At 71.8% G+C, this 56857-nt stretch carries 48 protein-coding genes and 1 pseudogene (2 of these 49 cut by a window edge); 29 read left to right on the top strand and 20 right to left on the bottom strand.

The genetic code is table 11. The features are described 5' to 3' along the window. Both ACFXOM_RS21675 and ACFXOM_RS21680 read right to left on the bottom strand, forming a co-directional pair. On the bottom strand, positions 1-135 hold the 5' portion of the coding sequence (locus ACFXOM_RS21675; RefSeq protein ID WP_385038856.1) for an FG-GAP-like repeat-containing protein. The gene continues 1380 nt to the left of window position 1, outside the view; only the first 135 of its 1515 coding nucleotides appear in the window; its start codon is at positions 133-135; the stop codon falls past the left edge of the window. An 82-nt stretch (positions 136-217) separates the two neighbouring features. Then, positions 218-769, bottom strand: a complete 552-nt coding sequence (locus tag ACFXOM_RS21680) for a hypothetical protein (RefSeq protein WP_385038859.1) — start codon at positions 767-769, stop codon at positions 218-220. A 557-nt stretch (positions 770-1326) separates the two neighbouring features. Between ACFXOM_RS21680 and ACFXOM_RS21685 the strand changes: the two are divergent. Further along, a pseudogene (locus ACFXOM_RS21685) lies at positions 1327-1545 on the top strand (carboxymuconolactone decarboxylase family protein); the annotation flags it as partial. 124 nt (positions 1546-1669) lie between these two features. Here the strand turns inward: ACFXOM_RS21685 and ACFXOM_RS21690 are convergent. From ACFXOM_RS21690 to ACFXOM_RS21705, 4 genes are all read right to left on the bottom strand, one after another. Next, positions 1670-3214, bottom strand: a complete 1545-nt coding sequence (locus ACFXOM_RS21690) for a N,N-dimethylformamidase beta subunit family domain-containing protein (RefSeq protein WP_385038862.1) — start codon at positions 3212-3214, stop codon at positions 1670-1672. 672 nt (positions 3215-3886) lie between these two features. Continuing rightward, positions 3887-4327 carry a CBS domain-containing protein gene (locus ACFXOM_RS21695; RefSeq protein WP_384941750.1) on the bottom strand — a complete coding sequence of 147 codons (441 nt, stop codon included), beginning with the start codon at positions 4325-4327 and terminating at the stop codon, positions 3887-3889. Positions 4328-4343: 16 nt separating this feature from the next. Continuing rightward, entirely contained in the window at positions 4344-4547 is a 204-nt protein-coding gene (locus tag ACFXOM_RS21700) for an antitoxin (protein ID WP_384941752.1), read from the bottom strand. A 357-nt stretch (positions 4548-4904) separates the two neighbouring features. After that, positions 4905-5591, bottom strand: a complete 687-nt coding sequence (locus tag ACFXOM_RS21705; RefSeq protein WP_384941754.1) for a GDSL-type esterase/lipase family protein — start codon at positions 5589-5591, stop codon at positions 4905-4907. A 69-nt stretch (positions 5592-5660) separates the two neighbouring features. Here ACFXOM_RS21705 and ACFXOM_RS21710 point away from each other — a divergent pair, with 69 nt between their 5' ends. After that, complete coding sequence (locus ACFXOM_RS21710) at positions 5661-6656, top strand: WD40 repeat domain-containing protein (RefSeq protein ID WP_385038865.1); 996 nt, start codon at positions 5661-5663, stop codon at positions 6654-6656. Positions 6657-7021: 365 nt separating this feature from the next. Here ACFXOM_RS21710 and ACFXOM_RS21715 read toward each other — a convergent pair whose 3' ends face one another. Both ACFXOM_RS21715 and serC read right to left on the bottom strand, forming a co-directional pair. Then, positions 7022-7675, bottom strand: a complete 654-nt coding sequence (locus ACFXOM_RS21715) for a DUF4360 domain-containing protein (RefSeq protein ID WP_384941758.1) — start codon at positions 7673-7675, stop codon at positions 7022-7024. A gap of 365 nt (positions 7676-8040) precedes the next feature. Continuing rightward, positions 8041-9159, bottom strand: a complete 1119-nt coding sequence (serC, locus tag ACFXOM_RS21720) for a phosphoserine transaminase (protein ID WP_384944526.1) — start codon at positions 9157-9159, stop codon at positions 8041-8043. Between the two features lie 138 nt (positions 9160-9297). Here serC and ACFXOM_RS21725 point away from each other — a divergent pair, with 138 nt between their 5' ends. Next, positions 9298-12141 (top strand): FAD-binding and (Fe-S)-binding domain-containing protein, encoded by a 2844-nt coding sequence (locus ACFXOM_RS21725; protein WP_384941762.1) that lies wholly within the window; start codon positions 9298-9300, stop codon positions 12139-12141. Between the two features lie 124 nt (positions 12142-12265). On the opposite strand, the gene ACFXOM_RS21730 is transcribed toward ACFXOM_RS21725, so the two are convergent. Beyond that, a complete protein-coding gene (locus ACFXOM_RS21730; RefSeq protein ID WP_384941764.1) occupies positions 12266-13072 on the bottom strand; it encodes an HAD family hydrolase in 807 nt (268 codons plus the stop codon). Between the two features lie 250 nt (positions 13073-13322). Between ACFXOM_RS21730 and ACFXOM_RS21735 the strand changes: the two genes are divergently transcribed. The 12 genes from ACFXOM_RS21735 to ACFXOM_RS21790 all read left to right on the top strand — a co-directional run bounded on the left by ACFXOM_RS21735 (position 13323) and on the right by ACFXOM_RS21790 (position 28294). Beyond that, positions 13323-13874 carry an EF-hand domain-containing protein gene (locus ACFXOM_RS21735; protein WP_384941766.1) on the top strand — a complete coding sequence of 184 codons (552 nt, stop codon included), beginning with the start codon at positions 13323-13325 and terminating at the stop codon, positions 13872-13874. A 491-nt stretch (positions 13875-14365) separates the two neighbouring features. After that, entirely contained in the window at positions 14366-15304 is a 939-nt protein-coding gene (locus tag ACFXOM_RS21740; RefSeq protein ID WP_384941768.1) for a DMT family transporter, read from the top strand. Between the two features lie 13 nt (positions 15305-15317). Further along, the gene (locus ACFXOM_RS21745) at positions 15318-16040 is read left to right on the top strand and encodes a DUF429 domain-containing protein (protein ID WP_384941770.1); all 723 of its coding nucleotides are present in this window, start codon (positions 15318-15320) and stop codon (positions 16038-16040) included. A gap of 551 nt (positions 16041-16591) precedes the next feature. Then, entirely contained in the window at positions 16592-17380 is a 789-nt protein-coding gene (locus ACFXOM_RS21750; RefSeq protein ID WP_384941772.1) for a TIGR03084 family metal-binding protein, read from the top strand. 59 nt (positions 17381-17439) lie between these two features. Then, on the top strand, positions 17440-19191 hold the full coding sequence (locus tag ACFXOM_RS21755; protein ID WP_384941802.1) for an acyclic terpene utilization AtuA family protein: 1752 nt from the start codon (positions 17440-17442) through the stop codon (positions 19189-19191). After that, the gene (locus ACFXOM_RS21760; protein ID WP_384941774.1) at positions 19188-20789 is read left to right on the top strand and encodes an acyl-CoA carboxylase subunit beta; all 1602 of its coding nucleotides are present in this window, start codon (positions 19188-19190) and stop codon (positions 20787-20789) included. The genes ACFXOM_RS21755 and ACFXOM_RS21760 overlap by 4 nt, the downstream gene beginning before the upstream one ends. Positions 20790-20796: 7 nt before the next feature. Then, positions 20797-22722, top strand: a complete 1926-nt coding sequence (locus ACFXOM_RS21765; RefSeq protein WP_385038868.1) for a biotin carboxylase N-terminal domain-containing protein — start codon at positions 20797-20799, stop codon at positions 22720-22722. After that, complete coding sequence (locus ACFXOM_RS21770; RefSeq protein ID WP_384941778.1) at positions 22719-23882, top strand: acyl-CoA dehydrogenase family protein; 1164 nt, start codon at positions 22719-22721, stop codon at positions 23880-23882. The genes ACFXOM_RS21765 and ACFXOM_RS21770 overlap by 4 nt, the downstream gene beginning before the upstream one ends. 54 nt (positions 23883-23936) lie before the next feature. Further along, positions 23937-25529: a 4-coumarate--CoA ligase family protein gene (locus tag ACFXOM_RS21775; RefSeq protein ID WP_384941780.1), complete on the top strand. Its 1593-nt coding sequence runs from the start codon at positions 23937-23939 to the stop codon at positions 25527-25529. Continuing rightward, entirely contained in the window at positions 25526-26260 is a 735-nt protein-coding gene (locus ACFXOM_RS21780) for an enoyl-CoA hydratase family protein (protein WP_384941782.1), read from the top strand. Before ACFXOM_RS21775 ends, ACFXOM_RS21780 begins: the two co-directional genes overlap by 4 nt. Then, the gene (locus ACFXOM_RS21785; RefSeq protein ID WP_384941784.1) at positions 26248-26832 is read left to right on the top strand and encodes a TetR/AcrR family transcriptional regulator; all 585 of its coding nucleotides are present in this window, start codon (positions 26248-26250) and stop codon (positions 26830-26832) included. Before ACFXOM_RS21780 ends, ACFXOM_RS21785 begins: the two co-directional genes overlap by 13 nt. A gap of 421 nt (positions 26833-27253) precedes the next feature. Beyond that, on the top strand, positions 27254-28294 hold the full coding sequence (locus ACFXOM_RS21790) for an isopenicillin N synthase family dioxygenase (protein WP_384941786.1): 1041 nt from the start codon (positions 27254-27256) through the stop codon (positions 28292-28294). Positions 28295-28306: 12 nt separating this feature from the next. Here ACFXOM_RS21790 and ACFXOM_RS21795 read toward each other — a convergent pair whose 3' ends face one another. Next, positions 28307-29407, bottom strand: coding sequence for a citrate synthase 2 (locus ACFXOM_RS21795; protein WP_384941788.1), 1101 nt, complete (start codon positions 29405-29407; stop codon positions 28307-28309). A 279-nt stretch (positions 29408-29686) separates the two neighbouring features. On the opposite strand from ACFXOM_RS21795, the gene pdxH reads away from it, so the two are divergent. Continuing rightward, positions 29687-30313 (top strand): pyridoxamine 5'-phosphate oxidase, encoded by a 627-nt coding sequence (gene pdxH, locus ACFXOM_RS21800; RefSeq protein ID WP_384941803.1) that lies wholly within the window; start codon positions 29687-29689, stop codon positions 30311-30313. Between the two features lie 567 nt (positions 30314-30880). After that, the gene (locus tag ACFXOM_RS21805; RefSeq protein WP_384941790.1) at positions 30881-32233 is read left to right on the top strand and encodes a PAS domain-containing protein; all 1353 of its coding nucleotides are present in this window, start codon (positions 30881-30883) and stop codon (positions 32231-32233) included. Between the two features lie 189 nt (positions 32234-32422). Here ACFXOM_RS21805 and ACFXOM_RS21810 read toward each other — a convergent pair whose 3' ends face one another. Then, positions 32423-33178, bottom strand: coding sequence for an SIS domain-containing protein (locus ACFXOM_RS21810; RefSeq protein WP_384944532.1), 756 nt, complete (start codon positions 33176-33178; stop codon positions 32423-32425). A gap of 160 nt (positions 33179-33338) precedes the next feature. Between ACFXOM_RS21810 and ACFXOM_RS21815 the strand changes: the two genes are divergently transcribed. Together ACFXOM_RS21815 and ACFXOM_RS21820 are read left to right on the top strand one after the other, a co-directional pair. Then, complete coding sequence (locus tag ACFXOM_RS21815; protein WP_384941793.1) at positions 33339-34031, top strand: metal-dependent transcriptional regulator; 693 nt, start codon at positions 33339-33341, stop codon at positions 34029-34031. A 641-nt stretch (positions 34032-34672) separates the two neighbouring features. Next, positions 34673-35539 (top strand): alpha/beta fold hydrolase, encoded by an 867-nt coding sequence (locus ACFXOM_RS21820; RefSeq protein WP_385038871.1) that lies wholly within the window; start codon positions 34673-34675, stop codon positions 35537-35539. Between the two features lie 210 nt (positions 35540-35749). Here ACFXOM_RS21820 and ACFXOM_RS21825 read toward each other — a convergent pair whose 3' ends face one another. The 4 genes from ACFXOM_RS21825 to ACFXOM_RS21840 form a co-directional block, all read right to left on the bottom strand. Further along, a complete protein-coding gene (locus tag ACFXOM_RS21825; RefSeq protein ID WP_385038873.1) occupies positions 35750-36193 on the bottom strand; it encodes a subtilase-type protease inhibitor in 444 nt (147 codons plus the stop codon). 680 nt (positions 36194-36873) lie between these two features. Further along, positions 36874-38466, bottom strand: a complete 1593-nt coding sequence (locus tag ACFXOM_RS21830) for a transporter (RefSeq protein WP_384941798.1) — start codon at positions 38464-38466, stop codon at positions 36874-36876. Then, positions 38463-39278, bottom strand: coding sequence for an ABC transporter ATP-binding protein (locus tag ACFXOM_RS21835; protein WP_384941800.1), 816 nt, complete (start codon positions 39276-39278; stop codon positions 38463-38465). Before ACFXOM_RS21835 ends, ACFXOM_RS21830 begins: the two co-directional genes overlap by 4 nt. A 43-nt stretch (positions 39279-39321) precedes the next feature. Then, a complete protein-coding gene (locus tag ACFXOM_RS21840; RefSeq protein ID WP_384941805.1) occupies positions 39322-39939 on the bottom strand; it encodes a bifunctional DNA primase/polymerase in 618 nt (205 codons plus the stop codon). A gap of 337 nt (positions 39940-40276) precedes the next feature. On the opposite strand from ACFXOM_RS21840, the gene ACFXOM_RS21845 reads away from it, so the two are divergent. Together ACFXOM_RS21845 and ACFXOM_RS21850 are read left to right on the top strand one after the other, a co-directional pair. Further along, complete coding sequence (locus ACFXOM_RS21845) at positions 40277-41659, top strand: transcriptional regulator (RefSeq protein ID WP_384939275.1); 1383 nt, start codon at positions 40277-40279, stop codon at positions 41657-41659. A 188-nt stretch (positions 41660-41847) separates the two neighbouring features. After that, positions 41848-43257, top strand: a complete 1410-nt coding sequence (locus ACFXOM_RS21850) for a hypothetical protein (RefSeq protein ID WP_384939276.1) — start codon at positions 41848-41850, stop codon at positions 43255-43257. Between the two features lie 445 nt (positions 43258-43702). On the opposite strand, the gene ACFXOM_RS21855 is transcribed toward ACFXOM_RS21850, so the two are convergent. Further along, positions 43703-44980 carry an ABC transporter substrate-binding protein gene (locus ACFXOM_RS21855; RefSeq protein WP_384939278.1) on the bottom strand — a complete coding sequence of 426 codons (1278 nt, stop codon included), beginning with the start codon at positions 44978-44980 and terminating at the stop codon, positions 43703-43705. 223 nt (positions 44981-45203) lie between these two features. Here ACFXOM_RS21855 and ACFXOM_RS21860 point away from each other — a divergent pair, with 223 nt between their 5' ends. Beyond that, positions 45204-45650: a hypothetical protein gene (locus ACFXOM_RS21860; RefSeq protein ID WP_384939455.1), complete on the top strand. Its 447-nt coding sequence runs from the start codon at positions 45204-45206 to the stop codon at positions 45648-45650. Positions 45651-45696: 46 nt separating this feature from the next. Further along, positions 45697-46548, top strand: a complete 852-nt coding sequence (gene purU / locus ACFXOM_RS21865) for a formyltetrahydrofolate deformylase (RefSeq protein WP_384939279.1) — start codon at positions 45697-45699, stop codon at positions 46546-46548. A 61-nt stretch (positions 46549-46609) separates the two neighbouring features. Here the strand turns inward: purU and ACFXOM_RS21870 are convergent, their stop codons facing one another. Together ACFXOM_RS21870 and ACFXOM_RS21875 are read right to left on the bottom strand one after the other, a co-directional pair. Beyond that, complete coding sequence (locus ACFXOM_RS21870) at positions 46610-47854, bottom strand: maleylpyruvate isomerase N-terminal domain-containing protein (RefSeq protein ID WP_385038875.1); 1245 nt, start codon at positions 47852-47854, stop codon at positions 46610-46612. Continuing rightward, positions 47851-48432: a sigma-70 family RNA polymerase sigma factor gene (locus ACFXOM_RS21875; RefSeq protein ID WP_384939283.1), complete on the bottom strand. Its 582-nt coding sequence runs from the start codon at positions 48430-48432 to the stop codon at positions 47851-47853. Before ACFXOM_RS21875 ends, ACFXOM_RS21870 begins: the two co-directional genes overlap by 4 nt. 210 nt (positions 48433-48642) lie before the next feature. On the opposite strand from ACFXOM_RS21875, the gene ACFXOM_RS21880 reads away from it, so the two are divergent. Both ACFXOM_RS21880 and ACFXOM_RS21885 read left to right on the top strand, forming a co-directional pair. Continuing rightward, complete coding sequence (locus ACFXOM_RS21880; protein ID WP_384939284.1) at positions 48643-49053, top strand: STAS domain-containing protein; 411 nt, start codon at positions 48643-48645, stop codon at positions 49051-49053. A gap of 38 nt (positions 49054-49091) precedes the next feature. Beyond that, the gene (locus ACFXOM_RS21885; RefSeq protein ID WP_384939286.1) at positions 49092-49613 is read left to right on the top strand and encodes an EF-hand domain-containing protein; all 522 of its coding nucleotides are present in this window, start codon (positions 49092-49094) and stop codon (positions 49611-49613) included. Between the two features lie 186 nt (positions 49614-49799). Here ACFXOM_RS21885 and ACFXOM_RS21890 read toward each other — a convergent pair whose 3' ends face one another. Beyond that, a complete protein-coding gene (locus tag ACFXOM_RS21890; protein WP_385038878.1) occupies positions 49800-51317 on the bottom strand; it encodes a class I adenylate-forming enzyme family protein in 1518 nt (505 codons plus the stop codon). Positions 51318-51440: 123 nt separating this feature from the next. Here ACFXOM_RS21890 and ACFXOM_RS21895 point away from each other — a divergent pair, with 123 nt between their 5' ends. From ACFXOM_RS21895 to ACFXOM_RS21910, 4 genes are all read left to right on the top strand, one after another. Beyond that, entirely contained in the window at positions 51441-52637 is a 1197-nt protein-coding gene (locus ACFXOM_RS21895) for an amidohydrolase family protein (protein ID WP_384939289.1), read from the top strand. Beyond that, the gene (locus ACFXOM_RS21900; protein WP_384939291.1) at positions 52637-53821 is read left to right on the top strand and encodes an acyl-CoA dehydrogenase family protein; all 1185 of its coding nucleotides are present in this window, start codon (positions 52637-52639) and stop codon (positions 53819-53821) included. Before ACFXOM_RS21895 ends, ACFXOM_RS21900 begins: the two co-directional genes overlap by 1 nt. Continuing rightward, entirely contained in the window at positions 53806-54765 is a 960-nt protein-coding gene (locus ACFXOM_RS21905) for an acyl-CoA dehydrogenase family protein (RefSeq protein ID WP_384939293.1), read from the top strand. The genes ACFXOM_RS21900 and ACFXOM_RS21905 overlap by 16 nt, the downstream gene beginning before the upstream one ends. A gap of 367 nt (positions 54766-55132) precedes the next feature. After that, on the top strand, positions 55133-55624 hold the full coding sequence (locus tag ACFXOM_RS21910) for an ATP-binding protein (RefSeq protein WP_384939295.1): 492 nt from the start codon (positions 55133-55135) through the stop codon (positions 55622-55624). A 392-nt stretch (positions 55625-56016) separates the two neighbouring features. Here the strand turns inward: ACFXOM_RS21910 and ACFXOM_RS21915 are convergent, their stop codons facing one another. Beyond that, on the bottom strand, positions 56017-56857 hold the 3' portion of the coding sequence (locus tag ACFXOM_RS21915; RefSeq protein WP_384947461.1) for a cyclase family protein. Its footprint extends 95 nt past the window's final position; the window shows 841 of its 936 coding nt (coding positions 96-936); its start codon lies off the right edge, out of view; its stop codon occupies positions 56017-56019.

Consider the following 56857-nt stretch of genomic DNA (forward strand, 5'->3'; position numbering starts at 1 on the left):
AGACGCCTGGGTGCCGGCGGCGGCGTCAGAACCGGTAGCGGCTACGGCGGGCATACCAGTGACGACGGTAGCGCCGGCGACGGCAGCCAGGGCCGCGGCCAGCGCGGAGAAGCGCAGAGGTCTTACGTGTCGCATGATCATGATTTCCTTGGCGTGAACTGAGTGACCGGCAGGCACAGTGGTGCTGGGCGGCGCAGGCTGGAGTGCTGACCGGTTCTTACTTGGTGGCCCTGATCTCCACGAGCACCTGCTCGCGTCCCTGCGAGTCCGCCGTCTCGCCCACCGAGGTCCAGGCGTTCTTGTTGACGTCGAACGTCTTCTTCTCGGTGCCAACGGTCATGTCGACCTTGGTCGTGTAGTCATTGCCCCTGATAAGGGCGACTGAGGGGATCTCCAGGGTCAGCCAGCCAGAGCTGCCCACCACCTTGAAGCAGAACTCCTCATCTTTCCGCTCGCGGGCCCAGACCTGGAGGAAGCCGCTTCCGCTGGCACAGTCAACGAGGGTGATATGTCCGTCGCCGCGCTTGAGGACAATCTTCTTCTCCGCGAGGATCTTGTCGGCCCCCGGGTAACTGAAGTCCTCGATCGCGTATCCAGGCGCCTCGTCGGCGACGGGCGCGACCGCCTCGGTCTTCGTGCCCGCCTCGGCGGGGACGCCACCCGCCAGCGCAAGCCACGCAAGAGCACCAGCTGCCGCCGCGGCGCCGAGCGTACGCACTGTGAAACTCCTCCGCCGCGGCTTCGCCGCACGGCCGGTAGATGCCTTCATCTGATTCCCAAAGTCGTCAGTCCTGACCAACCGGCCAGGATGTCGTTCAAGACGGACAGGGAGATGACCAGAATCGCGATGCATCCCCCACGCCCCTGCCGGGGCATAACCGTCTCCGACGGCTTCCACCGCGCGGTGCCGCGCACAAGGTGAGCTTCCTCGGAAAACCGCTCCGGCCTCGCAATCAAACCGCGCAGCCCAGATCACTGTCCATTTCCCAATACGCCTAAATGTGGCGGAATATGAAATTCCGTCGTGATCTATACCACTCGTCAGAAAGGTTGTACGACACCACAAGAAGGACCAGTGATCTACGGCACATCAACGACCCAGCACTTACTGGCCACCTGGTTCCAGCCCCGCACGAACGATCTCCCCCAGCGCGTTCACCAGATCCACCGTGTGCGCCTGCACCCACGCAGCCTCGGCAATCCCACGGGCTCGGCCCGGATCACGCACCAGCCCCAGCGTTCCGCGGCGACCAGCACCACACGTGGATCGCCACCCTCTGCGAAGCGTGCCTCACCCGCCCGTCGGCGTAGGCCAGCCATCCTGGATCGGCGCTGTGTGAGGAACGGCCCATCAGGGACGAACGCCTCGAAGCAGTGCGGCAGTTCAGCCTCGACGTACTCGCGTCCGCAGGCGCCGTCGACGACGAAGGGCTGAAGCGCTTCCTGTCGCACGGCTACAACGAGCGCAACGCCCTCGAAGTCGTCCTCGGCATCGGCGCGTACACGATGTCGACGTTCGCGAACCGGCTGACCCGGGCGGCCTGATCGGTGCTTCGGCCCGGTGGGTCTGCGCGGCGTGCCGTCCCGCTGGGTTGCCCGGGCCGCGTTCGGTGGAGGCGTGTCGCTCGGGCCGGGCCCGGGCGGTGTCCAGGGGGCACCTGGTCCGTCCTCAGGCCGTCGTGTGGCGTGCGAGCATCTCGTCGAGCAGGTTCTTCGTGGCCCGTTGCACCCGGGGGTCGCGATGGGCGGGATCGGTCAGGGCCAGGCTCCAGTGAAACGTTCCTGCTACGAAGACGAGCGTCCCGTCCTCGTGCTCGCACAGGCTGGTGTTCTGGATGCGCCGGCCACGTCCGCCGCCCTTGCCCCAACTGTCGCCGTACGGGGACTCGGAGAGCAGAGTGCGCTCGGCGTCCTCAGGCACCGGCATGGACCGGTCGTACCCGTCGGCCTCGACGCCGACGAGGTCGGGGATGCCCTCACCGTCGCGCAGTCCCGTTCCGGCCCAGAACCAGTGCCCCGGCTCGCGTACGACGAGGGGGGCGGGGGTGGCGAGGATCCCGTTGTACTGGACGCCCAGCAGCCCCTGTTCCGCCTTCCCGCGCTTCTTGCCGCGCTCGTTCCCGAGGTCCCGCCAGCGCGTGGTGGGACCGTTCGCGTCGGGGCGGGGGTCCTCGTCCTGCTTGAAGCAGACGACCGTGCGGGCGCCCCTGCGGCCGTCCCCGTCGGTCAGCCGCACGTGGAAATAGATGTTGTTGGCCGCCAGGAACGCGATGTGCGTACCGACGGAGACGGCCCGCTCCACGACGTCGCGCATCGGCCCCGACCAGTACTCGTCGTGCCCGGGGAAGACCATCGCGGCGTACCGCTCCGGGTCCACGCGGCCTTCGTGCAGATCGACGCTGGTGGCGTACGAGACGTCGTAACCGTGCTGTTCTGCCCACTGGACGAAGCTGATGTCCAGTTCCGACCAGCGCGGAAGGCCGTGGTCGGAGTAGGGGCGTTCGAAGGACACGTGGAACGCCCGGTGCTTGTTGTTCCCGACGACACCGGGCCTGGCGTACCCCTTGTACAGGTTCTTCCCGGTGCGGCCGTCCAGCGGCCACTGGTTGTACGCCTGGTACGTCGCGAACGGCAGCACCACGAGCACGTCGGAGGAGCGATCGGTGTCGCGGACGACGAAAGGAGTGCAGCTGCGGTGGCCGTCCTCGGCGACGAACACGGCGAGGTAGGTCCCGGACAACCAGGTGCCGGGTATGCGCAGCTCCCAGGAGGCCGGCCAGTCGCAGACGATGGCGCCCGTGGCGGGGTGGGGCCGCGGTGCCGCCCGCGGACCGCCGTCCAACCGTGGGCTCGTGACGAGCAGCCGCCCTCCGCTCCCCGCGTAGTGGCCCAGCCGGTGGATCTCGATGCGGAAGGGCTGCGGGGTGCGCAGCGACACGTGGAAGGCCAAGGCGTCGCCGTGGGCCGCGGAGGTCGTCGAGGCGTAGCCCTGGATCTGTCCGGCGCGGTCCTTGCTGGTGCGGGGGTCGTCGGGGGTGACCCGCCAGGACGCCGACCCGGCGCGGGTGTTCTCGATCGACGCGGGGTTGTGCCCGGTGCTCGTCGCCTTCCGCACGGGCGGCTCGGTGTCCGTCCCCAGGTAGCGGTACCCGGCGACTCCCGCGACCCCTACACCGAGTGCGCCGATGGCCGTACGACGGGTGATTTTGGACATGACGAGCGAGCCCCCGAACGACGCGCGCGTGTCCGCCCGTTCGACGGCAGGACGGGGCGCGGATGAATGGTGAGAGTGGTCAACTCCCAGTATCCGGAGGGAAATGTGAAGATCAAGAAGGTATGGTGAAGGTCACGAAGGAGTCCGGAGGGTTGCCACGCGCGTCCCATCCGGCAGGTCCGGGCCACCATTGCCGGGGACGGCGGCTCGGGCAGCTGCGCCGGTGGGGCAGGCGTGCGGTTCAGGCGGTCGTGGGGTTCAGACAGCCATGGGGTTTCGGGCGGTCGTGGGGTTCGGGCAGTTGTGCGGGCTGCCCGGGTGTCGGTGCTCGCGGGGCGCGACGACGGCCGCGGCCACGCCTGGAGGAATGGCGCAGCGGGTGTGCGGAGGGGTACCCCGGGGCGGACCCGGCGGGTGTGGAAAGAGTGGTGAAGGCTCGTCAGGCCCCTGAGGGGGACGTCGTGCCGGTCGGCACCCCGGCCGGGGGCGGACGGTGCGATGCGGCGTGCGCGCGCGAGCCGGCGCCGGGCCGGCCCGTGCTTACGGCCCGGGCGTGACCAACCGCGCACGCAGTGGTGCGCGGTTGGTCATGCCGGTCCGCTCGCGCACCCTCGACGGACCGCGTCCCGGACCCGCGGTCCGGGACGTGCCCTCCGCGGCGGGGGTACGGGCTTAGGCGTTGGCGTACACGCGCGTCGCGAACTCCGCGATCTGCGCGTCGGTGAGGTTCTTGGCGAGGTTCGCCTCCGTGATCATGCCCACGAGTCGGTGCCCGTGCTGGACGTCGATCACCGGTAGGCGCTTGATCTGGTACTGCTCCATCATGCGCAGCGCCTCGTCGGCGCCCGCGCTCGCGTCCATCCAGTGGAGCTCCCCGGCGAGGGAGCCGGCCTGGACCGTGGCGGGGTCTATGCCTTCCGCGCAGCACTCGACGATGATGTCGCGGTCGGTGATCACGCCCGTCAGCCGGTTGTTGTCACCGCAGATGGGCAGGGCGCCGACGTTGAGGTCGCGCATCATGCGCGCGGCTTCCTGCAGCGACTGGTGGGCGCCGATGCACTGCACGCCGCTGGTCATGATGTCGCGGGCGGTGAGCTTGGTCTTGCGGGTCATGGTTCCTTCCGTTCCGTCAGGGCTGCGGGGGCCTGTTCTGACCCTGTTCTCCCTGGTCGCCGCCGAACTGCTCCTTCAGCCTGTCCTGGGCGGTGTCGACCTGACCGCTGTACTTGCCCTGGGTCCTCTCGTCGACCATGTCTCCGCCCTTGTCGACGCCCTTGGAAGCCTGGTCCTCATGGCCCTTCAGCATGTTCTTGAGCTTGTCCATCATGGACATGGACGTCCTCCTTGCCGTGTGCCCCCCGCCCCTCCAGGGTCGCCTTCCCCCGCGGTCTTCGCATCTGCGCGAGGGGTCCGCACACCGGGTGCGCCCGGCGGGGGTGCGTCGCCTCCGGCTGTCCGGCAGGGCGCGGGACCGGCGACCGGTCGGCGTCGCGACGCCCGGGAACCGGCCGGTCACGCTCCGACGGAGCCCTCCGGGGGCGAAGCGACGGAGGGGTGCGCAGCGGTCAGTGCCCCCGCGGCAGCTGCGGGGACGCGCCGGTGCCCCGCGTCGGGGCGCGGCTCAGCCGGTCCGCCTCGGGAGGTGGGCCGGGCGCGCGGACCGGGGCGATCCGGCGGGACGGACCGGTCGTCAGCGGGAGGGCTCGTACGGCCCGCCCAGGCCCCAGGCCTGGTCCATCGCATCGGCGAACGCCGCTGCCAGTTTGTGCTCGCCGGAGGGGCCGGGGTGCGTGCCGTCGTAGGTGTCGCTGTGGACGTCGTACGACTCCGGTGCCGAGGCCAGCAGCAGGGGTGAGGGGGCCGAGTCGTGGTCCGCGACTGTTTTGGCGAGCAGCTCGTTGAAGCGTTGGCACTCGGTGGCGAACGGTGCGTCGGACAGCGCGCGGACGTTGGGGATGACGGGCATCAGGACCGCGCGGACGTGCGGGTTGGCGGTGCGTGCCTCGGCGATGAACGCGGCGGTGTTCGCCGCCGTCTGCGAGCTGTCGGTGTAGAAGCCGAGGTCTATCAGGCCCAGCGAGACGAGCAGTACGTCGGCCTTCGTCGCGGCCACCGTCTCCCGGATCAGCGGGGCCATGTGGAGCCAGCCCTCGCCCCAACCGGCCAGGTGTCTGCGGGCGGGGGCGGGGAAGGCCGGGTCGGCGTAGGCATCGGACACGGCGGCGTCGGCGGTGGCTTCGTACAGCTCGGTGCGCGGACCGACGATCTTGTACGGGCCGCCGAAGCAACGGTTCAGGTGTTGCCACATCCGGTAGCGCCAGGTGTAGTCGCCGGCGCGTCCGATGGTCATGGAATCACCGACGAACATGAAACGCATGGGGCAATCATGGCCGACCGCCGCCGAGTGCTGCCCCGCCCGGTGACGTGACGATGGACACTTGGTGGCATGCGTTCGCCTCGTTCGATCCTCACGGCCGTCGCCGCTGCCGCCCTGCTGGTGTTCGGCGCGGCCGTCTCGCCCGTCCACGCCGCCGACGACGACGGCGGATTCACGATCAAGGACCCGCGGATCACGGAGTCCAGCGGGCTGGCCGCGAGCCGTGCCCACCCGGGGGTGTACTGGACGCACAACGACCAGGACCTGCCGCGCGTCTTCGCCGTCGACTCGAAGACCGGCGAGACCGTTGCGACGGTCACGCTCCAGGGGGTCGGCCGACCACGGGACATGGAGGCCGTCTCGGTCGGTCCCGACGGCAACGTCTACGTCGGGGACATCGGCGACAACGCCGACGGCAGCTGGGACCACGTCTGGATCTACCGCTTCCCCGAGCCTCGGGTTCTGAAGGACGTCACCGTCCACGCCACCCAGTACACGGTGAAGTACGCGGACGGGCCGCGCAACGCCGAGGCGATGATGGTGCACCCGAAGACCGGGCGGGTCTACATCGCCAGCAAACGCGAGGGCGGCGGGGGGCTCTACGAGGGTCCGGCACGGCTGGTGACGGGCGCGACGAACGTCTTCCGCCGCATCGACGACGTGCCGTGGGTGACGGACGGGGCGTTCTCGCCGGACGGTACGGAGCTCGTGCTGCGTTCCTACTTCAGCGCGCGCGGGTACGAGTGGCGCGACGGTCGCCTGGGGGCTGACCACCAAGTGAGCGCGCCGCTCCAGGGGCAGGCCGAGTCGGTCACGTTCACGACGGACGGCAAGGCCCTGATGTTCGGCACGGAGGGGGAGCAGAGCGAGGTCGTCCGGCGGGGGCTCGGCAAGGACGACGCCAAGGGCTCGGGGACCGCGTCCTCGACGGGCGGCGCCGGCGCCTCGACGGGCGGCAGCGGTACGGGGGGCAAGGACTTCGCCGTGCCCGTGGGCGGGTTGGTGGCGGCCGCGGTGCTGGTGCTGGCGGTCCGCTCCCGGCGCGGCCGTCGTCGGGCCGGTTGACCGCGCGGGCACGGGCGTCGCGGCCGACGTGCGCGGGCCGAGCGGACGGACGGCAGCACCGGACGGTCGCAGCGGGCGCGGACCGACCGCCGGCGGCCACGGACGGGGAGCATCCCGCGGGCTTCGACGTACCGGGTGACGGCCGCGCGGCGGGGAGCGCCGACGGCCGCTCGCCATCACGCGCCGTCCCCCGCTCGGGTGTTCCACCGGAGCACGGGCGGCCCCGGTGGATGCGGACCGGCGCGCACGACGGGGCCGGACCGCCGGTTCCGGCGGCGGAGCCGCCGAGGCCGCCGGAGGGGCGTTCCGGGAAGGGGCGGAGGGGTGGGCCCGCGAGGGAGGGGGCGGGCCCACCCGGGCCGGGCCTACGCCGGGCATTCCTTCCAGGCGAGGCGGTAGACGGTGTTGATGTCGCCGTCCGTCGAGTCCATCGTGATGAAGCTGGTCTGCGACGGGGTGGACGTGCCGGCATTCACCCGCAGTTCGGTGTTGATGTTGAAGTTCCGTTTGACTCCGCAGGGCGCCCAGACCAGCTGGCCCCACTCCGTGGAGTCGGTTGCCTGCCAGTTGTTCTCGTAGGGCCCGTTCAGGGGGTGGACCGTCGCGGCCGTGTCGGGTGAGCCCTGGAAGTAGTAGGACGCCTGTTGGAGGGCGGAGGCGCCTTGCTGCAGCGCGGCGTAACCGCGGTAGTCGACGCTGGCGACGGCGTAGGTGAAGCCCTGCGGCACGTGCACGATCAGGTTGAGCTGGCAGTTCTTGCGGGCGTCGACGGGTGAGGCGCCGCCGCCCGCCTGGGCGAGGTAGTCGCTGTAGGTGACGGTGAAGGCGGTGTTGTCCGGCGACACGGCGACCGCTGCCGTGCCCAGCTTGCAACCCGATCCGTTCACGGTGGCGATCTCGATGACGATCTTGTCGGGTGGTGCGGTGATCTCCGCGTTGGCGGTGCCGGCGCTGCCGGCGACGAGGGTGGAGGCGAGAGCCGCGGTGAGCGCCGCGGTCGTCGTTAAGGCACGGGGCATGAAGCCTGCTCCGATCGATGGTGATGGTCGGTGGCCTTTGCGTGACATGAACCGTGGGGGTCCAGCCGATCCCCTGTCCTGCCTCTGACGTGCCGGACGGTTGAGCCGTGAACAATGAGGCGTGGGCATGTCAAGAACGTCGGGATCGATTGGATCGTAGGGACCAAAACCGCCGCGGGATAGGGGGGTTATCGGCCGTACCCACACGGCAGCTCCACGTGCCCTCCATGGAACAGGCACGCCGTGCACACGAAGAGGGCCCGGCGGTCGCGCACCGCCGGGCCCTGCCCGTTTGGTCCCGAACGTGCTGTCCGGAACGCCGTCCGGACAGGTGTTCTGCCGGACGTCCACCGCTCGCCGGTGGACTAGAGCTTCTCGATCACGTAGTCGATGCAGGTCGTCAGCGCCTGCACGTCCGCCGGGTCGATGGCCGGGAACATCGCGACCCGCAGCTGGTTGCGGCCAAGCTTGCGGTACGGCTCGGTGTCCACGATCCCGTTCGCGCGCAGCACCTTCGCGACCGCAGCCGCGTCGATGTCGTCCGAGAAATCGATCGTGCCGATGACCTGCGAGCGCTTCGCCGGGTCCGCAACGAACGGCGTGGCGTACTTGGACTCCTCGGCCCAGCCGTACAGGTTCCGCGCGGACGTGGCGGTGCGGTGCACCGACCAGTCCAGGCCGCCCTGGCCGTTCAGCCACTTCAGCTGCTCGTTGAGGAGGAACAGCGTCGACAGGGCAGGGGTGTTGTACGTCTGGTTCTTCAGCGAGTTGTCGATCGCCGTCGGCAGGCTGAAGAACTCCGGCACATGGCGGCCGGACCCGTGCACGCGGGCGGCACGCTCCAGCGCGGCGGGTGAGAAGACGCCGATCCACAGGCCGCCTTCGGAAGCGAAGGACTTCTGCGGCGCGAAGTAGTAGACGTCCGTCTCGGTGATGTCGACGGGCAGGCCCCCTGCGCCGGAGGTGGCGTCCACGAGGACCAACGCCCCCTCGTCCGCTCCGCCGACCCGCTTGATCGGCGCCGCGACGCCGGTCGAGGTCTCGTTGTGCGTGAGGGCGTAGACGTCGACGCCCGCTTCGGCCCGCGGGTCCGGGTGGGTGCCCGGCTCAGCGGAGATCACGGTCGGCTCGGCCAGCCACGGGGCGAGCTTCGCGGCCTTGGCGAACTTCGACGAGAACTCGCCGAAGGAGAGGTGCTGCGACTTGTCGTCGATCAGACCGTGCGTCGCGACGTCCCAGAACGCGGTCGAGCCGCCGTTGCCGAGGATCACCTCGTACCCGTCGGGCAGGGAGAACAGGGCGCGGACGCCCTCGCGCACCTCGCCCACCAGGTTCTTGACCGGAGCCTGGCGGTGGGAGGTGCCGAGCAGGGACGTGCCGGTGGCGGCCAGCGCGTCCAGCGCCTCCGTACGCACCTTGGAAGGTCCGGCGCCGAAGCGACCGTCGCCGGGCTTGATGTCAGCGGGAATCTGGATATCGGCCACGGTCGGAGCCTAGTCGGTTCCGCCGGGTCACCGGACGCCGTGTCCGGCCGATGAGACAAGTGATCACTGGCTGGGACGGGGGTGTGGAGTCACTCGAACGAGCGGGTGGGCGCGGGCGGGCCGGGGCACCCTGTGCCCATGGCTGATCGTGAGGAACTGGAGCGTGCCCTGCGCCGGGAAGTGCGCGGGGAAGTGGACTTCGGAGCCGGGACCCGGGCGTTGATGACGATGGACGCGTCCAACTACCGCCGGGTCCCCGACGGGGTCGTGGCCCCGCGCGACGCGGCGGACGTCAGTGCGGCGCTCGCCGTCTGCCGCAGCCACGGCGTTCCGGTCGTGCCCCGCGGAGCGGGGACCTCGATCGCAGGACAGGCGACCGGCACCGGGGTCGTGCTCGACTTCACCCGACACATGCGGGCCGTCGTGTCGGTGGACCCGCAGACCCGGACGGCCGTCGTCCAGCCGGGTGCCGTGCTCGACCGGCTGCGGTCCGCCGCCGGGGTGCACGGACTGACCTTCGGTCCCGACCCGTCCACGCACAGCCGCTGCACGCTCGGCGGGATGATCGGCAACAACGCGTGCGGGGCGCACTCGGTGGCCTGGGGGACCACCGCAGACAACGTTCGTGAGCTGTCCGTCGTGACGTACGGCGGTGCGGAGCTGCGGCTCGGCCGCACGCGGGGCTGGACCACCGCCCCCGAGGGACTGCGGGAGCTGGTCGAGCAGAACCTGGCGCGCTTGCGGACCGGTTTCCCACCCGGACTGCCCCGCCGGATCTCCGGATACGCCCTGGACGCCCTGCTCCCGGAGAACGGCCCCGATCTCGCGCGCGCCTTCTGCGGAAGTGAGGGCACCCTGGGTGTACTGACCGAAGCGACGGTGCGGCTGGTTCCGTCGCCACCCGCCCGGGCCCTCGCCGTGCTCGGCTACGTCGACGAGAGCGCGGCGGCCGAGGCCGCCGCAGGGCTGCTGCCGCACGGTCCGCTGACCGTCGAAGGCATGGCGGCGGACCTGGTTCCCGACCCGGGAGCACTGCCGCGCGGCGGTGCGTGGCTGTTCGTCGAGACCGGAGGAGCGACCGACGGCGAGGCCCGGTCCCGTGCCCAGGAGGTCGTACGGACCGCCGACGCGCTCGACGGCACGATCGTGACCGACCCGACGGGGCAGCGCCACCTCTGGCGGGTGCGGGAGGACGCCGCGGGCACCGCGACCCGGATGCCGGACGGCACCGAGGCGTGGCCGGGCTGGGAGGACTGCGCGGTGCCGCCGGCCCGGCTGGGTGCGTACTTGCGTGACTTCCGCGTGCTGCTGGCCGAGCACGGGCTGCGCGGGACGCCGTACGGGCACTTCGGGGACGGCTGCATCCACGTCCGCATCGACTTCGACCTGCTGGGCGCGGAGGGCGTGCGGCGCTTCCGGGACTTCTCCGAGGACGTGGCCGCGCTCGTCGTCGCGCACGGGGGTTCGCTGTCCGGCGAGCACGGCGACGGGCAGGCCAGGGCCGAGCTGCTGCCGAAGATGTACGGGGACGAACTGGTCGCCCTCTTCGGCCGGTTCAAGGACCTGTGGGACCCCGCCGGCGGACTGAACCCGGGGGTGCTGGTCCGACCCGCGCGCCTGGACGAGAACCTCCGCTTCGAGGTGCTGCCCCGTACCGGGGGCGACGTGGAGTTCGGCTATCCGCACGACGGGGGAGACTTCGCCGGTGCGGTGCGGCGCTGTGTCGGGGTGGCCAAATGCCGGGTTGACGGGCCGGCTTCGGGCCCCGGGGTGATGTGCCCCTCGTACCGGGCGACCGGCGAGGAGCGGCACTCCACGCGGGGACGAGCCCGGCTGCTCCACGAGATGCTCGCCGGGCAGTTGGTCACGGACGGCTGGCGCTCGGAGGAGGTGCGGGAGGCGCTGGACCTGTGCCTGTCCTGCAAGGGGTGCCGCAGCGACTGTCCGGTGGGTGTGGACATGGCCACGTACAAGGCGGAGTTCCTGCACCACCACTACGCGGGGCGGCGGCGACCCGCCGCCCACTACACGATGGGTCGGCTACCGCAGTGGCTGCATGCGGCGGCTCCGCTCGCGGGGGTGCTGAACGCAGTGGCAGGCGTGGCTCCGTTCGCCGCGCTGGCGAAGCGGCTGGGCGGCATCGCACCGGAACGCGAGCTGCCGCGGCTCGCGACGCGGACGTTCCGCCAGTGGCTGCGGGAGCACCTGGCGGACCGCATGGAGGTCCTGGCAGAGCCCCGTACCGCGGTGCTGTGGCCCGACACCTTCACCGACCACCTCTCGCCGGAGGTCGGCCGGGCGGCAGTCGCCGTGCTGGAAGCTGCTGGGGTGGGCCTCGCCGTCCCCGCCGGGCGGGTCTGCTGCGGACTGACGTACGTCACCACGGGACAGCTGAACCGCGCCCGCGCCGTGCTGCGCCGGACGCTGGACACCGTGGAGCCGCTGCTCGACCTCGGCGTGCCGGTCGTCGTGCTGGAACCGAGCTGCGGGGCAGCGCTCCGCACCGACCTGCCGGAACTGCTCGGAGACGATCCTCGGGCGGTCCGCCTGGCGGGTTCCGTGCGCACCTTCGCCCAAGTGCTCGAGGAGTGCGCACCGGACTGGGAGCCGCCGCGGGTGAACCGATCCACCGCCGGCCAGACCCACTGCCACCAACACGCCGTCCTCGGCGACGTGGCGGATCGCCGGCTGCGCGAACGCATCGGTCTGAGCGGCGACTTGAGCGGAGGCTGCTGCGGCCTGGCGGGCAGCTTCGGCTTCGAGCGCGGCCACTACGGCGTGTCCGTCGCGTGTGCCGAGGACCAGTTGCTGCCGGCGGTGCGGGCGGCAGGTGACGGCGCCGTGCTGCTGGCGGACGGCTTCTCGTGCCGCACGCAGCTGGAGCAGCTGACGGGACGGCGGGGGCGCCATCTGGCGGAGGTGCTGGCGGACGTGCTGGACGGGAAGGAAGGAGAGAACAGCCGTGGGCGCGCGGACGGGTGAGGGACGACCGTGGGTCGGGGTCGTCACGGCGCGCGTTCCGGGGGCACGGGCGTGTCGTCACCGCCGGGCGACCCGGGTCGACGGCGGTGTCGACGGCGATCCGTCCCGCCGCAGCGCGACCGGCTCAGGCCCTGCCGAAGAGCTCTTCCAGCACCTCCGCCACGCCGTCCTCCTCGTTGGACGAGGTGTGCCGGGCCACGGCGTCCAGGACGGTCGGGTGGGCGTTGGCCATGGCGTAGCCGGTGCCGGCCCAGTTCAGGATGGTCAGGTCGTTGGGCATGTCACCGAAGGCCACGACGTCCGCGGCAGGGACGCCCCGCTCGCGGCAGAGCATGGCGAGGGCCTCGGCCTTGGTGACGCCCGTCGCACTGACCTCCAGCAGTCCGTGGCCGCCGGAGTGGGTGAACTGGGCCGCACCGCCCGCTGCCTCCTCGGCGATGGCGAGGAGCATGTCAGCCTCGAACTCCCGCGAATGGGCCAGTAGTTGGACGATGGGTGTGTCGACCAGCCACAGGTCCGCCGGTGACGAGACGGCGCGTTCGGCTTCGGGCACGCCGAAGCGCAGGCCGTAGGCGGGCTCGTACAGCACGTGGTGGCCCGTCTCCACGGCGAAGCCGAGCCCGGGTGCCGCCGTCGAGAGGGCGGTCGCCACGTCGCGGGCGACCGGGAGGGCCAGGGCGCGGGACGTGGTGACGGTGCGGGTGGTGACGTCGTAGACCAGTGCGCCGTTGCTGCACACCGCCGTTCCGGCGAGTCCCGTCACGGTGGCGAGCGCGTCGACGAAACGGGGTGGTCGGGCGGTGACGAAGACGACCTCGGCCCCGGCGTCCGTGGCGGTCCGCAGGGCCTGCAGGGTGCGGTCCGAGACGGTGCCGCCCCGGCGCAGGAGCGTGCCGTCCAGATCGGTGGCGATCAGCCGTGGCAGCGTCATCACGCCATGCTACTGGCCTCCGTCAGCGTGAAGTTGCAGGTCAAGCAACTGGTGTGACGGTCTTTCGGGGGGACGGCCCGTGTGCGGGCAGATGCCGTGGCCCATGCTCGACCGGCCCCGGCGCGGTATCCGGCAGGCGCGACTGAATGATCACCAAATCGAGTGCCGTATGCCCGGACTGGTATGCCTTCAGCGTGGTTTGCCTCATTCTGGAAGTCCCGAGGATCAAGATCACGGAAGGGTTCAGCCCATGACCACGACGGCACAGGACGTCATCACCACCAAGCTTGAGCGCATGTTCGACAGCATGGATGCCAACCGCGACGGCTACGTGGACTGGACGGACTACCAGAAGCTCGGTGACCGCTACATCCAGGCATACCGGCTCGGCAAGGACGACCGCCGGGCCAGGGCGATCCAGGCCTTCTGCCAGATCTACTTCCTGGAGCTGCTGCGGCACGCTGGCGTGGACACGGGCCGGCTCACGAAGGAGCAGTTCGTCACGGCCAACCGCCTCGCGGTCATCGACACCAGTCGGCTCAGCGTGGTCGAGGGCGGCGGCCATGCGATCTTCGACGTCATCGACGTCGACGGCGACAACGAGATCGGCAAGGACGAGTTCGCCCTCTTCCTGAGGGAGGTGTGGAAGAGCGACGCGCCCGACGCGATGGACGTCTTCGCCATGCTGGACACGGACGGGGACGGAGCGATCTCGCGCCACGAGTTCATCCGCGCGGTTCGCGAGTACTACCTGTCCAGCGACCCGGAGGTACCGGGCAGCATGTTCTTCGGGCGCGTCTGACCGCACCCGCTCCCGGGGAGGTGCCGGCCGGTACGGGGTCCGGCGGCGCGTGCCCGCGCCGTGCACCACGGCGCGGGCACGGCCGGGGCGGTCCGGCCGTTGACCGTTCGCCGGACGCGGCGGTGCCGGTGCCGGTGCCGGTGCCGCAGGGAGGACGCCGGACGCCCGCGCGGTGGGTTCCGCCCTTCGGCACGAGCTGCTGCGGGAACACGGGCGGCGGCGAGTGTGCCGTCGCGGCCACTGTCCCCTCCGTCGTCCCCGTTCATGACGGCGGGGCGGCTGCCCGCGGTGCGCCCGGCTTCCTACCGGAGCCTGGGGTGGCGTTCATGGACGGGCATGGGCGCGGGAGCCGTTTCGTCAGGCACTGGTGAGTGGTGTGGGGTCCCCGCCCGGGTGTTCCGTAGCGTGGAGGGGGATCCCTGTGGACCGAGCCGAAGTCAGTGCAGTATTTTGGGCCGACAGTGCAATGAGGTGAACGAAGGCAGGATCTGGTGAGCAGCCCCCGTAGCGCCGAGAAGGCGGTCTCCGTCGTCGCCCTGCCCGAAGCGGCAGGGGCCCTGGAGCGTGGAACCGCCCGTCGCGCCGGTGCGCTCGGGCCGGTTGCGCTCGTCGTCGCCGGCGGACTCTCCGTGCAGTTCGGCGCGGCCGTCGCCGTCCTGCTGATGCCGCGCGCCGGTGCGCTCGGCGTCGTCACGCTCCGGCTGATCCTCGCCGCGCTGGTCCTGCTCCTCATGTGCCGGCCGAAGTTCCGCGGGTACTCGCGCACCGACTGGGGCACGGTGGTCGCGTTCGGCGTGGCGATGGCCGCGATGAACATGCTCTTCTACCAGGCCGTGGACCGGATTCCGCTGGGAGCCGCCGTCACCTTCGAGGTGCTCGGCCCGCTCGCGCTCTCCGTCGTGGCGTCGCGGCGCCTGGTCAACCTCGTGTGGGCCGGTCTCGCCCTCGGCGGTGTGGCGCTGCTCAGCGGGGGCGGCTTCGACCGGCTCGACCCGGTCGGTACCTCCTTCGCCCTCGGTGCGGGTGCGATGTGGGCCGCGTACATCGTCTTCAGCGCCCGCACCGGACGCCGCTTCCCGCAGGCGGATGGGCTGGCTCTGGCCATGGCCGTCGGTGCCGTGATCAGCCTGCCCTTCGGCATCACCGAGGCGGGCGGCAGGCTCCTCGTGCCCTCCACCATCGGGCTGGGACTCGCCGTCGCGGTGATGTCGTCCGTCCTTCCCTACACGCTGGAGCTGCTCGCCCTGCGCAGGCTGCCCGCGCCGACGTTCGCCGTGCTGATGAGCCTGGAGCCGGCCATCGCAGCGACCGCCGGGTTCCTGGTGCTGCACCAGGCGCTCTCGGCGGCCGATGCGCTGGCGATCGCCCTGGTCGTCGCCGCCAGCATGGGCGCGGTGCGCACCCGGGCCGGACGGATCCGGTCGGAATGAGTGTCGCCCCGAGGTGCGACGCCACCACGAGGGGGGACCGGGCGGCGTGGTGACGGTCCTCGGTGTCGACGCCTGCGCGGCCGGGTGGGTCTCGGTCGAGCTCCGTGACGGCCGGTTCGCGGGAGCGCGCGTCGGTCCCGAGCTGGAAGGCGTGGTCGGCCGGGCGCTGGCCGGCGGTGCAGGCACGGTGGCCGTGGACATGCCCTTGGGGATCCTCGACGCCGGGTGGCGCCGGGCGGACGCCGAGGCGGCGGCCCTGCTGGGCAGGCTGCGGGGCAGCGTCTTCCGGGTGCCGCCGCGGGCGGTGTGGGAGGCGGAGTCGTACGAGGCCGCCGGTCGCCGTTGCCGCGAACTCACCGGAGCCGGTCTGAGCCGCCAGAGTTGGGGGCTCGCCGCCAAGCTGCGCGAGGCGAACGACTGCCTGGCGGGGGCAGAAGGCGGCCGCCTCTTCGAGGTGCACCCCGAGGTGTCGTTCTGGGCGCTGGCCGGAAGGCGACCTCTGACGCACCGCAAGAAGAGCTGGACCGGGCAGATGGCCCGACGCTCGCTCCTCGCGGCCGCCGGGATCGCGCTGCCCGACGACCTGGGTGATGCCGGCCTGGCGGCACCGGACGACGTGCTGGACGCGGCGGCCGCTGCGTGGAGCGCCCACAGGATCGCGATCGGCTGCGCCTCCCGCCTGCCTGACCCGCCGGAACACGACTCCCACGGCCGCCCCGTCGCCATCTGGTACTGACGGGTGAGGGTCGGGGCTCGTGCGTTCCCGGGCCCGGTCCGGTCCGGGTCTGTCCGCGTGCCGCTGGCGGTGACGGCGCCCGCCGGCCCCCCGCAGCCTGCCGCACGCGTCCCGGCTCGTCCGGCTCGGGATGCCGACCGGCAGCTGGGTCCCCGGACGGGCCTGCTGCCGCCGCGACCGGCATGCCGTAGGCGATTCTGCGCACGCAGCGATCCGCACCGACAGCGGTCCGCCGCGGCTGTGGCCCGCCGGCGCGCGTTCCGTCGTCACCGTCGTCCGGTCCGGCCGCACGTCGGTGACGTGTGCTTCGGCCGAGGTCGGTTGTGCGACCGCGGGTCGCCTCGCGGGCTGCCGTGCCGCCCACCGCACCCGCCCGCGTGCTCCGGCCGCTCGAACCGCCCGCGTGCTCCGGCCGCGCACTCCGGCCGTTCGAACCGGCCGCGAAAGAGGTCGCGCAAAAGAGGCCGAAAAAGTAAAGCAAGCACGCTTGATTGTTTCCCTCGGTCCTGCCATGCTCCGGGCACCACGCCGTGTCCCGGAGGGAGCGCACCGTGTCCGACCCCGCAGTCGTACTCGACGACTTGGCGGCAGAGAGCGAAGAACTCGACCTTCTCGTAGGCGAGTTGACTGATGCTGAATGGGCGGTCGCGACCCCCGCGGCCGGCTGGACCATCGCCCACCAGATCGCCCACCTGACCTGGACCGACGAGGTGGCCCTGCTCTCCGCCACCGACGGGGCGGCTTTCGGAGCCGAGGTGGAGAAGGCCCTCTCCGCGCCCGAAACCTTCGTCGACGAGGCCGCCGAGGAGGTGGCCGCGCTGCCGCCGTCCGTGCTCCTCGCCCGCTGGCGGGCCGGGCGCGACCGGCTCCACCACGCCCTGGCGAGCGCCCCCGCCGGAGCCCGCTTCCCCTGGTACGGGCCGCCGATGAGCGCCATGTCGATGGCGACCGCTCGGCTCATGGAGACCTGGGCGCACGGCCAGGACGTCGCCGACGCGCTCGGCGCCGTACGCGCACCGTCCGCCCGCCTGCGGCACGTGGCGCACATCGGCGTACGGGCCCGTGACTACGCCTACGCCGTACGCGGCCTCGAACCGCCCACCGCCGCGTTCCGGGTCGAGCTGACCGCTCCGGACGGCGGCCTGTGGACGTACGGGCCCGAGGACGCCCCGCAGCGCGTCACCGGCCCCGCTCTGGACTTCTGCCTGCTCGTCACCCAGCGGGCCCACCGCGACGACCTCGCCGTACGGGCCGAGGGCGAGGAAGCGGACCGGTGGCTGGACATCGCCCAGGCCTTCGCAGGACCCGCGGGCTCCGGACGCGCTCCGAAGGAGGCCTGACCGTGCCCTCCGCGCCGCCGCCCTCCCCGCATTCCGCCACGCCCCCGACGCCTCCGGCGGTGTCCTCCGTGCCGCCGCTGCGGATCGGCAACGCCTCCGGCTTCTACGGCGACCGGTTCGACGCGATGCGCGAGATGCTCACCGGCGGCCGGCTCGACGTCCTCACCGGCGACTACCTCGCCGAACTCACGATGCTGATCCTCGGCCGCGACCGGATGAAGGACCCGCGCCTCGGCTACGCCAAGACCTTCCTGCGCCAATTGGAGGAGGGCCTCGGGCTGGCCCACGAGCGCGGTGTCCGGATCGTCGCCAACGCCGGCGGCCTCAACCCGGAGGGACTCGCCGGCGCCGTGCGCGAACTCGCGGACCGCGTCGGGGTCCCGGTGCGGGTCGCGCACGTCGAGGGCGACGACCTCGGCGCCCGCTTCCCCGACGCCCTCGCCGCCCATGCCTACCTCGGCGGCGGCGGGATCGCCGCGTGCCTCGCGGCCGGGGCGGACGTCGTGGTCACCGGCCGGGTCACGGACGCGGCGCTGGTCACGGGGCCCGCGCAGTGGCACTTCGGCTGGACCCCGGGGGACCCCGGGTGCGACGACGCGCTCGCCGGAGCCGTCGTCGCCGGGCACGTGCTGGAGTGCGGCACGCAGGCGACCGGCGGCAACTACGCCCACTTCAACGGTCACGACGTGCGCCGGCCCGGTTTTCCCGTCGCCGAGTTGTACGCCGACGGCAGCAGCGTGATCACCAAGCACGAAGGCACCGGCGGAGTCGTGGACACCGGGACGGTCACCGCCCAGCTGCTGTACGAGACGGGCGGCGCGCGGTACGCAGGGCCAGACGTCACCGCGCGGCTCGACACCGTGGCGCTGGCCCAGGACGGACCCGATCGGGTGCGCATCTCGGGGGTGCGCGGTGAGGCCCCGCCGCCCACCCTCAAGGTCGGGCTCACCCGGCTCGGCGGCTGGCGCAACGAGGTCGTCTTCGTCCTCACCGGCCTCGACGTGGAGGCCAAGGCGGAACTGGTTCGGGCGCAGCTGGAGGACGCCTTCCTGCGGGCCGGGTCCCGCCCCGCCGAGGTCCGTTGGGAGCTCTCACGGACCGACCGCGCGGACGCGGACACCGAGGAGACGGCCAGCGCGCTGCTGCGGCTGGTGGTCCGTGACCCTGACCCCGCGGCGGTCGGCCGGGTGGTCAGCGGGGCCGCGATCGAACTCGCGCTGGGCAGCTACCCCGGGTTCCACGTGACGTCCCCGCCAGGGAAGGGCACGCCGTACGGGGTGTTCGAGGCCGCGTACGTGGAGGCGTCGTCGGTCGAGCACGGCGCCGTGCTCCCGGACGGACGGCGGGTGGCCGTGCCGCACGCGGGCTGCACCCGGGTCCTGGAACCGGTCGGCGCACCGCCGTTGCCGCCACCGCCGCCGGCGGGTCCGGTCCGCAGGGTGCCCCTCGGGCTGGTCGCGGGCGCCCGAAGCGGCGACAAGGGCGGGGACGCGAACGTCGGGGTGTGGGTGCGCAGCGACGGGGCGTGGCGGTGGCTGGTCCACGCGCTGACCGTCGACGCCTTCCGTGAACTCCTGCCGGAAACCCGCGGTTTGACCGTCACCCGGCACGTCCTGCCCAATCTGCGCGCGCTGAACTTCGTGGTCGAGGGACTGCTCGGCGAAGGCGTCGCCGCCCAAGCGCGGTTCGATCCGCAGGCGAAGGGGCTGGGGGAGTGGCTCCGCGCGCGCCGGGTGGACGTACCCGAAGAGCTGCTGTCCGCCGCCGAGGCGGCGTCCGCCCTCGCACCCGCACCGGAGGTGGCCCCATGACCGCCCTCACCAGCACGCTCGACACGTCGAGCGCCGACTACGCGTCCCACCGCGCCGCCATGCTCGCCAAGCTCGACGGCCTGGAAACGGAGCACGCCAAGGCGCTTGCCGGCGGCGGTGAGAAGTACACGGCCCGGCACCGCACGCGCGGCAAGCTGCTCGCCCGCGAGCGGGTCGAGCTGCTCCTCGATCCCGACACCCCGTTCCTGGAGCTGTCGCCGCTGGCCGCGTGGGGGAGTGACTATCCGGTCGGCGCGTCCGTGGTGACCGGCATCGGTACGGTCGAGGGCGTCGAGTGCCTGATCACCGCCAACGATCCGACCGTGCGCGGCGGGGCGAGCAACCCCTGGACGCTGAAGAAGATCCTGCGCGCCCACGAGATCGCGTTCGCCAACCGGTTGCCGCTGATCAGTCTCGTCGAGTCCGGCGGTGCCGACCTGCCGAGCCAGAAAGAGATCTTCATCCCGGGCGGGGCGCTGTTCCGCGACCTCACACGGCTGTCGGCCGCCGGGATCCCCACCGTCGCGGTCGTCTTCGGCAACTCCACCGCGGGCGGCGCCTACGTCCCCGGCATGTCCGACCACGCCGTCATGATCGAGGAGCGTTCGAAGGTCTTCCTCGGCGGACCTCCGCTGGTGAAGATGGCCACCGGCGAGGAGAGCGATGACGAGTCCCTCGGCGGTGCGGGGATGCACGCCCGCACGTCCGGGCTCGCGGACCACTTCGCGGTCGACGAGCAGGACGCGCTGCGGCAGGCCCGCCGCATCGTCGTCCGTCTCAACCACCGCAAGGCCCAGCGCGATCCCGCCGGACCGGTTGAACCCCCCGCCTACGACGAGGACGAACTGCTCGGCATCGTTCCCGAGGACCTGAAGACCCCGTTCGACCCGCGCGAGGTGATCGCCCGGATCGTGGACGCCTCGGACTTCGACGAGTTCAAGCCGCTGTACGGGACGAGCCTGGTCACCGGATGGGCGCGGCTGCACGGCTATCCGGTGGGCATCCTGGCGAACGCGCAGGGTGTGCTGTTCAGTGCCGAGTCCCAGAAGGCCGCCCAGTTCATCCAGTTGGCCAACCAGCGAGACATCCCGCTGCTGTTCCTGCACAACACCACCGGCTACATGGTCGGCAAGGAGTACGAGCAGGGCGGCATCATCAAGCACGGCGCGATGATGATCAACGCGGTGGCGAACTCGAAGGTGCCGCACCTGTCCGTGCTCATGGGCGCGTCCTACGGCGCGGGTCACTACGGCATGTGCGGGCGGGCGTACGATCCGCGCTTCCTGTTCGCGTGGCCCAGTGCCAAGTCCGCCGTCATGGGCCCGCAGCAGTTGGCCGGCGTCCTGTCGATCGTCGCCCGCGCCTCCGCCGCCGCGAAGGGACAGCCCTACGACGTCGAGGCCGACACCGCCCTGCGCGCCATGGTGGAGCAGCAGATCGAGACGGAGTCGCTGCCGACGTTCCTGTCGGGGCGGCTGTACGACGACGGCGTCATCGACCCCCGCGACACCCGCACGGTCCTCGGTATGTGCCTGTCCGCCATCCACACGGCCCCGGTCGAAGGCGCGCGCGGCGGCTTCGGCGTCTTCAGGATGTGAGGCCCTGATGATCCAGTCTGTCCTTGTCGCCAACCGGGGCGAGATCGCCTGTCGGGTCTTCCGCACCTGTCGTGAGCTGGGCATCGCGACGGTCGCCGTGTACGCGGACGCGGACGCGGGTGCCCTGCACGTACGGGAGGCGGACGTGGCGGTGCGGCTGCCGGGCTCCGCCCCCGCCGAGACCTACCTGCGGGGGGACAGGATCGTGAAGGCGGCGCTGGCCGCCGGCGCGGACGCCGTGCACCCCGGATACGGGTTCCTGTCCGAGAACGCCGACTTCGCGCGTGCGGTCGTCGACGCCGGGCTGGTGTGGATCGGCCCGCCCCCCGCCGCGATCGAGGCGATGGCGTCCAAGACGCGCGCCAAGCAGCTGATGGGGATCGCGCCACTGGACGCGTCCGAGCTCACGGAGGACGACCTACCGGTCCTGGTCAAGGCTGCGGCGGGCGGCGGCGGGCGCGGGATGCGAGTGGTGCGGGAACTCAGGGCGCTGGAGGACGCGTTGGTGGCCGCACGTGCCGAAGCGCTGAGCGCGTTCGGCGACGGGGAGGTCTTCGTCGAGCCGTACGTCGAGGGCGGCCGGCACGTCGAGGTGCAGATCGTGGCCGACGCGTACGGCACGGTCTGGCCTCTCGGGACCCGTGACTGCTCGCTGCAGCGCCGCCACCAGAAGGTGATCGAGGAGTCACCGGCGCCCGGCCTCGGAACGGAACTCACCGCCACCCTGCACGAGATGGCCGTCCGTGCCGCCCGGGCCACCGACTACCGGGGGGCAGGCACCGTGGAGTTCCTCGTCGTCGGGGACACGGCCCACTTCCTGGAGATGAACACCCGCCTCCAGGTGGAGCACCCGGTCACCGAGGCCGTGTTCGGGGTCGACCTGGTCGGTCTGCAGATCCGGGTCGCGGAGGGCGGAGCCCTCGAGGGCGAGCCGCCGTCCGGCCACGGCCACGCCGTCGAGGCGCGGCTCTACGCCGAGGACCCCGCGCACGGCTTCGCCCCCCAGACCGGGACGCTGCACCACCTCCACGTACCCGGGGTACGCCTGGACACCGGGTACGCCGAAGGGGACGCGATCGGGGTGCACTACGACGCGATGCTCGCCAAGGCGGTCGCGTGGGCGCCGACCCGTGCGGAGGCGGTGCGCACGTTGTCCGGGGCGCTGGAGCGGGCCCGCATCCACGGTCCGGTCACCAACCGGGAGCTCCTCGTGCGGTCCCTTCGGCACCCGGAGTTCGTCGCCGGCCGGATGGACACCGGCTTCTACGACCGTCACCTGCCCGGACTGACCCGCGGGCAGGGTGGGGACGACGTCGCCGCGCTCGCCGCCGCCCTCGCGGACGCGGCCGTCCGCCGTACCGGTGGCGCTGCGGCCGGGCCGCCCCCGCCCGGAGTCTCGGCCCGCCTCGGCGGCTGGCGCAACCTACCGTCCCAGCCGCAGGTCAAGCGGTACGTCACGGCCGACAGCCGGGAACACGAGGTGCGTTACCGCACCACCCGCCTGGGCACCGAGGCGGAGGACTTCCCGCACGTGCGGGTCCTCGACGCGTCCGCACACGTGGTGCGGTTGGACGTCGACGGGGTGGAGCGCCGGTACCGGGTCCACCGCTACGGCGACCGGATCCACGTCGACACCGCCACGCAGGCGTACGCGCTCGACGAGGTGCCGCGCTTCGCCGATCCCGCGGCCCAGCGCGAGCCCGGCTCGCTGCTGGCGCCCATGCCCGGCACGGTCGTCCGGGTCGCCGAGGGCCTCGCCCCCGGCGCGAAGGTCAGTGCCGGGCAGCCGCTCGTCTGGCTGGAGGCGATGAAGATGGAGCACAAGATCACCGCTCCGGCCTCCGGCACGCTCACCGCGCTCCACGCCGCCCCCGGCCACCAGGTCGAGGTCGGTGCCCTTCTCGCCGTCGTTCAGGAGGACGAAACCCCATGAGCAGCGTCATCGAGAGCGAAGAACAGACCGCCCTGCGCGCCGCCGTGTCCGCGCTCGGGCACCGCCACGGCGTCGGGTACGACCGGGAGGAACTCTGGTCCGAGGCAGCCAAGCTCGGCTACCTCGGCGTCAACCTCCCGCAGGAGTACGGCGGCGGGGGCGGCGGCATGGCCGACCTGTCCATCGTGCTGGAGGAACTCGGCGCGGCCGGTTGCCCGCTGCTGATGATGGTCGTCTCCCCCGCGATCTGCGGCACGGTCATCGACCGGTTCGGCACCGAGGAGCAGAAACGGGCCTGGCTGCCCGGGCTCGCCGACGGCACCCGCACCATGGCGTTCGGCATCACCGAGCCGGATGCCGGCTCGAACTCCCACCGGATCACCACGACGGCGCGCAGGACCGAGGAGGGTTGGGTCCTCACCGGCCGCAAGGTCTTCGTGTCCGGGGTCGACATCGCGGACGCCACGCTCATCGTCGGACGCACCGAGGACGCGCGCACGGGCAGGCTCAAGCCGTGTCTCTTCATCGTCCCCCGTGACACCCCCGGCTTCACGCGCTCGCAGATCGACATGGAACTGCACGCCCACGAGAAGCAGTTCGAGCTGGTCCTCGACGACGTGGCGCTGCCGCGGGACGCCCTCGTCGGTGAGGGTGCCTCCCACGCCGAAGGCCGTGGGGGGGAGGACGCCGGTCTGCTGCAACTGTTCGCCGGGCTCAACCCGGAGCGCATCATGACCGCCGCGTTCGCGATCGGGATGGGCCGGTACGCGCTCGACCGCGCCGTCGCGTACGCCAAGGAGCGCCAGGTGTGGAAGGACGCCATCGGCGCCCACCAGGCCATCGCCCACCCCCTCGCGCAGGCCCACATCGAGTTGGAACTCGCCCGGCTGATGATGCAGAAGGCCTCGGCGCTCTACGACGCGGGCGACGACGCGGCAGCCGGCGAAGCGGCCAACATGGCCAAGTACGCGGCCGCGGAAGCCTGTGTGAAGGCCGTCGACCAGGCCGTGCACACCCTCGGTGGCAACGGGCTCACCCGTGAGTACGGGCTCGCGCGACTCGTCACTGCAGCCCGAGTCGCCCGGATCGCCCCGGTCAGTCGGGAAATGATCCTCAACTTCGTATCCCACCAGTCCCTGGGTCTCCCCAAGTCGTACTGACAGGCGCGATTCTGGCGACCACGACCGAAAGCGTCGACGTCGAAGGGGCCCACCATGCCAGTAGCAAGGGTGTTCCACAGCGAATACGCGGACGTCCCGGCAGTTTCCCTCCCGATCCACGAGGCCGTGCTGGGCCGGGCCGCCGGGTACGGCGACAGCGCCGCCCTGATCGACGGGGCGGACGGCACGACGATCAGCTACGCGCAGCTCGACGCGTTCCACCGTCGGGTCGCCGCCGCGCTCGCCGCCGCCGGTGTGCGCAAGGGCGACGTCCTCGCCCTGCACAGCCCCAACACCGTCGCCTACCCGGTCGTCTTCTACGGCGCCACGCGGGCCGGGGCGTCCGTCACCCCGGTCCACCCGCTCTCCACGGCGGAGGAGTTCGCCAAGCAGCTCCGCGACTCCTCCGCCCGCTGGATCATCACCGTCTCCCCGCTCCTCGAAACGGCCCGTCGAGCGGCGGAACTCGTCGGCGGCATCGAGGAGATCTTCGTCTGCGACCAGGCGGACGGCCACGTCTCCGTGCTCACCATGCTCGGTTCCTCGGCGCCCGAACCCGCCCACGACATCGACCCCGGCGAGGACGTCGCCGTGCTGCCGTACTCCTCGGGCACCACCGGGGTCCCCAAGGGCGTCATGCTCACCCACCGCTCCATCGCCACCAACCTGGTCCAGCTGGAGCCGTTCATCCCGATGGTGCCGGGCGACCGCATCCTCGCCGTCCTGCCGTTCTTCCACATCTACGGCCTCACGGCGCTGATGAACGCTCCGCTGCGCAACGGTGCCACGGTCGTCGTTCTGCCCCGCTTCGACCTCGACCAGTTCCTGGAGGCCATCCAGACGCACCGCATCAACGGCTTGTACGTCGCTCCGCCGATTATTCTCGCCCTCGCCAAGCACCCGGCGGTGGCACGGTACGACCTGTCGTCGCTGGAGTACCTCGTCAGTGCCGCCGCACCGCTCGACGCCCATCTCGCCGCGGCCTGCTCGGCACGGCTGGGACTTCCGCCGGTGCGCCAGGCGTACGGCATGACGGAACTGTCCCCCGGCACCCACGTCGTGCCGCTCGACGCGGTGAACCCGCCGCCCGGCGCCGTCGGCAAGCTGCTGCCCAGCACCGAGATGCGGATCCTGTCGCTGGACGACCCGACCGAGGACGCGGCCCCCGGCGAGGAGGGCGAGATCGCGATCCGCGGCCCGCAGGTCATGAAGGGCTACCTGGGCCGGCCCGAGGCCACCGCCGACATGATCGACACCGACGGTTGGGTGCACACCGGCGACATCGGGCGGGTCGACGACGAGGGCTGGCTGTTCGTCGTGGACCGGGTGAAGGAACTCATCAAGTACAAGGGCTTCCAGGTCGCCCCGGCCGAGTTGGAGGCCCTGCTGCTCACCCACGAGGGCGTCGCCGACGCCGCGGTGATCGGCGTGCTCGACGGCGACGGGAACGAGATCCCGAAGGCGTACGTCGTACGGCAGGCCGCCGCGGCCGACCTCTCCGGCGACGACGTCCTGCAGTACGTCGCCGAGCGCGTGGCCCCGTACAAGAAGATCCGCCGCGTCGAGTTCATCGACGGGGTGCCGCGCGCCGCATCGGGGAAGATCCTCCGGCGCGAACTGCGCGACCGCGACAAGGAGAACACATGACGCTGCTCAGGCCGGCGCACGAGCGCGGCATCGCGACCCTGACCCTGGACTCCCCGGCGAACCGCAACGCCCTGTCGGCGCGGCTCGTCGGCGAGCTCGCCGAGGCGCTGGCCGCCTGCGGGAAGGACCCGTCGGTGCGGGCCGTGGTGCTCACCCACACCGGGAACACCTTCAGTGCCGGAGCCGACCTGAAGGAACCGCCCAACCCGTACACCTACGTCGCGCTGCTGCGGCAGATCGTCGAACTGCCCAAGCCGGTGGTGTGCCGGGTGACCGGTCACGTCCGGGCCGGCGGGCTCGGCCTCGTCGGCGCCTGCGACGTCGCCGCGGCGTCGACGGCGTCGGACTTCGCCTTCACGGAGGTGCGGATCGGAGTCGCACCCGCGGTGATCTCGCTGCCGCTGCTTCCACGCCTGGAACCTCGGGCCGCGGCCCGCTACTACCTCAGCGGGGAGCGCTTCGACGCCGCGGACGCCGCGCGCGCGGGCCTGCTCACCCTGGCCGACGACGACGTGGACGCGGCGCTCGCACCTGTCCTCGACGGGTTCCGCAGGGCCTCGCCGCAGGCCCTGGACGCGACGAAGCAGCTGCTCACGGCTAGGGTGCGGGAGACCTTCGACCGCGACGCGGAGGACCTCGTCCAACGCTCGGCGTCGCTCTTCGCCTCCGCGGAAGCACGTGAGGGCATGACGGCTTTCCTCGAACGACGGGACCCCGCATGGGTGTGGTGACGCCTCCGAAGCAGGACCGCAGCCGGGCCACCCGGCAGCGGCTCCTGGAGGCCGCGGTGGCCTGCCTAGCCGAACGCGGCTGGGCGGGCTCCACCGTCTCGGTGGTCGCCGAGCGGGCCGGAGTCTCCCGGGGGGCGGCACAGCACCACTTCCCGACGAGGGAGGACCTCTTCACGGCCGCCGTCGAGTACGTCGCCGAGGAACGCTCCAGCGCATTGCGGAACCTTCCGGTGCAGGACCGGTCGGCCGTGGTGGAAGCCCTCGTCGACCTCTACACCGGCCCGCTGTTCCGGGCCGCCCTGCACCTGTGGGTAGCGGCCTCCAACGAGGAGCAGCTGCGTGAACGCGTCACCGAGCTGGAATCCCGCGTCGGCCGGGAGACCCATCGGATAGCGGTGGCGCTGCTGGGGGCGGACGAGTCGCTGCCGGGAGTGCGGGAAACCGTCCAGGGGCTGCTGGACATGGCGCGCGGGCTCGGCCTGGCCAACCTGCTGACGGACGACGAGGCGCGGCGGAAGCGGGTCGTGGGGCAGTGGGCGCGGCTGCTGGACGAGGCACTCGGGACCCGGTGAGGAGCTCGGCACCACCCGCACGAGCGCGGCGCCCCCACCGAGGAGGAACGCACGGAAGCGCGCGGCAATCGTCGTAGCGCTCCGACCGCCCGTCCGGGACGGAACGGCCCGCATCCGCGCTCGCCAGGTGCGCGTCACCGACCCCTGAGCTGCTCTCCACCCCGGGCGACCCGGTGTGATCCGGATCACCTCGCAGCGTCAGGCCCGCGGCGTATCCTTACCGCATGCTTCCGCTCGTACGCCGCCGCCACGTGGACTTCCTCCGCGTCACGAGCATGGGCTGTCGGGCTTAGCCCCGACCCAAGCCCCCCTCCACCCACCCGGTCCCTCCGTCGCGCCCCCATCCCGAGCGCATCGGCGGAACGAGTACCCGGCCACCACCCGGGTCGGCGGCCGGGACACACCCCAGCGGACGCACCCCATGTCTCTCTCGTCGATCCACTCGCAGGATGACGGGCAGCTCCCCGTCATCGACCTCTCCGCGGCGGACCGCGGCCCCGAGGCCCGCGCAGAACTGCACGCGAAGCTCCACGGCGCCGCCCACGACGTCGGCTTCTTCCAGCTGACCGGCCACGGCGTCACCGAAGCCGAGACCGACGCCCTGATGACCCAGATGCGGGCCTTCTTCGCGCTCCCCGAAGGCGACCGGCACGCCATCGACAACATCAACTCCCCGCACTTCCGCGGCTACACCCGCATCGGCGACGAACGCACCGGCGGCAGCCGGGACTGGCGCGACCAGCTCGACATCGGGGCCGAGCGGCCTCCTCACGTCCCCGGTCCGGGCGAACCCGCGTACTGGTGGCTGGAAGGCCCCAACCAGTGGCCCGCGGCGCTCCCCGGTCTGCGTACCGCCGCACTCACCTGGATCGACCGGCTCACCGGAGTCGCCGACAAGCTGCTGCACGAGTTGCTCGCCTCGATCGGCGCGCCCCCCGACTTCTACGACGACGTCTTCGGCGACCGCGCGCACCTGCACCTCAAGCTGGTGCGGTACCCGGGGAGCGCACCCGACGGCGCGGGGCCCGGCCAGGGCGTCGGCGTCCACAAGGACTACGGCTTCCTCACCCTGCTCCACCAGGACCGCATCGGCGGTCTCCAGGTGCAGCGCGAGGACGGCGCCTTCCACGACGTGCCGCCGCTGCCCGGAGCCTTCGTGGTCAACCTCGGCGAGCTCCTCGAGGTCGCCACCGACGGCTACCTCGTCGCCACCAACCACCGGGTGGTCAGCCCGCCCGGTGCCACCGAGCGCTACTCGGTGCCGTTCTTCTACAACCCGCGCCTGGACGCCCGGATCGCCCCGCTGCCCTTCCCGTACGCGGCGGACGCACCCGGCATCACCTCCGACCCGGCGAACCCGCTGTTCGCCGACTACGGGCGCAACGAATTGAAGGGCAAGCTGCGGGCGCACCCGCTGGTCGCCGCCCGCCACCACGCGGGACTGGTGGAGCGGGCGGCCTGACCGTCGGTGCCGTCAGCCCGCGATGTCGGCGTAGCCCTCGATGTCGTGCGGGTCGCGGGTACCCGGGCCGACGTACCGGGCGGACGGGCGCACCAGCCGCCCGGTGCGCTTCTGCTCCAGGATGTGGGCGGACCAGCCGGCGGTGCGGGCGCAGGTGAACATCGACGTGAACATGTGGGCCGGCACCTCGGCGAAGTCCAGCATGATCGCGGCCCAGAACTCCACGTTGGTCGCCAGCACCCGGTCGGGACGACGGTTGTGCAACTCCTCCAGAGCGGCCTTCTCCAGCGCCTCCGCGATCTCGAAGCGCGGGGCGCCCAGCTCCTTCGCGGTGCGGCGCAGCACCCGGGCCCGCGGGTCCTCCGCCCGGTAGACCCGGTGGCCGAAGCCCATCAGGCGCTCGCCCTTGTCCAGGGCCTTCTTCACGTACGCGACCGCGTCACCGGTGCGCTCGATCTCCTCGATCATGCCGAGGACGCGGGACGGTGCACCGCCGTGCAGCGGTCCGGACATGGCACCGACCGCGCCGGACAGGGCGGCAGCCACGTCGGCGCCGGTCGAGGCGATGACCCGGGCCGTGAACGTCGAGGCGTTCATGCCGTGCTCGGCCGCCGACGTCCAGTACGCGTCCACGGCCTTCACGTGCTTGGGGTCGGGCTCACCGCGCCAGCGGATCATGAAGCGCTCGACCACGGACTCGGCCTTGTCGATCTCCCGCTGCGGCACCATGGGCAGACCCTGGCCGCGCGCGCTCTGCGCCACGTACGACAGGGCCATCACCGCGGCCCGCGCGAGGTCGTCGCGCGCCTGTGCCTCGTCGATGTCGAGCAGCGGCCTGAGGCCCCACACGGGCGCCAGCATCGCCAGCGCCGACTGCACGTCGACGCGGATGTCGCCGGAGTGCACCGGGATCGGGAACGGCTCCGCGGCGGGCAGGCCGGGATTGAAGGCCCCGTCGACCAGCAGCCCCCACACGTTGCCGAACGAGACGTGACCCACGAGGTCCTCGATGTCGACACCGCGGTAGCGGAGCGCGCCGCCCTCCTTGTCGGGTTCGGCGATCTCCGTCTCGAACGCGATGACTCCTTCGAGTCCGGGTACGAAGTCGGACATCAGGCGGCTCCTCGTGAGTGTCGGTCGGGTCGCACCGGCGGTCGTCCCGGATAGGTCACCCCGGTGATGCCCCGCGCGGCGGGTGGTCACCCCATCCGCGTCGTAGGGAGGCCACAGTGGCCCAGCGGATGATTTTGGCCGGTCCCACTGGTGCGGGGAAGCGTGACATCCGGCACAGTCCGCCGTCCGGTCCAGGAGGATTAGCGGCACTCCGTGCCGGGCAGACTCGGCTGCTGCGGCAGGATGACCCACGTGACCGACGCCCTCGATCCCGCCGCCATGCGCGAGCAGTACCGCTCGACGCCCCTCGACGAGGCGGACCTGCCAGCCGATCCCATGGAGCAGTTCGTCCACTGGTTCAAGGACGCCGCGGCCGGCCACCTCCACGAGCCGAACGCCATGATCGTGTCCACGGCCGCCGCCGACGGCCGCCCGTCGTCCCGGACCGTGCTGCTGAAGCACTTCGATGACGACGGCTTCGTCTTCTACACCAACTACGCGTCCCGCAAGGGCCGCGAGCTGGACGCCAACCCCCACGTCTCGCTGCTCTTCCCCTGGCACCCGCTGGCCCGTCAGGTCATCGTCACCGGCGCGGCCGCCCGCGTCGGGCAGGAGGAGACGGCCCTGTACTTCCGCACCCGACCGCGCGGCTCCCAGCTGGGCGCTTGGGCGAGTGCCCAGTCCTCCGTGATCGGTACCCGCGCCGAACTCCTCCGCCGCTACGAGGAGTTCGCCGCCCGCTACCCGGCGGGCGAACGGGTTCCGGTGCCGCCGGACTGGGGTGGGTACCGGGTCACCCCGGAGACGGTCGAGTTCTGGCAGGGGCACGAGAACCGACTGCACGACCGGCTGCGGTACGTGCGCACCGGAAGCGGGACCTGGCGCATCGAGCGCCTCTGCCCGTAGGCGCGGTGCGGTCGGGTCGCCGGGGGCGGCTGACGCGGTGACGTGGTCCGGGGCCGCCCGCAGCGCCCTCGGGGCGGTCGCGGGCGTGGCGGCGGCCCGGCGCCGACGCGGCGCGCACACGGGCCCGCCCCGAGGCCGCCGGGAACGCAGAAACCCGCGGGCTCTGGTCTCCTCCGAGGAGGAAGCCGGCCGGACGTACCGGCGAGCCCGCGGGTCGGTGACTGCATGGGATTGGCCGGCGACGAGCCGGCACCGCACGGAGTGCGACGACGGGCCGCTAGCCCGCAGTCACCTCACGCGTCCGGTTTGCATACATCTGCCGAACCACCTCCCTTCTCGTGTGCCCCACACACTAGGAACCCGTGCGGCACGGCACAACCGATATTTCTCCGACTTTCCCCGGTGCTCCCGTCGCGCCGGGAGCAGGCCCGTACCCATCTCACGGAAATTCTCAGGAGCAACGATTTCTGGGAAATTCATGTGTCCTGTGTCACGTTCCAGTTGAATGATCGGGGTGCCGCGCACGAGCGGCACTGGTCGAGGACACGTCCTGCAGGGGGTGCCAGGATGAGTGCTTCCAGGAGTGAGGCCACGAGCGCGCTGGGACCGGACGAGCCGGAGCGGGACGGCCCCGGGTCGGATCTGCTCGCGGCGCTGCTGGACGGGATGGACGCCGCGCTGTGCGCGTTCGACGCGGACGGGGTGATCACGCACTGGAACCGGGAGGCGGAACGGATCCTGGGCTGGTCGGCCGAGGAGGCCGTCGGACGGCACGGCTTCGCGGGGTGGGCGGTGCGGACCGCGGACGCCGACGAGGTGCAGGGCCGGCTGATGGCCGCGATGCACACCCCCGGGCGGCAGGTCCACGAGTTCGCGTTGCTGCGGAAGGACGGCGGCCGGGTGCTCGTCCGTACCCAGTCCGCCGAGGTCCGAGGGGCAGACGGCAAGCCCGCCGGGGTGTACTGCGCGTTCAGCGAGGTGCACGCGCAGATCGACCTGGAGCGGTCCATCGCCCTGAGCGAGGCCCTGTTCGAGGACGCCTCGTGGGGCGTCGTGCTGGTGGACGTTGACCTGCGCCCGGCGGTCGTCAACGCCCGTGCCGCGAAGACGCTGGGCACCAGGCGCACCGCGCTCCTCGGACGGCCGCTCGGTGAGCTGGTCGTGCAGGGCGTGGAGGAGTTGGAGGGAGCGCTGCACCACGTGCTCGCCGACGGAGCGCCGGGCGCACCCGCCGAACTGTGGGTGACGGTGCGCACGGGCGAGGGCGAGCGGCGCAGGTGCCTGCGCAGCGGCTTCCTGCGTCTGGCGTCGCCGCTGGCGGAGGAACCGGTGCCGCTCGGTGTGGGCTGGTTGTTCCAGGACGTGACCGACGCGAAGCTCGCGGAGCAGGGCGCGGACCGGATGCGGTTCCGGTTCAGCCAGCTGCACCGTGCCGCCCGGGCGGCTGCGGAGTGCGAGGACCCGGTGGACGCGGCGACGGCGCAGGTGGACTTCGCACTGGCGGGATTCGCGGACCACGCGCTGGTGGACGTGGTGTCGGAGCGGGGCGAACGGCTGGTACGGACTGCCGCGACCCCGTCCGGCGCGCCGGGTCCGGTCGCCCGCGTGACCGGGGCGGGGGTCCCGCTGCGCTACCCGCAGGGGCACCCCGCGCTGCAGGCGCTGGACCGGATCGGATCCGTCCGGGCGAGCGCGGGCGAGGGCGGCGCCGAGGCGTGGGCGGCGGAGCGGCTCTGGCCCCGGGACGCGGCGCACGGGCTCTGCACGGTCCTGCGCAGCCGGGGCCGGACACTGGGCGTCCTCACGTTCCTGCGGTCGTCGAACCGGCCGGCGTTCGAACCCGTGGACACGGTGTACGCGGAGAGCGTGGCGATGCACGTGGCGGGGGCGCTGGACCTGGCACGAGCACAGGGAGGCTGAGGTGGGGGTGGCGGCCCCGTGCCCCGTTCGGGGCGGGCCCGTGGGGCGGTGCCGCGGCGGCGAGCGGGCGTACCCGGGCTGACGGGGCGTTTCCCGGGGGCCGGCCCGGCCGGACGGGAGCCCGGCGGTGCGCGGGGGAGTCCTGGCCCGCCTGCGGGTGGGGCCGTGCCGTCGACCGCGGCCGGGGCCTCAGTGCTGGAAGAAGATCCGGTCGCCGTACTCCGCCATCACGCGGGCGTTCCACTCGAGCCCGCCGTCCACGTTCCCGGACCTCAGGAGGGGCGGTTCGACGCCGCGCTCGGCGAGCTCGCCCGCCGCCGCCGCCATCGTCGCCTGCATCAGGGCGCTGGTCACCACCGTCGATGCGGGCGCGAACGGCGCCTCGATCCCCTTCGCGGTGAGCTCCGCGTCGCCCACCCCGATCTTGGAGTCGAGGACGACGTCGCAGTGGTCCTTCAGGAAGGTGCCGGAGGAATGGCATGACCGGGTCCGCGCTGCGTAGGCCACCGACGTCACACCGATGACCTTGATGCCGAGGGTGCGCGCGTGCAGGGCCATCTCCACGGGGAGGGCGTTGCGCCCGGACAAGGAGATGACGATCAGCACGTCCCCGGCCCGTGCGGGACTCGCGTCCAGGACGGCGCGGGCGAGGCCGCCCACACGCTCCAGCGCGGAGCCGAGGGTGGCGGGTCTGACGTCGACGCCGACCGTGCCGGGCACGGCGAGCAGGTTCATCAGCGCGAGTCCGCCCGCCCGGTAGACGACGTCCTGGGCGGCGAGCGAGGAGTGGCCGGCCCCGAAGGCGAAGAGACGGCCGCCCGCGGCGACCGTGTCGGCGATGGTGGCGCCGGCCGCGGCGATGTGCGTGGACTCCTCGTCGCGCACCCGCTCCAGCAGGCCGATCGCTGCGTCGAAGAACCGTCCGGCCAGCGTGTTCTCGCCCATGAGCGGAGCCTTCCCGTCGGTCACGCGTCGTGTCGCGGATCACGTTGCGGTCTGGACCATTGCCCTGTCAATACGGCCTTGTGGCGGGCAGGGCCCGGTTGTCCGTCCCATGCGTCAGAATTGAGCCAGGGCCAGCGCACGATTTCATCGAGGGGCACGTATGTCCGGACTGATCGACACCACGGAGATGTACCTCCGCACCATCCTCGAGCTGGAAGAGGAAGGCGTGGTCCCGATGCGCGCCCGCATCGCGGAGCGGCTCGACCAGAGCGGCCCCACGGTCAGCCAGACCGTGGCGCGGATGGAGCGCGACGGGCTGGTGACCGTCGCGGGCGACCGACACCTGGAGCTCACCGACGAGGGCCGCCGGCTGGCGACCCGGGTGATGCGCAAGCACCGGCTGGCCGAGTGCCTCCTGGTCGATGTGATCGGTCTGGAGTGGGAACAGGTGCACGCCGAGGCGTGCCGCTGGGAGCACGTGATGAGCGAGGCGGTGGAGCGTCGCGTGATGGAGCTGCTGCGCCACCCCACGGAGTCCCCTTACGGCAACCCGATCCCGGGGCTCGAGGAGTTGGGCGAGAAGGCGGAGGCCGACCCGTTCCTGGACGACGGCATGGTCAGCCTGGCCGAGCTCGACGCGGGGACGGAGGGCAAGACCGTCGTGGTCCGCCGGATCGGCGAGCCCATCCAGACGGACGCCCAGCTGATGTACACGCTGCGGCGCGCGGGGGTGCAGCCCGGTTCCGTGGTGAGCGTGACGGAGTCGGCCGGCGGTGTGCTCGTGGGCAGCGGCGGCGAGGCCGCTGAGCTGGAGTCGGACGTGGCGTCGCACGTCTTCGTGGCGAAGCGCTGACCCGCGCGTACCGACGCGGGACCGGTATCGCCCACCATGCGTGCCGCGCCCGCACCGCGCATGCGGTGCGGGCGTGCGTCGTGCGCACGGCGTGAGACCGGCGCAAGCCCCCTCGGATCGTGCTTTCCGGCCGGAATCGCAGCGGCGCGGCGGATCGCGTGCCACGCTGTGGCTGAGGCACATGACCGGGTTGGGCCGGGGCGCGCCCCGTCGGTCGGGGAGGGGGCAAGGGCATGCACCGCTCGAACGTGTCCTCGTACCTGCTCGGGAGGTGGCTCGCTCCGTCGTTCCGTGACCGTGGCGGCCCGAGCGAGGAGGCTTCGCGCCCGCAGGCGAAGGGGCCCCACCCTCAGGGGGAAGGCCCCGGCACCCAAGGGCACCGGGGCCTGTCCTCCCCTTTGCTGACCCAGAGCCCCGAGCTCCCAGGGTCATTCCCCACGGGCCTGTTTCCCCGAGCGGCCCGCCTCCCGCTGAAGATCTCCCCTCGGCGGCGCGCATCAATCCTTGAGAGGCGTCACTCGTACGAGGGGTGTTGGACGGCGAATCCTGGTTTTCGAATAGAGGTTCGATAGTCTGGCGGGGTTCGATCACCTCGGAGAGCTCGGACATCCACAAGGGAAGAAGAAGGGGGTGCCAGGACCATGGTGCGGCGCATCGACGTGACCGGAGCGGGCGGTGTCCGTCTCGCTGCCTGGGAGTTCGCAGAAACGCCCAAGGGGATCGGTGAAGCCGATCATCGTGCACCGGGGGTATTACTGCTCCACGGGCTGATGGGGCGTGCGTCCCATTGGGCCGCCACCGCGCGCTGGCTCGCCGAGCGGCACCGCGCGGTCGCCCTCGACCAGCGCGGTCACGGCCGGAGCGGGCGACCGGTCGACGGATCGTTCGCCCGCGAGGCGTACGTCGCGGACGCCGCGGCCGCCGTCGAGCAGCTGGGCCTCGCCCCCGTCACCCTCATCGGCCACTCCATGGGCGCCCTCACTGCCTGGCAGCTCGCCGCAGAACGCCCCGACCTCGTCCAGGCCCTGGTTGTCTGCGACATGCGAGCCTCCGCGCTGGGAGCGGCCTCCCAGCGCGAATGGGAGGACTGGTTCCGCAGCTGGCCGTTGCCCTTCGCGACCCTCGCGGACGTTCGCAAGTGGTTCGGTGAGGACGACCCCAGGGTGGAGCGCCCGAATCCCGCGCGCGGCGAGTTCTTCGCGGAGGTGATGGCCGAGGGGGCGGACGGTTGGCGCCCGCTGTTCTCCCGCGCTCAGATGCTCACCTCGCGCGAGACCTGGGTGCACGACGCCCACTGGGACTCGCTCGCCCAGGTTCGGTGTCCCACCCTCGTGGTCCGCGGGATCGACGGCGAGCTGGGCCGTGCGGAGGCCCAGGAAATGGTCCGCGTTCTGCCCCGCGGCCAGTACGCGGAAGTCGCGGACGCCGGCCACCTGGTCCACTACGACCAGCCCGAGGCATGGCGTGCGGCGATCGAGCCGTTCCTGGACGGTGTGCTGACGGCGTGACGCGTCCCGGGCGGAGTCACCGCCCTGGGCGCCGTCAAGACGTGCGCCGCGCGGGAGGGCGTCCGCGTCGAGCGGGGCTCGCGGTGTGCCCCGTCCGCGGTGCCGAGCCGAACGGAGCGCAGGGGAGCGCGAGCGGGAAGGGTGGGGCGAGCCGGAGCGGCGGACCGGGAGCCGCCGTCATCCGACCCGGTCCGCCGCGGTGGCGGTGGTTCAGAAGGAGAAGACCACGCTGCCCGCCAGGTTCTCCCGCATCTCGCATGCATTGCCGTACGTGGCCGACCAGTCGACCCACTTGCCCTGCCAGACCCCGCTCGCGGTGACCGTCACCGGGTCCCACTGGCGCGTGCAGGGGTGCTTGGGCTTGCTCGCCAGGGCATCGAAATCACCGTTCACCGCTGTCAGTTCGTCGCATGCGGCACGGGGGGCGGGGTGAGTGCCGCTCGGGGTGGGCGCGCAGTTCAGGGTCGCGGCACGCTCCATCGTCGCCGTCGCGGGTGCGTCGCCCCTGCCGATCGCGAGCACCATCGCCGACGGCGCGTAGAGGCTGGTGGGCTCGGCGGCCTCAGCGTGTGCCACGCCCGCGGCGAGGGTGCCGGTGAGGACGAGGGTGGCCGCGGAGGCCGTCGCGCCGAGTGTGTTGAGCATGTAACGCATGGGTGAAATCCCCTTTGCCGTGAGTGCGATTGCGCTGGGGAGTCTTGCTGATGCGGACAGTGATCGCACATCGATCCCTCATTTCCGGCCGCATACGGTCAATGATTGCCGATCGAATGGTCGTTCGGCCTGTTCGGCGCCGGTGCGGTCGCGCCCTGACGGGGCGTCCAGTATGTGGACGACGGAGGGTGGTAGAAGCACCAACAATCGTTTGACCTGCTGCTCTTTAAGAGTGACTGCCCCTTGAGGGGGTGGCTCAAGCGGTCGTTCGGCCGGAATGCGGCGCTTCTCCGGTCGATGGCACTCGTGTTCGCGCGCGATGCGCGAATATCGCCGATGTGCGCCTTCGCGTACAGTGAACGCCCTCTTCAGGAACTGTTCATTCGGCGGTCGGGCGGGGGCCACGGCCGGGCGAGGACCTCCGTGTCGTACACAAGACCTTCACGATCGAATCAATGGAGCGGCTTCCTGGCGCTCCTGCCGCACCCGCACTGCCACCCGCACCGTGGGCGTGGCCGTGGGCGTGGCCGTGGCCGTGACCGCGCCCACGGCCCGGAGGCCGGACGACGCCGCCTCGGCGCGAACGCTGTGCGGGTGTGCCTCGCAGACCGAGGACCCCAGGTGCCGTCGGCGGAGGGATAGGGATACGGACATGATCGGTGCCGTCGCGGCACCGACGCTCACCCCTTGCTGACCGCCGTCAGGACTTCCGGCAGTCGCCCGGCCAACCGCGGAGCAGCGAGCCGAAGCCCACCCCACATCAGGAGACCGCCGTACGCGATGCCCAGCGGCAGCAGGCTCCACAACGCGGACTCGGCACTGGCGGCGTTCAGCCAGATCGTGAGCGCGATCACCGGGGAGCACAGCAGTGCGGAGGCGATCATCCCGCCGAAGATGGAGATCCACACGAGACCGGCCTGGCCCGGAGCCACGTTCTTGTAGCCGCTGTTCTGCGGGATCGAGTAGGGGAAGCGCACGGACGCCACCGCGCCCGTCCCCATCATCGCCCCGAGCAGGGCCAGGGCCACCCCGAGTGCCTCCGGCAGGGCCCGCTGGTCGTGCAGGACCGCCGCCGTGGCGAGCGTGACCACGACCGTGAACGGGACGGTGATCAGCAGCGACGCCAGGGCGCGGGCACGTAGTTCGAGATACGCGTCCCGCGGAGTCGAGATCGTCTGCGCCACCATCCAGAACGCGGACGTGTCCTGACCGAACTGGTTGTACATCTGGATGCCGAGCATGCCAGCGGCGAAGCACGCGAAGTAGATCGAGCCGGTGCCCTGGAGCGCGTTGAAGATCGGCACGATCAAGCCGATCACCAGCGCCGTCACCCACGCCGCCTTGGTCTTCGGGTCGCGCCAGATGTACCGCAGGGTGCGCTGCATGACCGGGCCGGTGCGCCCGCGGGGGAGCAGACGGTCCAGACCGGTGGAGGAGGACCTGCGGGTCTTCTCCGAGGCGGCCGCGAGGGTCGATCCGTCGGGCGACGTCATGAGCCGGGTGAGGAGGCGTTGCCAGGCGTACAGGAGGGCGGCGAGCGCGGCCAGTGAAGTGGCGAGTTGCGCGGCGGCCGTCGCGTACGAACCCTTGCTCGCCGCGTCGACCGCATCGAGCGCCGACGCCGGCGGGATCCAGCGCACCACCGACACCGCGGGCCTCAACGCCGCCAGACCGCCCGCGGCACCGAGCCGCTGCATGCCGAAGTTCACGAACTGGATGCCGACCGCGATCACCAGACCGCTCAGCACGGCCAGATCGCGCCCCTTGCGGCTCGTCAGCAGACGGATGTTGGCGGCGGCCACCACCCGGGAGAGTCCGATGCAGACCAACAGGGTCAGGGGGACCGCGACGACCGCCGTCAGCACCGCAGCCGCCCCGTGGGCGAGGGCGAGCGCACCGCCCACGGCCAGGCACAGGGTGAACAGCGGCCCGATCCCGACCAGCGAGGCGATCAGCAGTGCCCGCACCAGGGGGGCCGGACGCAGGGGCAGCATCACCAGCCGGGTCGGATCCAGGGTCTCGTCACCGCTCGGGAAGAAGAGGGGCATGAACGCCCAGCCCACGGCCAACAGGAAGACCGGCAGCACGACCAGGGGGGCCGCGTTCGCCGAGCCGCGCAGCAGGACGAATCCGAAGACCTGCCCCGCGGCGATCAGCAGCGTCACCACCAGGGACGCGATGAATGCCGCCCTCCGGCCCGACGACTGCCGCAGGCCGTTGGCGAGCAGCGACAGTTTGAGCCGCACGAAGACGGGGACGAGGGAGTTCGTCATCGTGAACCGCCGCCCAGCCAGTCGAGCGATTTGCCGGCGTCCCGGCCGCTCGCTCCGACGAGTTCCAGGAACGCGTCCTGCAGCGACGTCGCGGAACCCCGCACCTCCTCGAGCGTCCCCTGTGCCCGGATCCGGCCGGCCGCCATCACCGCGACCCAGTCGCACAGCGACTCCACCAGCTCCATCACGTGACTGGAGAAGACGACCGTCGCCCCGGACGCGGTGTACCGCTCCAGCACGCCGCGGATCGTCTGGGCCGAGACCGGGTCGACGCCCTCGAAAGGCTCGTCCAGGAAGAGCACCTGCGGGTTGTGCAGCAGTGCCGCCGCGAGGCCGATCTTCTTGCGCATGCCGGTCGAGTAGTCGACCACCAGCTTGTGTTGGGACCCGGCCAGGTCCAGGACGTCCAGCAGCTGGGTGGCCCGCTGGTCGACCTCTTCACCGGGCAGCCCCCGCAACCGGCCGGTGTACGCGAGCAGTTCCCGCCCGGACAGGCGCTCGAAGAGCCGCAGTCCTTCGGGCAGCACGCCGATCCGGGCCTTCACCTCGACGGGATCGCGCCAGACGTCGTGGCCGGCAACCTCCACCCGGCCCTGGTCGGGGCGGAGCAGCCCCGTCACCATCGAGAGCGTCGTGGTCTTACCGGCACCGTTCGGGCCGACCAGACCAATGAACTTGCCCGCTGGCAGAACCAGGTCGATGCCGGCGACCGCGATCTGATCGCCGAATCGCTTCCACAGCCCTTCCACGCGTACGGCGGGCGGTGTTCCGTCCGCCGTGGCGCGCGCTCCGTACTCCGTCTGGTCCGGCATGGTCGGATGCCTCCCCTTGTCCCCGTTGCTCTTGGGAACAACCTTACGAGTGACGGGTCCGTCGGGCCGCGGCCTCCCGTCCGCACGCGTAGGCCAACGGGCTGATGAGCTCCGCCGCATCGGGAAGCCAACGGTTGGCGCTCGTCGGCCTGCGCACCCACTGCACTGCGCCCTGACCGCCGACCCGGGTCGGCGGCGCCGCGATGTACTGGCCCTCGCCGCGTACCACCAGGTCGATCGAACGGGGCGCCCAACCCAGCTTCCGCGCCAGGTCAACGACCTTCGTGGCGGCTCCCGGCAGTACGAGGAACTGCATGCGGCGGTCCGGCGTGCAGGTCACCGGCCCCAGGGGCACGGCCATCCGCTCCATCCGGGCGAGCGCGAGGAAGCCGGCGGACTCCGGTACGTCCAGCGCGTCGAACGTCCGGCCCGTGGGGAGGAGGATCGATGCCCTTGGGTGCTGCCCCCACAACCGGCGGGCGCCGACCGAGCTCCCCGTCGCCTGCGTCGACCAGTCGGGCCGTGCCGGGTGTGCACCCGGCGCCACGCACACCGCCGAACCGCACGAGCACCTCTCCGTGCCGGCCACGGCCTCCAGCCAGGTGCCGGGGAACACGTCCCAGCGGCGCTCCTCCACGTAGTGGACCGCGCCGTCCAGCATCTGCTCGCCGCGCTGCTGGGGGATGTGGGCGGCTGTCACGACGCCGACGGAGTCTCCCGCCGACTCTTCGATGGTCTCTTCCACGATGAACACAACTTCCTTCACCACTCCGGGTTACGGCGCGCACGACAGGTGACACGGTGCACCGGTCCCGCATTTGGGGCGCACGGGTGCACGGACGGGGGCGCGCGTGCGGCCGTGGCCCGGTGGGCGGGTAGCCAGTGGCGGTGTAGCGGCATTCACCCGTAATCGTCCGAGCTCATCGGCATTCTCCGGATAACGGCCGGGAAGTGATCAAGGCAAGATCACGGTCGGCGCGGTCCGGTAGGGGGTAGTCATGGCAGCGAGGCCACTCGTCGCCCGTCAGCCGAACGAACGGCTGCAGGCGCTCATCCAGGAAGCCGGGTGCTCCAACGCCGGGCTGGCCCGAAGGGTCAACATGGTCGGGGCGGAGCGCGGCCTCGACATGCGCTACGACAAGACGTCGGTAGCGCGATGGCTGCGCGGCCAGCAGCCGCGCGGAAGGGCCCCGGGCATCATCGCGGAGGCACTGGGCCGCAAGCTGGGGCGTACGGTCACGATCGACGAGATCGGCATGGCGGACGGAAAGAGCCTGGCGTCCGGGGTCGGGCTGCAGTTCGCCCCGACCGTGCTCGGGGCGATCGAGCAGGTCTGCGAGCTGTGGCGCAGTGACGTGGGCCGGCGGGACTTCCTCTCCGGCTCGACGGTCGCGGCCTCCGCACTCGTCGAGCCGAGCCGCGACTGGTTGATCACCGGCGCGGACACCCAGGTGGCCCGGCAGTCCGGGGCTCGGGTCGGGGTGTCGGACGTCGAGGCGGTCCGGGCGATGACGGAGGCGCTCCAGGACATGGACCACCGCTTCGGTGCGGGGCACGTGCGTCCAGTCGTCGTCCACTACCTCAACAGCGTGGTGTCGGGCCTCCTTTCGGGCTCGTACCGTGAACCCGTCGGACGGCAGCTCTTCGCGGCCGCGGCGCGGCTGACCGAACTCGCCGGGTACATGGCGGTGGACACCGGGCAGCCCGGGCTCGCCCAGCGCTACTACATCCAGGCGCTGCGCCTCGCGCAGGCGGCGGGCGACCGTGCGTACGGGGGGTACGTCCTGGCCGCCTCCATGAGCCACCTCGCGGCCCAGCTCGGCAACCCGAGGGAGATCGCGCAGCTGGCACGGGCCGCGCAGGAGGGGGCCAGGGGGCAGGTCCCCCCGCGTGCGGAGGCGATGTTCTACGCGGCCGAGGCCCGGGGCCACGCGCTCCTCGGGGACGCCAGGACCTGCCACGAAGTGGCCGCCAAGGCGCTCTCCGCACTGGACCGTGCCGACCCCGGTTCCGGCGACGACCCGTCGTGGATCGCCCACTTCGACCACGCGTACCTCTCCGACGAGCTGGCCCACTGCCATCGTGACCTGGGGCAGGCCGAGGCGGCGGCCCGCCGCGCGAGCGACTCCCTCGAGGGGCACCCGGAATCACGGGCCCGTCGGCGTGCGATCGGGCTGGTGCTGCTGGCCACGGCCCAGGTGCAGCAGCGTGAGGTCGAGGCCGCCTGCCACACCGGCACGCGGGCCGCGGAGCTGCTGGGCACGCTGCGGTCGAGCCGGGGCACGGAGTACCTGGAGGACCTGCAGCAGCGCCTGCAGCCGTACGCGGACGAACCGGCGGTCCGGGAGTTCGGGGTGAGGGTGGACATGCAGGCCGCGTGAAGGTCCTGTGCCCGGGCCGTGGGGCGTGGGTTCCCGCTCGGTCACACGGCTCGGTCCGGGGCGCTCCCTCCCCGTAAGCAGCGTTGTGGGGTGGCATCTTGTTACGGCTACCACACGTGTGTGCGCACCCCCCGACGCACCCGGTAGCGTGAACCGACGATTCCGTAGGTTCAGACGTAGGAGTCCCGGTGACGCACAGCGGACAGGGTGACGAGTCGCGGCATTCCGCTGCGACGCCCGCGCGCGAAGGAGTCGTGCTGCCCGCCGACGGCAGTGGGCCCTGGGCACCCGGAGTCGGTGGCGACCAAGGCGCACCGGCGGGTGGGACGCCCTGGGGTGCCCCGTGGGGGCCCGGCCAGGGCGGGCAGGCGCAGCCGCCCGCCTCCGCGGCGCAACCACTGCCGCCGCAGCAGGCGCACGGCGGTGCGGTTCCGCAGCCGTACCTCGGTGCCCCGGTGGCCCAACCGCCCGCGGCCGGCGGGCAGATGGCCCCACAGGCGTTCGCCGACAGCGACGCCACGCAGTACATCCCGCCCGTGCCCCAGGGGGCAGGGGCACTACCGCCTGAGAGCCCCGCTGAGTCGACGCACTTCCTCGGGACGGGGCCCGTCGCCGCTGCAGGCGACGGGCCGGGGGCCGGCCGTCCGATCGGCGACGCCGACGCCACGCAGTACATCCCGCCCGTGCCGACGCCCCACGGAACGGAGCAGCCCGTTCCCGTTCCGCCGCCGGGTGCCCCGTACGGCATCCGCCCCGGTGCGCCCGGCGACAGGCAGCCGCCGGCGGATTTCGACAACCTGTTCCGCAGCGAGGGCGCGCCGGGTGCTCCGGCGGGTGCGACGCAGCAACTGCCCCGCGTCCCGGCCGAGCCGCATCCCGGCCCGGGGCGGCAGCAGGGGCAGTACCAGCCCCCGCAGCAGTACGCTCCGCCCGCAGCGCACCAGCAGCCGCACGAGCCGGCGCCGAGCCGCTCCTCGCGGGTGCCGGTGATCGCCGCGGTGGTCGTCGGGTGTGCCGTCGTGGGGCTGGGCGCGAGCGCGTTGATGTTCGGCGGCGGGGACGACGAGGGCCGCAACGACAACACGACGGTGGCCGTTGCGACTTCACCCGCGGCGGACGCCACGACACAGGCCGCGGTCGACCCCGTGAAGGTCCAGGCGGAGGCGCTCGACAAGCTGCTGGCGGACAGCAACGACAGCCGTTCCTCGGTGATCCGCTCCGTCGAATCGATCAAGTCCTGCGAGAACCTCGACCAGGCTGCAACGGACCTGCGCGGCGCGGCGGAGCAGCGCCGCGAGCTGGTGCCCCGTCTCGAGGGCATGGCCGTGGACAAGCTGCCGAACAACCAGGCGCTGACGGCCGCCCTGAAGAAGGCGTGGGAGGCGTCCGCCGCCGCGGACGACCACTACGCGGAGTGGGCGGGGCAGGTGAAGGGCAAGAAGGGCTGTCGCGGCGACAAGGCCCGGACCACCAGCCAGACGGCCCAGGCCAACCGTTCGAGCGGTGAGGCGACGCTCGCCAAGCGGGAGGCGTCGGGGCTCTGGAACACGATCGCGGAGAAGTACGGGCTGACGAAGCGGGGGGCGACCGAACTCTAGCCCCGGAGTTTCCGGAGGCCGGGTCGGGCCTGTTGTGCCGGGTCGGGCCTGTTGTGCCGGTGCCGGGGTGCACGGGGACGGGTGTGCCGCGGCATCGAGGGGCCGCTCCCCTGGTCGGTCCAGGGGCGCCTCGTTGCGCCCGGGCGTCGTCAGGTTGCCCCGAGGCGCCGGGTGGTCGGACAGGACGACCCCGCCCTGCCGCTGAGCACCCACGGAAGCGCAGGACGGCTACGGGGCGGCACCGGCGGTTGCCGTCCGGTTCCGGTCCCGCGCCCACGTCCGGGGGCGGCACGGCCTGCGGCGGCCTCGGGTTCCAGGGCGCCCCGGCGGTGTGCACCACGTCCCACGGGCGGGCGTCCCGCTCCCGACCTCTCGGTGCTCGGCGCAGGGGCGGGTTTCGCAGCTCCCGGAGCCCGTCGCAGCTCTCCGGAGCCCGTCGCCGACGTCAGGACGTCGGCAGCGCGCCCATGATCTGACTCACGTCCACGAAGCCGGGTTTCTGGGCGACCAGACGCCCCGACCGGACGACCTGGAAGGTCACGTTCGGGTTGACCACGCGGGGGAAGCCGGGTGCGCCCAGCATGTCCTCGAAGCGCCAGCTCAGGGTGGGTGTGAGGCCGCCGGTCTCGACGCGGACGCCGGTGTCGAGGGTGTGTGCGAGCGCGTTGGCGGAGATCGCGTCGCGGTCGAGCGACTCGATCGCCTTCTTCAGCACGGTGTACGCGATCCACGTCGTCTGCACGCCCGCGTCCGCCGGGTCGATCCGGTCGTCCCCGAACGCGTACTCCCGGATCACCTGCCGCATCGTCCCCCAGCGGGGGTCCCCCGCGTACGGGTACCAACCGGTCATGTACGCGCCTTCGAAGGGGCCTCCGGCCCCACCGGTACGGTCGATCAGCGGCTGGCCCACGGAGCTCAGCACGGAGGAGATCCGCACCTCGCGGCCGTCCTCGGGCAGTCGCCTGAAGGAGTCGAAGAACGTCGCGGTGCGTTCGCCGAGCACCGCCGTGACGCAGCCTCCTTCCGCCCCGGCCTTCGAGCGTGCCCGGGCGGCCGGCTCGCCGTACTCGGTCGCGTCCTCGGTGGCCTTGACGTCGCTGGACGACCGGCCCTTGCCGCTGGCGAGGCCCGCGTCGAGCAGCGCCGGGAGGCCGTCTCCGGTGACCGTGTCCGGTCGGACGAGCGAGACCTTCCGGCAGTTGTCGGCCAGTTGCCTGCCGTTGCCGGCGAGCAGTGCCGCCTGCCCGCCGTTGACGGGGTAGGAGAGGTAGCTGGTGAACTCCTCTTCGGAGACCCCGTAGCCGCCGATGTACGGGATGCCGGCGGCTTCCAGCGGGGCCATGAACGCCCGGCCGTTCTGGCTGTACGACCCGACGACCGCGACCGCGCCCTCGTCGACCGCCTGCCGGGAGCACGCGGCTGCACCCGACGTCGTGTTGTGCTCGTTGCAGGTGAGGACGCGTAGCTCGTGGCCGTCGATGCCGCCGTGGGCGTTGACGTACTTGGCGTAGGCCTGTGCCATGGCGGGCATTCCGGGCATGTTGGTCGCCCTGGATTCCTCCGGGGCGAAGGTCATCACGGTGATGGGCTCCCTGGAGCCCCCCGGACCCCCAGGGAGCACGCCGCATGCGGCGAGCGACGCCCCGACCGCCGCCATGGAGACGGCGAAAGCGGTCGCGATCCGATAGGAGCGGGGAGAGGAGAGGCGTCGCCAACCGGTCATGTCCCTGCACACTTCCGCCTCGGGGGTAACACCAGAGTGGTGGCGGGTCAACGGTGGGTGACCAGAGGGTGAATTGCAGGGGCTGAAGATCGCTCCACAGGGGGAACGTACGATCGATGGCGTGCAAGCTCCGGTGCTGCCCCTCGTGGTGGAACTCGCGAGGACCACGCTCACGAGGTGAACGTCAATGAACTCTTCCCGACGCAGCCGTCGCTCCTCCACCATGGGCGGCATGCCGCACAACGACATGCCCTGGTGGCGCTGGCGCAGCAACGTGCGCTCGGCGCTGCACATGCTTTCCGACCCCGTGTTCCACCAGGAGACCTGGCTGGCGGGCCACGAGGGGTACGGCGACGTCACGGACGCCGTCTACCGGCTGGTCGAGGACACCTGGCTGGACAGCTGGTCCGCCGAGAAGTACGTCGGGACGATCTTCCGGGACTCCGGGGAGGCCGCTCTCGTCGACGTAGCCGTACTGCGGGTGCTGAGAATCATGCACCAGGTGGGCGCGGATGCGCCGGTGTCCGCCTACATGGAGCACCACGGCTGGCCGGAGGCGGTGCGCGCGGCCCGTGATGCGCACGTACGGCTGGCGACGAACGACGGGGACGACCCGGACGCTCCGCCGCGTTCCCTGGAGGTCCTGCGGATCATGACGCGGTCCGCCTGACGGACGGGGAGCTGCTGCCGTCTGCGGGGTGTGGCAGTCTACGAGGATGACAGACCAGTACGTCCTCACGCTCTCCTGCCCGGACAAGCAGGGCATCGTGCACGCCGTTTCCAGCTACCTCTTCATCACCGGCTGCAACATCGAGGACAGTCAGCAGTTCGGAGACCGTGACACGGGTCTGTTCTTCATGCGGGTGCACTTCTCCGCCGAAGCGTCCGTCACCGTGGAGAAGTTGCGGGCCAGCTTCGCCGCCGTGGGCGACTCGTTCTCCATGGATTGGCAGATCCACCGCGCCGAGGAGCGCATGCGGGTCGTGCTGATGGTCAGCAAGTTCGGCCACTGCCTCAACGACCTGCTGTTCCGCTCGCGGATCGGGGCGCTGCCGGTGGACATCGCGGCAGTGGTGTCCAACCACACGGACTTCGCCGAACTCGTCGCGTCGTACGACATTCCGTTCCGCCACATCCCGGTGACGAAGGACACCAAGGCGGAGGCCGAGGCCGAACTGCTGGAGCTGGTGCGCACCGAGAACGTGGAGCTGGTGGTCCTGGCGCGCTACATGCAGGTCCTCTCGGACGACCTCTGCAAGCAGCTCAGCGGCCGGATCATCAACATCCACCACTCCTTCCTGCCGAGCTTCAAGGGGGCCAAGCCCTACCACCAGGCGCACGCGCGCGGTGTGAAGCTGATCGGTGCGACGGCGCACTACGTGACGGCCGACCTGGACGAGGGCCCGATCATCGAGCAGGAGGTCGAGCGGGTGGGCCACGAGGTCACTCCGGAGCAGTTGGTGGCGATCGGCCGTGACGTGGAGTGCCAGGCGCTGGCCCGCGCGGTGAAGTGGCACGCGGAGCACCGCATCCTGTTGAACGGTCGCCGCACGGTGGTCTTCGCCTAGCATCGTCGGCGCTGGACGGGCGCCGCGCCGGATCCGGCCCGTCCGCCGTGGCACCGGACGATCAGAGACGGGACAGCGACGCCGCGGCGAAGAGGACGTTGCGGATGGCCTCGCGGTCGCCTTCCTGGCCCGCGGCAGCCTCCTGGGGCGGCACGTGTCCCGCGACGAGCTGGCAGAACTCAACGCTGTCGAGGGCGACTTGGGCCACGGTGCGGTCGGGGTCGCCCACCGCGGCCGGTGAGTCCAGGGCGATGTACCAATGGCCGCCGCCCGCGCCCTCGACCTCCAGGTGGAGCGTGCGGCCCGGCGAACCCGCGGTGACGAGTTCGCGGGCCGGGGCTGCGAGGCCGGCTCGGCGGCGGGCCGCGAGGGACGCGGGGAGCAGGCGGGCGCCGAGGTCGATCATGTCGTGGAGGTGGGCGGCGCAGGGCGGGTCGTACGGATAGGCCACGGCGTTGGCGATGTCGTCCGCGTGCACCCAGCACTCGAAGGCCCGTTCCAGCATCGAGTCCCGCAGCGGCAGCGCGAAGTCCCCGTAGGACACCGCCAGCTCCGCCGTACCGCGCCCGGTGAACGACACGGTCCGCACCAGCGTGTGACTCTGGGCGCGCCACGGCTCGCGCACCGTCCGTGCCGGTGAGAAGCGCGCGGAGCGCCACATTTGTTCGGTGCGTGCGGACGGTGATGCGGTGGCGTCCGTGCCGACCGGGTCGTCCAGACCGAGGGCTGCGGCGACCAGTCCGTCCACGGACATGAGGTGTGCGATCACCCCGGCCACCGTCGTGTCGCGGCTCGCCGCCTGCGTGCCGTCGAACCACTGCAGTCGCACGGGCGCGTGCCACTCGGCCTCCCCGATGTCCTGCAGCAGCGCGTCGAGCCGGGCGGTCTCCGCGTCGTAGGGCGCGGACCAGGCGGGAACCGGGATGCGCGCGGGGCGGCGCCCCAGGCAGTTCTCGAGCACGCGGGAGCGCAGCAGCGGATCCAGGTCGAGCTCCCGGTCGAAGTGCAGCAGTCCGACCGCGTCGCGCAGCCGCAGCGCCTCGTCCGAGCAGGGTGCGCATGCGGTGATGTGCTCCTCCACTGCGGCGGTCTCCTCGGCCGAGCACGCGGCGAGCGCCCAGGCGCCGAGCAGTGACTTCAGCACGGCGTGCGGCATCTCGGGCGTGGGAGCCGGTGGTGGCGACGGTAGTACGGCCGGCGGCGAGAGGTCGTCCCCCGCCGCTCGCGGTCCCGGTATGCGGGGAGCCGCGTCCGGAGCGTCGTCCGGTTCGTCCGGGCCGCGGCCCCCGTTCAGCGGCCCGGTCACCGGCCGCTTCCCGGTCCGGGCGGTGAGGAGCCCTCCAGCGGGCGGGTGTTCGCCGTGGACAGCAGTTGTAGGCCCAGGCGCAGCCTGCGGCGGGCCTCGTCCTCGGTGACGCCGAGGTCGACGGCGGTCTGCCGGTAGTCCCTGCGCTGGAAGTACGCCAGCTCCAGCGCCGCCCGAAGCGGGGCGGGCATCGACGTGACGATGTAGTCGGCGCGGGCGGCGACCGAGGCGCGCCTGACCTTCTGCTCCAGCTCCTCCGGGGTGCCCACGCCGCTCTCGGCGTGGGCCGCGCGCTCCTGTTCGCGCAGCCGGCGCACGGCCTGCCGGTGGGTGATGCTCGCCACCCAGGACCGCAGCGGGCCCTGTTTGGGGTCGTAGGTGCCGGGGTTCTCCCACACGTACTCGAACACCTCACGGGTGACCTGGTCGGCGCCGTCGTCGTCGTCGAGCACGCGATGGGCGAGGTTGTGCACGAGTGAGGCGAACCGGTCGTACAACTCACCGAGCGCGGCGGCCTCGCCCCGCGCCAGTCGCTGCTGCATCTTGCGGTCCCAGCGGGGTGGTGTGTCCTTCGCCATGCGGCACCCCCAACCTTCTGCCCGTCCTTCTGTCCGTCCCGTGTCCTATCGAATGTAGTGGGCCGTCCGGATTACGCACTCCCTTTGTGGCAAGAACGCCCCTTGGAGGGACCCTGGTGGTAGGGGTTTCATCCAGGTGGGGCAGGGCAGCAGCGACCCAAAGGAACAACGAATTCCGGATCCGGGACCGGTGCGACGAGAGGGCCGCGCGTGATGCTCAAGGTGAACCAGACCGCGCAGGGCGCGTGGACCATATTGCACATAAAGGGTGAATTGGACTTGGTGAGTTCACCGGTGGTCCGCCGGCGCGTCCACGATGCGGTCGCCGTCGGCCGCCGCGATCTCGTGCTCGACCTCTCCGAAGTGGTGTTCTGCGACTCCAGCGGCGTGGGCGTGCTGATCGCCTCGCGACGGCTGCTGCGTTCCTGTCGCGGTCGGCTGAGGCTGATCCTCCCCGCGGGGGGAGCCACCCGGGTGGGCTCCGCCCCGGCTGCCGGAGGCGAGGGGCCTGGCGCCCACGTGAACCGGGTGCTGGCCGCCCTGGGAGTGCGTCGCCTGTTCGAGGTGTACGGGGACGTCCCGTCCGCCACCAGCGACGAGGCGCAGCCGCTCTCGGCGTAACTGCGCGCGGACCGTCCCCGACGTCGTAGTCTCCCCGCATGGACAGCGCAGAATACGAGCGGAAGATCGCCCACCGGTTCGCCGAGTTCGACCAGGACGGCAACGGGTACATCGACCGCGCGGACTTCAACAAGGCGGCCGCGGTGGTGCTCGCCGAGTTCGGCGTCACGGCACGCTCGGACAGGGGGCAGGCGCTCTACTCGGGCGCCGAGGCGTTCTGGCAGGGCATGGCCGGGATCGCCGATGTGGACGGCGACCAGCGGGTCACCCGCGAGGAGTTCGTCACGGGCGCCGTGAAGCGGCTGCGTGACAATCCGCACCGCTTCGCCGAGATCGCCCGACCCTTCCTGCACGCGGTGATCGCCGTTGCGGACGAGGACGGCTCCGGTGTGACCACGTCCGGTGCGGAAAGGGTCCTCCGCGCCCTCGGCGTCGCGCAGGACGTCGCCGCAACGGCGGCCGCCGTGCTGGACGCGGACGGTGACGGCAGGATCGGCGAGGAGGAGCTCCTGGCCGCCTTCGCCGCGTACTACGTGATGGACGAGCCCGACGCCCCCTGACGTCCGGGTGGTGACCGCCGGGGCGGCGGAGGGGAGGACCTCCGTCGTCTCGACGGCCGCCCACCGCAGGCAGGTTCCGCGGCTCGCGCCGCACCGGTGGGCGTGCGCCCGGAGGCAGGGAGGCGCGCCGCGAGGGGCCGCTCCCGCGCGCGGGACGTCAGCTGTCCCCGCACGGCGCCGCCTCGTTCACGATGTGGCGCGCACCGATCCGGAGAAACGTTCTCGCAGTCGGTACTTGAGCACCTTGCGCAGGGTGTCGTTGCGGGGCAGTGCGTCCACCACCTCCAGTTGCTCGGGCAGTTTGTGGACCGCGAGCCCCGTGCCCCGCAAGTACGCGGTGATCCCGTCAAGGGTGAGCGGGGCGGCCCCGTCCGGCTGCTCCACCACGGCGCACACGCGTTCCCCGCGTGCCGCGTCCGGCAGGCCGATCACCGCCGCTTCGCGCACGCCGGGGTGTTCGTGCAGTAGGTCCTCGATCTCCTTGGCCGAGATGTTCTCGCCCTTGCGGATGATGACGTCCTTGAGGCGCCCGGTGAGGACGAGGTGGCCCGACGCGGTGAGGCGGCCGAGGTCCCCGGTGATGAGGAACCCGTCGTCGTCGAAGACCGCCGCGGTCTGCTCCGGTTCCAGGTAGCCCCGGCAGACGGCCTCGCCGCGCAGCCGCACCTCCCCGTCGACGATGCGTATCTCCATGCCCTCCGGCGGCCGGCCCTCCGTCGTGGCGAGGTTCTCCGGGGTGTCGTCCGGCGACCCCATCGTGATCATGGGTACCTCGGTCATGCCGTAGCCGTGGGTGAGTTGGACCCCCATTTCGCGGACCACGGCGTGGTAGAGCTCCGGTGGTTTGGGGGCGCCCCCGCCGGCGAGTAGCCGGAGGGTCGGGACGAGCGGCTTCCCGGGCTGTTTGCGCTGTTCGGCCAGGAACATCGTGTAGAAGGCGGTCGAGCCGCCGGCCGTCGTCACCCCGTGCCTGCGGTACGTCTCCAGCGCGTCCGGCAGGGCGAACGTCTCGAAGAGAACGGCCGGGAAGCCGTACAGCAGCAGCATGACCAGGTAGTCGGCGCCGCCGATGTGGGCGAACGGGAAGGCGATCGAGCCGACGTCGTCGGGCGTCAGGTGCAGGGCGTGGCCCAGGCAGGAGCCGCCCGCGATCAGTGAACGGTCCGTGTGCAGGACGCCCTTGGGGTCGGAGGTGGTGCCGGAGGTCCAGTAGATCCAGCGCACGGGCGTCCCCTCGGCGGGTGGTGGGGGCAGTGCGGACGGGTCGCCCTCGGGCAGGTCCGCGTACGCCTCGAAGACGCCGCGCGCCCCGATCCGGTGGGCCATTTCCGTGTGGTCGAAGCCGCGCCACACTCCGGGGACCGCGAGGAAGTCCGCCTTCGAAGCCCGTAGCGCGAAGCTGGTCTCGCGGTCGCGGTAGAAGGGGATCAACGGGGACTGGACGGCTCCGATCCGGGCCAGTGCCCCGGTCAGCACGACCGTCTCGATGCGGGTCGGCAGCTGCCAGGCCACCACGGTGCCGGGCCGTACGCCGCGGTCGTGCAGTCCTGCCGCCACGTGCTCGCAGCGGTCCCGCAGTTCGCCGAACGTGAGGCTCCGGTCGCCCTGGAGCAGCGCGGTGCGGTCGGGGGTGAGCGCGGCGCGGCGTTCGATCAGTTCCCAGAGCGTGCGGGAGGCGCCCAGTTCGTGTGCGGTCTCGTCCATGTCCCCTCCGAGTGAACTGACGGTTAGTCAGATCGTGGCCCGAGCGTAGGCCCGGGCGCCTTGTCGGTCCAGTGGTGCGCGGCTAGCCTGATATCTGACGACCCGTCAGAAGCGGAGGCATCGATGGAGCAGGAACTGCCTCGGATCATCAGCGTCGACGACCACGTGATCGAGCCCGCACACCTCTTCGAGACGTGGCTCCCGACGAAGTACCGGGACCGCGGACCCCGGCCGCTCACGGCAGGCATCGGCGAGTTGGCGTACGTCGGCGGCAGGTACCAGATCACGATGGACCCGGACGGGCCGCCCACCGACTGGTGGATCTACGAAGACCTGAAGTTCCCGTACAAGCGCAACATCGCCGCCGTCGGCTTCGACCGCGACGACATGACTCTGGAGGGGATCACCCGGGCCGAGATGCGGCCCGGCTGCTGGGACCCGGTCGAACGGCTCAAGGACATGGACCTCAACCACGTCGAGGCGTCGCTGTGCTTCCCCACCTTCCCCCGGTTCTGCGGGCAGACCTTCGCCGAGGCAGAGGACAAGGAGGTCGCGCTCGCCTGCGTCCGGGCCTACAACGACTGGATGGTCGAGGAGTGGTGCGGTGACAGCGGCGGTCGGCTGATCCCGCTCTGCATCATCCCGTTGTGGGACATCGACCTGGCCGTCGCCGAGGTCCGGCGCAACGCCGCACGCGGCGTGAAGGCCGTGACCTTCAGTGAGATCCCCACCCACCTGGGGCTGGCGTCGATCCACTCCGGTTACTGGGACCCGTTCTTCGCCGCCTGCCAGGAGACCGGGACGGTGGTCAACATGCACATCGGATCGTCCTCGCAGATGCCCGCGGCCTCCCCCGACGCGCCTCCGGCCGTCCAGGCCTCGCTGTCGTTCAACAACGCCATGGCGTCGATGATGGACTTCCTCTTCAGTGGGGTGCTGGTGAGGTTCCCGCTGCTCAAGCTCGCCTACAGCGAGGGCCAGATGGGCTGGATCCCGTACGCCCTGGAGCGCGCCGACGACGTGTGGGAGGAACACCGGGCCTGGGGCGGGGTGCGCGACACCGTCCCCGAGCCGCCGTCCTCGTACTACTACCGGCAGATCTTCTGCTGCTTCTTCCGGGACAAGCACGGTGTGGCCTCGTTGGACGTCGTCGGTCGGGACAACGCGACGTTCGAGACCGACTACCCGCACGTCGACTCGACCTTCCCGCACACCAAGGACGTCGCCCTCGACCACGTCAAGGACCTCGACGACGAGACGGTCTACAAACTGATGCGCGGCAACGCGATCCGCATGCTCGGCCTGGACCTGGACGCGTAGTGGACCTGGCGTACACGGAGGAGGAAGAGGAGTTCAGGGACGAGCTGCGCGACTGGCTCGCCACCAGCCTGCCGAAGCTGCCCGCCAGGCCCGATCCGCTGGACTGGCCGGCGCGGCGTGCTTACGACACGGCATGGCAGCGGGCGCTGTACGACGCCGGGTACGCGGACCTCCACTGGGACGCCCCGCCCACTCGACGGCTCATCTTCCTCGAGGAGACCGAGAAGGCGGGGGCTCCCTACGTGGGGGCAAACTTCGTGGGCCTGTTGCACGCCGGACCGACCATCGCAGCCGTGGGGACGGACGAGCAGCGGCGGCGGTGGCTGCCGCCGATCCTGCGCGGCGACGAGATCTGGTGCCAGGGGTTCAGCGAACCGGACGCGGGATCCGACCTCGCGGCACTGCGCACCCGGGCGGTGCGGGACGGCGACGCCTACGTGGTGACCGGGTCGAAGGTCTGGACCTCGCACGCGGAGGTCGCCGACTGGTGCGAACTGCTCGTGCGCACCGATCCGGAGGCGCCGAAGCACCGCGGGATCAGCTGGCTCGCCATGCCGATGGACACGCCGGGCGTCACTGTACGGCCGTTGCGCACGCTGGCCGGCACCGCCGAGTTCGCCGAAGTGTTCCTGGACGACGTGCGGGTGCCGGTGGCGAACCGGGTGGGGGGAGAGAACGACGGCTGGCGCGTCACCATGGTCACGCTGTCCTTCGAGCGGGGGACGGCCTTCGTCGGGGAGGTCGTCGCGTGTCGGCGCACCCTGGGCGAGCTCGCCCGCGCCGCCCGGGAGAACGGCCGCTGGGACGACGCCGTCCTGCGCCGGCGGCTCGGGCGGTTGAACGCCGAGTTCGCCGCGCTGTGGCGGCTCACGCAGTGGAACGTGAGCGAGGCGACGGAGGGGCCGGCGCGCCACGGTGCCGGAGGGCCCGCCCGCGGGGTGCCCGGCACCGGTGGCTCGGTCTTCAAGCTCCGCTACTCGCACGCACGGCAGGAGCTGTACGACGCGGCGGCGGAGGTGCTCGGGCCCGACGCGCTCGACGGGTCACACCCGTGGGCCCTGGACCGGCTGTCCTCGCTGTCGTACACCATCGCCGCCGGCACCTCCCAGATCCAGCGGAACATCGTCGCCGAGCGGATCCTCGGCCTGCCCAAGGAGGTTCGCGCGGCGTGCACTTCCAACTGAGCGAGGACCAGCGCGCCCTGCGATCGGGGGTCAGGGGACTGCTGGAGGCCCGATTCGACCGCACCGCCCTGCGCGCTGCGGTGGACGGCGGAGCGGACCGGCTGCCGGACCGGAAGCTGTGGCGCGAGCTCGGCGCGGTCGGCTTCTTCGCGCTGCGGCTGCCCGAAGCGCGGGGCGGCGCCGGACTGGGGCTGCCCGAGGCGGTCCTGGCCTTCGAGGAGGCGGGACGGGCCTTGCTGCCCGGTCCGCTCGTCGCCACGCACCTCGCGGCGGGCAGCGTCGCGGGAGCGGCCACCGGCGAGACCGTGGTGGCCATGGCGGACGGTGCCCTGGTGGCGTGGCTGGACGCGGCCGACGAGGTGGTCTGCGGGCTGCCGGAGACCGTCCCGGTGCGTTCCGTCGACCCGCTCACGCCGCTGCACAGGGTGACCGAACGGCAGGGCCACCGGGACACCGTGTGCGAGGAGCGCGCGGGGGCGGTGAAGGGGGAAGCAGTCGGGAGCCCGGCGCCCGCCCGCCGCGGCGTTCCGCCGGGCACCCGTCTGGAGGCCGTGCTGCTCACCGCCGCGGAGCAGGTGGGTTCCGCCGGCCGCACCACCGAACTCGCCGTCCGGTACGCGCAGCAGCGCGAGCAGTTCGGCCGTCCCGTCGGTGCCTTCCAGGCGGTCAAGCACCTCTGCGCCGGTATGCTGGTGCGCGCCGAAGTGGCTCGTACCGCCGTGTACGCCGCGGCCGTCACCGGTGATCCGGTCGAGACCGCGGGCGCCAAACTCCTCGCCGACGAGGCGGCCGTGCGCAATGCGCGGGACTGCCTCCAGGTGTACGGCGGCATGGGTTTCACCTGGGAGGTAGACGTGCACCTGCACCTCAAGAGGGCATGGGTGCGTGCCGAGCTCTGGCAGACGGCGGCCGAGGCGGAGGAGACGCTCGCGGCGGCCCTCTGACCGGGTCCCACGGGCGTCGATATCGGGTTGTGTCCTTCGAGCGGGCCGTCACGGCCCGGAGTCGGGCCCGTCCTCGGGTACTCTCCGTAGGGTGCGAGATGCGTGCTGTCCCGGGGCGAGATCCCCGAAGCTCCGGCCCGACACCAGGGTGGCCGCCGGAGGAGAACGCGCCGCTCGCACAGTGTGTTCGACTCTCCGCAACATGCGCCGCACAGTATGCACCACGCGTACTCCTTCGCGCTGGAATATGCCTGAAGCGCTTGTTGCGGTGACTGTACGTCAACCATGCTGTCTCGCAGGCAATTCACATTCCGTGATGGCTGTGAGGCGCGAGGCGATGTGTCCGCCGGTTCGGATGGTGTGAGCGGTGCAGGTGCTTCAGGTTCAGTTGGAAGTCGGGCCGGATCCCGCAGAAGTGGGACGAGCCCGGAGGTGGGCCCGTTCGCGGCTCCTCGGCTCGGGCATAGAGGACGACGAGCCGCTGGCCGAGACGCTGGTGCTGCTCATCTCCGAACTGGTCACCAATGCAGTGGTCCACACGGGCTGCCCGGCCGTGCTGCGGATGCTGTTCGGGCTGGGTGCGGCCGAGGCGGGGACGGTCCGGGTGGAGGTCGCCGACAGTTGCGCCCGCCCGCCGCGCCCCCGCCACGCGGACGGTGACGACACCAACGGCCGCGGCCTGGAATTGGTGGACGGGCTCGCCGACCGCTGGGGCTGGCAGCCCGAGGGGGCGGGCAAGAGCATCTGGTGCGAGGTGGACCGGCTGGCGCCGCGGACCGCTGCGGTCCCGGTCGTCCCGGCGGGCGTGCAGTCGCTGCTCATGGGCGAGCCGTCACGCACCATCACACGGACCGCCTGAGCAGTCCGTCCGGGCGTACGGCCGTTCGTCGCGGGAGCGCGGCGGGCCGGACGGAGACGTCGGACGTCCGGCCGCGGTGGGCTTCGCCCCCGGCGCACGGTCCGCTGGAGTGACGGTCCCGGCGGGGGGTGACGCTCCGCCGTCCGCGGCTCGCTCCGTGACCGCTCGCGGCCGCCCCGTGGCCCCGACGGCCCGGGCGTCGAGCGAGCGAGTGGGACGTGTGGTGAGTGCCGGAAGGCCGTGTGGGGCGCCGTGAGCCGCGTCCGGCCGGGCCACGGCGGGTGGCGGGCCGGCCCGGGCCGCACGGGAAGGGCCTCGACCGGTGGCGGAGCGCCCGAGGTCGTCCGTCCGCGTCACCGGTGAGCGTGCTGCCCCCGTCCCGGGGCCCGCTCTCAGAGGACGGCCACCGGGGCGACCGGCGTCCCCGTGCCGCCCACGAACGGCTCGGGCGTCGCGGACAGCAGGAAGGCGTAGCGCCCCTCCTCCGCACAGGCGGTGGAGAGCGGCTCCAGATCCCAGTTCTGGCCCTGCAGCATGCCCATCTCCACCAGGTCCAGCGCGTGTACGGGCAACCAGAGGTCCTCGATCTCCGGAGGGAAGATCTCGAAGGTCAGGGTGTCGTTCGCGACAGCCGCCGCGTCCCGGGCGTGGAACCACTCGGGCGTGCGGACCGACAGCCCGGGCGACGGGTAGGCGTAGCCGTGTCGGTCGCCGGCGAGATACGTCTGCACCTGCCCCGTCCGAACGAGCACGACGTCACCGGGGCGCACCCGGACACGGCCGAACTCCTCTGCCTCCGACAGGTCTTCGGGGGTGACGGCGTGGTCGCCGGGCAGCCGGTCCACGCCCCTGGCGCGGGCCACGTCGAGGAGCACACCGCGTGAGACGAGGGTGCGGACCGTGCCGATCCCGCTGAACCGTGCTCCCTCGTGGGCGGTGATGGTGTCCGCCGGGCGCCCGTTGTAGATCTTCCCCGAGTGCGAGGCGTGGGTCAGCGCGTCCCAGTGGGTGGCTGCCTGCAGCCCCATGGTGACGGCGTCGTCGCTGGTGGCGACGGTTCCGGGGCCGAACAGCTCCTGATTGATCTGGACCATCGTGTGCAAGGGGTTCACCCGGCCCGGGATCACGCCGGTCTGCACGCCGTCCTGTTGCAGTGGAAGGGCGAGCGGAACGCGGCGGCCGGTCCGGATCTCGCCCGCGGCCCGGCGCACCACGTCGTCGGTGATCAGGTTG

It is taken from the genome of Streptomyces sp. NPDC059169 (assembly GCF_042755225.1).
In the GTDB taxonomy this organism is placed as follows: domain Bacteria; phylum Actinomycetota; class Actinomycetes; order Streptomycetales; family Streptomycetaceae; genus Streptomyces.

Bases quoted from the DNA above. Each gene is read 5' to 3' on its own strand.
- ACFXOM_RS21845 (WP_384939275.1), top strand. From the start codon at position 40,277: ATGGCAGCGAGGCCACTCGTCGCCCGTCAGCCGAACGAACGGCTGCAG.
- ACFXOM_RS21715 (WP_384941758.1), bottom strand. From the start codon at position 7,675: ATGCCCCGTGCCTTAACGACGACCGCGGCGCTCACCGCGGCTCTCGCC.
- ACFXOM_RS21810 (WP_384944532.1), bottom strand. From the start codon at position 33,178: ATGGGCGAGAACACGCTGGCCGGACGGTTCTTCGACGCAGCGATCGGC.
- ACFXOM_RS21725 (WP_384941762.1), top strand. From the start codon at position 9,298: ATGGCTGATCGTGAGGAACTGGAGCGTGCCCTGCGCCGGGAAGTGCGC.
- ACFXOM_RS21760 (WP_384941774.1), top strand. From the start codon at position 19,188: ATGACCGCCCTCACCAGCACGCTCGACACGTCGAGCGCCGACTACGCG.
- ACFXOM_RS21855 (WP_384939278.1), bottom strand. From the start codon at position 44,980: ATGACCGGTTGGCGACGCCTCTCCTCTCCCCGCTCCTATCGGATCGCG.
- ACFXOM_RS21775 (WP_384941780.1), top strand. From the start codon at position 23,937: ATGCCAGTAGCAAGGGTGTTCCACAGCGAATACGCGGACGTCCCGGCA.
- ACFXOM_RS21785 (WP_384941784.1), top strand. From the start codon at position 26,248: ATGGGTGTGGTGACGCCTCCGAAGCAGGACCGCAGCCGGGCCACCCGG.
- ACFXOM_RS21890 (WP_385038878.1), bottom strand. From the start codon at position 51,317: ATGGACGAGACCGCACACGAACTGGGCGCCTCCCGCACGCTCTGGGAA.
- ACFXOM_RS21840 (WP_384941805.1), bottom strand. From the start codon at position 39,939: ATGCTGGACGGCGCGGTCCACTACGTGGAGGAGCGCCGCTGGGACGTG.
- ACFXOM_RS21815 (WP_384941793.1), top strand. From the start codon at position 33,339: ATGTCCGGACTGATCGACACCACGGAGATGTACCTCCGCACCATCCTC.
- ACFXOM_RS21830 (WP_384941798.1), bottom strand. From the start codon at position 38,466: ATGACGAACTCCCTCGTCCCCGTCTTCGTGCGGCTCAAACTGTCGCTG.
- ACFXOM_RS21795 (WP_384941788.1), bottom strand. From the start codon at position 29,407: ATGTCCGACTTCGTACCCGGACTCGAAGGAGTCATCGCGTTCGAGACG.
- ACFXOM_RS21860 (WP_384939455.1), top strand. From the start codon at position 45,204: ATGGGCGGCATGCCGCACAACGACATGCCCTGGTGGCGCTGGCGCAGC.
- ACFXOM_RS21690 (WP_385038862.1), bottom strand. From the start codon at position 3,214: ATGTCCAAAATCACCCGTCGTACGGCCATCGGCGCACTCGGTGTAGGG.
- ACFXOM_RS21765 (WP_385038868.1), top strand. From the start codon at position 20,797: ATGATCCAGTCTGTCCTTGTCGCCAACCGGGGCGAGATCGCCTGTCGG.
- ACFXOM_RS21875 (WP_384939283.1), bottom strand. From the start codon at position 48,432: ATGGCGAAGGACACACCACCCCGCTGGGACCGCAAGATGCAGCAGCGA.
- ACFXOM_RS21895 (WP_384939289.1), top strand. From the start codon at position 51,441: ATGGAGCAGGAACTGCCTCGGATCATCAGCGTCGACGACCACGTGATC.
- ACFXOM_RS21680 (WP_385038859.1), bottom strand. From the start codon at position 769: ATGAAGGCATCTACCGGCCGTGCGGCGAAGCCGCGGCGGAGGAGTTTC.
- ACFXOM_RS21820 (WP_385038871.1), top strand. From the start codon at position 34,673: ATGGTGCGGCGCATCGACGTGACCGGAGCGGGCGGTGTCCGTCTCGCT.
- ACFXOM_RS21710 (WP_385038865.1), top strand. From the start codon at position 5,661: ATGCGTTCGCCTCGTTCGATCCTCACGGCCGTCGCCGCTGCCGCCCTG.
- ACFXOM_RS21885 (WP_384939286.1), top strand. From the start codon at position 49,092: ATGGACAGCGCAGAATACGAGCGGAAGATCGCCCACCGGTTCGCCGAG.
- ACFXOM_RS21780 (WP_384941782.1), top strand. From the start codon at position 25,526: ATGACGCTGCTCAGGCCGGCGCACGAGCGCGGCATCGCGACCCTGACC.
- ACFXOM_RS21805 (WP_384941790.1), top strand. From the start codon at position 30,881: ATGAGTGCTTCCAGGAGTGAGGCCACGAGCGCGCTGGGACCGGACGAG.
- ACFXOM_RS21735 (WP_384941766.1), top strand. From the start codon at position 13,323: ATGACCACGACGGCACAGGACGTCATCACCACCAAGCTTGAGCGCATG.
- ACFXOM_RS21835 (WP_384941800.1), bottom strand. From the start codon at position 39,278: ATGCCGGACCAGACGGAGTACGGAGCGCGCGCCACGGCGGACGGAACA.
- purU (WP_384939279.1), top strand. From the start codon at position 45,697: ATGACAGACCAGTACGTCCTCACGCTCTCCTGCCCGGACAAGCAGGGC.
- ACFXOM_RS21825 (WP_385038873.1), bottom strand. From the start codon at position 36,193: ATGCGTTACATGCTCAACACACTCGGCGCGACGGCCTCCGCGGCCACC.
- ACFXOM_RS21770 (WP_384941778.1), top strand. From the start codon at position 22,719: ATGAGCAGCGTCATCGAGAGCGAAGAACAGACCGCCCTGCGCGCCGCC.
- ACFXOM_RS21790 (WP_384941786.1), top strand. From the start codon at position 27,254: ATGTCTCTCTCGTCGATCCACTCGCAGGATGACGGGCAGCTCCCCGTC.
- ACFXOM_RS21695 (WP_384941750.1), bottom strand. From the start codon at position 4,327: ATGACCCGCAAGACCAAGCTCACCGCCCGCGACATCATGACCAGCGGC.
- ACFXOM_RS21730 (WP_384941764.1), bottom strand. From the start codon at position 13,072: ATGACGCTGCCACGGCTGATCGCCACCGATCTGGACGGCACGCTCCTG.
- ACFXOM_RS21705 (WP_384941754.1), bottom strand. From the start codon at position 5,591: ATGCGTTTCATGTTCGTCGGTGATTCCATGACCATCGGACGCGCCGGC.
- ACFXOM_RS21700 (WP_384941752.1), bottom strand. From the start codon at position 4,547: ATGTCCATGATGGACAAGCTCAAGAACATGCTGAAGGGCCATGAGGAC.
- pdxH (WP_384941803.1), top strand. From the start codon at position 29,687: ATGCGCGAGCAGTACCGCTCGACGCCCCTCGACGAGGCGGACCTGCCA.